We start from the raw sequence: 57,671 nt of genomic DNA, 5'->3' as shown, positions 1-57,671 counted from the left end.
CTTACTTTAACATATTCGTTATTAAAGTTCCCGCCTGTCATTCTCAAAAAAACCTCAATACCAACTAAATACGCTGCTATTAAGAGAACTTCATTGTTGTTATTTTTTGTCTTCTGTACAACATAAAAACCAATGATCGGAATTAAAAGTGCTAGTATTTTAGACAAAAAAGGTACTGCAAAAATAACCACAGCAATAATGCAATGAATTAAAACAATATAAATATAAGACAATCGAAAGCTCTTCATTATTTATTTTTTTTGTAGGCTAAAATTAGCTTTTCAATTACTGATTCTTCAGAATAATTCTTCAGAACCGATTTTTTAAATTTCCCAGCTAATATATTCCTTAAAACTTCATTGCCTACTATTTTTTTTAATTGATTTTTTACCTCCAATTCAGAAAAAGGATCAAACAACAATCCATCAACCTCATTTTGAATAAGAAGAGAACAATATCCAACATTCGTAGAGACTACAGCTACATTTTCTAAAGCGTATTCAAGTAAAGTTACCGGAAAACCTTCTTGTGTTGAAGCTAAAACACCAACTGAGGCCTGAGATAAAATATTTTTAATATCGTTTTTTTCTCCATACAAATAAATATGATCTTCTAAACAACATGATTTTATAAAGTTTTTTAGTTTTTCAGAATAGGAATCAAAATAATCTCTACCTATTAAATGTAAAGTCCAGCCACATTCAAATAATTTTAAATCAGTATAAGCTTTTAAAATTAAAAGATGATTTTTAGGATTTTTTAAATTAGCCAGAAAAACTATTCTTTTTCCATCTAACCCTTGTAGTTCTGTTATTTGATTATGTTCAGATACATTTTGAGAGTTAGTAAAGTTGGGGATAAAAATCACATTAGAGCAATTCATATTTTTCTCATTCCATTCTTTCAATTGAAGATTCACTACAAAAATAGAAGAAAAAAAAGTTGATAAAAAAACCAAAAACATATTCTCCTTTTTAGTTTCATTTGATCTTGACCCATAATGATCATGCCAAAATATTTTTATTCTAGGTAAAGTCAGCTTTACTAAAACAGCGATAAAGAACGAAGAACTATGTGCATGTATTATATCAATTTTATTTTTGACAAGATATTTTCTAAGACGGAAAACAGCATTCAGATCTACACTCTTTTTTCGTTGCAAAAATAAATAAGCAACATCATAACTTATTTGATCTCTTAAACCACCTTCTTTTCTCGTTGCAATTAAACCTGAGAAATCTATATTTTTAGACAGTGCGTTAGCATAGTTTATTGCCATTCGTTCTGCACCACCAAGTTCTAAAGAATCTATAATTTGTACAACTCTCATTTTTTCAGCAGTTTTTTTATTTCGGATTCAAAAACTTCGGTTGTATATTGCTGTGACCAGCTTGCAGCTAGTTTACTCTTTGATAAAAAGTTATCTTCGTCTTTTATTATATTTTCAATTTGAAATACATCTTTTTCTAAATCCATTTCAAGCAAAATACCTCTATTCCCATAGTCGAGCATAAAAGGAACACATGAAACTTTTGTTGCTATTGGAACACATCCCCAAAACATACCTTCGGCAATAGCTTTGGGCCAGCCTTCACTTTTAGATGGTAGTACTACGAAATGACTTTCCTGATAAGCTTTTTTTATTGTTTCCTGATTTTGGTTTCCATTTAAAAAAATATAATTTTCTAGCTTATTTTTCTTAATATACGCTTCCAAAGCAATTCTTTCATTTCCTTCTCCATATAAATTCAGAATTACATTTTTATCCTGTTTAATAAATTGTTCAACTAACTTTATGGCATACATCGGATTTTTCCCAGAAACAAGAGTTCCTACAAAAATAAATTTTATCGAATATTTAAAATTTGTTTTATTAGGCAACGATTTTTCTGATTCTGAATATGTAGCTGTAAAAAAAGATTTTATGTTGTTGGACTGATTCTCCCAATCTCCGTATACTAAAACTTTCATATTCCGAGTTAGAAAAGAATTATTCAAAATTTTCTTTTGTAAATTATAGGTCCAAGGCTGGTTACTTTTCGAGTCCCAATTTCCAGCATATTTGGTAGTTTTTATTTTCCCCGGGAATAATATCTGAACTAAAGACCCTATCAAACCAACATTCCCCGGACAACGTAAATGAATATGATCAGCATCATTCATTGCCCAAAATATTTGCCAAAAAATTATTGGTAACTTAATGAACGAAACTATATTGCTTTTAAAACTGGTAAAACTAAAATCAGGAACTTTTCTAAAATCAATCTTATTATGACTATATGCAATATCAATTACTGCTGGATTTCCATTTAATAATGGTCCAACAACTGTCACTTCATCAACATATTTCAACCAAATATTCATTTCACGCACATAGGGAGCATAACCTAAATATTGGTCATTGTTTTGAATATGAACTACATGAGTGATTATTGCAAATTTCATTTATATATTTTGTATCAACCTTGTAATAACTTTTTTTGGTGCTAAATATTCGTCAAAATATTTTCTGCTTTCGAATTCTAGTTTTCTTTTAAAATTAATGTCAGACAGCATTTTTCTTATTGCATTTGCAATATCATCACGATTATCTGCATAAATAAGATGCTCATTATTTAATAAATCTGCAGGTAATTTATTGTAATGCGAAGTTGAAATAATTCCTTTTCCCAAGGCTAAAAATTCTGCCAATTTCCAACCATGACAAGAAAGCACTGCTGGCGTATTAAATACAAAGGCTGAATTTTTGATTTTCTTTAAATAAACTTTAAAAGGGATTTTCTCTGAGTATATTAAATCATCAAATCCTAAATTATCGCCATCGTTTCTTGATGCAAAACCGCCTTCAAAATGAATATTGGAATTATTTTTACAGCTTTCGATAAATAAAGCGCGATTATTATTCGTTTCTGCTTCCTGCTTCCAAATACTATTTATAAAAAAAACATCATTGGTTGATGATTGAGATGTGTTGTATTTTTTTAGGCGCAGTCTTTTATATTGTCTCCAATAATTCGCAACAAATTCTCTTTTATTTGAAATTACATCTTTAAATCTGATATAGTTTATAGCCAAATAATATAATGTTTCAAATAAATTCCAGATTTTAATCCCAAAACTTGGTCCAATAGCAACTATTTTTTTTTGATTTTGGATTGGTAAATTTCCAGAATTGTAATTTACTTTTCCGTATACATCGCACCAATCAAGTTGAGCTTCATCTATTTGATTGGAATCTTTTGAATCTATGATTATTTTCTTTGAAGAAATATCATTTTCTAAAATAACAGCAAAAGTTCCGTCATTGAATTTAGGAAATTTCGAAACATTGAACTCAAAATCATTATAAACTTCCTTTAAACCTTGAATGTAATAACCATCGTAGAAGACATTACAAAGTCCGTAAATATAAATTTTCGTTTTCATTTCGCTTCCTTTGGTTTATCAAAAAACAAACTCCACCAACCAACCGTTCTTCCAAGTACTTCTGTTAATGCCGCTTTTTTATTACTATCCGTCAGAACATTGCTAAATCGAATTATGGTTAACAAAATCGTAATTGAATTCCATTTAAAACGCGAAACAAATTTGGGATTCGGATTTTTAACATGCCATACATACCAACCATTTCTTACGACCATTTTCCCGTATTTATATTGATTTGGTCTTCCAGATGCATCGTGAAAGTGCTCTAATTTTGCATTCGTATTTAGATATAATTTACCTGTTTTTGCAACACGCAAAGTAAAATCAGCATCTTCGTACAAACCATAGCCTTCAAAATAAGTAGAGAAAGAAAATTTCTCAAAAACTGATTTTCTAAAAGATGAAACACCTCCCATTAATTGTTCTACCTCATAAGTTTTACTACTTGGCGGTAAAAAACCAACACTTCGTCCGTGCGAGAAAGAAGGAGAAAAACCAGGCGGACAATCACTATCTAAATTCAATTTCTTACGCAATACAAAACGGCTTCCATCTTTACGTTTCCATCCATCAAAACAGAATTCATTAATTTTTGGAATGTAATTGTAGGAAACTTTATCCCATTTTATTTCATTACAAATGTACCCTCCCACTCCCAAAGCTTCAGGAAAAACTTCATAGGTTCCCAATAAATTTTCAAAATAATTGGATTCTAAAACCGTATCGTCATCTAAGAAACATACAATTTCACTAGTTTTGCTTACATTTTTAATTCCAAAATTTCTTTGTTTTGTAAGTCCTCGATGACCCTTATTAACTAAAAAATATTTTAAATTTTCGAAATAATTCTCGTTTAATATAACTTCTGTTTCATTATTTAAAGATCCATCAATAATTAAAATTTCATCCGGATATAGTGTTTGACTTTGAACTGAAAATAATAATTTCAGCAAAGGCTCAGGGCGCATGTAAGTACAAACGATTAATGAAAATTTCATGTTTTATTTATGTCTAATTCCTAAATCATTTAGCTTTTTAGCATAAAAAAGCGATTTTTTAAACTGAAGATTTTTATACGGAATTCTTAAAATGCGATATAAAATACCTTTTTTTGAACCTTTAAAAAGATATAAAAAAAAGTGTTTGTATTTATATTCAACAACTTGCTGCGGGGTAAAATGTTTTACAATACCATACATTATTGTTGGACTTGGCACAGGACGAATATTTTTCACTGGAGTATCCAACTCCCAAGGCTGCGTTTTTCTCTTTTTTCCTAAAATTTTAGCTTGATTTCCCCAGAAACGATATCCTCCAACAGGCGGTTTTAAATGCAAATTAGGAGAAAAAGGATTGAGAATTACAATTTGCCCTAATTTAACTAATGATATTCCAAAGTCACTATCTTCGCCATAACCTCCATCAAAATTAATATCGTTGCCAACTAATTTTCTAACATATTCTGTTTTCACACAAGAATTTGCATTACTAAAACCAGGATTTGCGCCCACACTCCATCTTTTTTCACCAAGTTTCACAAGTTTTTCGGCTAATTCTTTTAATCCTTGCTGTTGGTTATCTGCACGAATATCCAATCCGTTACAAGCATTTACTTTATATGTATGTAATATCCTGATATGATTTTCGATAAAATTGGGCTGTACGCGAACATCATCATCTCCAAAAACAATATAGTCGCCAGTACATAATTCTATAGCTTCATTACGAGCTCTGCAGCTTCCTTTGCTTTGCTGCCACTTTAGAATAAGTTCAAAAGGAAACTGTTTTTGGTACAACTTTTCATCTCTTACATCTTCAGGAGTTGCATCGACAATAACTACCTGAGAAACAGGATAAGTCTGAACTGCTAAATCTTCTAATAATTGGAGCGTAAAATCCTGGCGCATCATAGTTGGAATAATATAACTAACTGACGGATTTCCTTCTATATCTAATAACTCACGAGGCTTAACAATAGGTCTCTCAATTGTTTGCTTAAAATTTTTCTTTGCGTAAAAAAAAGCATTCCATTCTTTCCATTTCCAGAATCCTTCTCTGTAAAGCATAAAAACAGAATGGTCTATTTTAAAATTTTTTCTAAAGAAAACATATCTGTCTTTTGCTGTAATATTGATTTTCTCAACAACAGATTCTTCAAAAAGGCCTTTTATATAAAGTGGAATTGCTGCTGAATTTCGCAAAGCATTGTATCCAAAATCTAAAGCCTTCATTTGAATATTTTCATATTCAGAATCAAAGCCTTTTAGAGTTTTCCAAACAGATTTTCGTATGGCAAATTGATTTGGATTGATTCTCCAACTCAAACATTCATCAAGATTATCAAAATCATTAATGTAAATAAAAAAGACAGCAGTTTGATAAACTAATTCTGGAAATACATTTTTGTATCCTTGTTCAAAAGAACTATGCCAAATATCTCCAGCACCAGTTGCCAGAATCTCTAATTTATCAAAATTAGGTTTCCCGTTGTATAAAATAATTTCTCCTGTTGAAGTTACAAATTCCTTTAGTTTCATTTCTTTACTCTGGATTTATTATTTTATTATAGAATTCAATATTTTGCTTTGCTAGAATTTTTATGTCAAAAAAAGTTTCAACTTTTTTTCTGGCTAATTGTCCTGTTTTTTGACACAAATCTTCATCTTCTAGGAAATCGATTATTCTTTTGGCATAAAGTTCGTGATTTTTCGGATCAACCAAAAAACCATTTTCTCCGTCATCAATTATTTCATTTGCCCAACCAATATTTGAAGCGACAATTGGTTTTTCTAATACCATTGCTTCAAGCCAAGAAACAGGAAAAGCTTCTGCAAAAGAAGGAAAAACACATATTTTTGATTGCTGAATTTTTTGTTTAATGGCTTCATAAGGAACACTGCCAAGATATTCCACATTTTTTATTGCCTTTTCTGAAAAGAGATTCTGCATCATTTGCCAAGTCGAAGCATTTCCCGAAATAATATCAGGAACGTCTTTACCGACTAAAATTAATTTGGTTTCAGGGTTGTTTTCAACTACTTTATTAAAAATTAAAGGTAATTCTAAAAGTCCTTTTTTGCGGATTAAGCTTCCAAAATATAAAATGCTTTTTTCTTTTTGACTATAATTAATATAATTAGTGTCAATTTCAAATAAACTAGTATCAATAAGATTTGGAATAATTGTATATTCTTTATTCAAATCAAAAATTACATTTGTCAAATCTGCAGTAAACTGACTTACTGCTAACAAACCATTTGCCTTGCTCAGCGCTCTTTTTTCGTGAAATTTATTTATCCATTTTACAGGACGATTATCTAAATGGCAGAAATAAGTATCAGATCCATGCAATCGAATTATAATTGGACATTTATCTGGTTTTATAAATGAGGTAATTCCTGTCCAGTCAGGTGCTTCTACTAAATCAATTTTCTTATTAAAATATAATTGATTAATAATTCGCCCGATTTTTTTTCTTGTAAGAAACCATGATAATCCTTTGAATTTTACGTTTTTAATCTGTTGAATCAAAATTCCGCTATCATCAAAAATGGCATCTTCTTTTTGTCCATATACCAAAACTGTAACCACAATACCTTTTTGTGCAAGCCCTGTTGCCAAATTTTTAATACTCGTACCTATACCACCCGAATTTCCAGTTAAGGAATGTGGATATTCTGGTGTTAAAAAGGCTATTTTCATGGTTTTACTTTTTAAAAAAATCTTTTAAAATTCTGGCTGTAAATATCTTTGCCCCTGTGTCAGTCATATGTCCGCAAGACGAAAAATATTTATCTTCTATAACTACATTCTCATAATTATGAATTTCGGGATATGCTTTTTTAACTTTATCAAAATAATTCATGCCTGTAACATTTTCGCACATTGGTGTCATAACAGCAATGAAATTAATGTTGTTTGCCTTACAAATGTTTTTAATTTCTTCGTAATATTTATTATGAGGTAAAGGATTCAAATTAACAATATTATTTTTCATATTGCCATTTTTGTGTTTCTTTAAAGGGTAAAATCCAAGATTATCCAAAGCATTTGTTGTTTTATTTGTTGCAATTTTATAGGTTTCCCTAAATCCTATTTTTGCATCATATTTTATATATCTGTAAAAAGGAACATAATAAAGCTCATTAAAATTTTTCTGAGATTCAAAATGGTCTTTTACAACTTCTGAATTATGAATATAAGGTAAAAATTTAGCCGCTACACCTTCAGATTCTTTATCATTAGATAGATTTAAATCAGCTTCCAGGATGACGTTTTTAATTGAATATTTTCTTTCAACCATTAATTTAAGCATTAAAGAAGCTTCAAACAAGTGCCCACCACTCATACCATAATTAAAAGTTTTTAATCCTTTATCTTCAAACATCTTTGAAACAAAATGATTATTTGCTCTAGATGAACCCAAAATAATAACATCGTATCGCTGTGGTTTCGAATTAAAAACGTTTTCTATTTTTCCTCTATTTTTAGATTGCAGAAACACTGCCGTATATAATCCATCAAGAGCAATCGCTATTAAAACTATTACAATTAAAACTTTGGCTGTGTAAATTAAAAAACGTTTCATTAAAACTGAAAATATATAAATTCTTTATAATCTGAAAAAGTTCCGAAAGTCATTATGATAACCATGGCTAAAGCTACTTTCAATAAACTTCTTTTACCTGAAAGGGGTTCAATTTTGCTACGATTAAACCATTCGACCAAAACAAACAAAACTATTAATAGCAATATTTCATAACTATAACGCTCATTAGCTAAGTATTGAAAATTAAATTCACGATTGGTTATAATTCTTTTTAAATATAAAATTGCATCGGTGATAGTCTTCGCTCTAAAAAATACCCAAGCTACACAGGTCAATAAAAAAGTATAAAAAATACTCGTTAATATTTTTGCTGAATTAAAATCAAATTTTAGCTGAATCGTATCCATATTATTTCGATTCCTATTTGACAGAAGCAATGGCAAAAAGTAAACGGCATTTATAAATCCCCAAACGACGTAGGTCCAATTGGCACCATGCCAAAAACCACTGACTACAAAAATGATAAAAGTATTTCTGATTTTCATCCAAAGTCCTCCTTTGCTTCCTCCTAGTGGAATATATAGGTAATCTCTAAACCAAGATGAAAGTGAAATGTGCCAATGTCTCCAAAATTCAGCAATATCTCTTGAGAAATATGGATAATTAAAGTTTCTCAATAAATCTAAACCAAACAATTTTGAAACTCCCAAAGCAATATCAGAGTAACCGGAAAAGTCGCCATAAATTTGGAAAGCAAAGTAAATTGCTCCTACTATTAGAGAAAATGAATTCATTGTTGTGTAATTATCAAAAATAGCATTAGCGTAGCTGGCACAAGTGTCGGCAATGACCACTTTTTTGACTAAACCCCATATAATTTGATAAATACCTTCCTTAGCTTTTTCAAAGTCAAATTCTCGTTTTATTTTTATTTCCGGCAATAAATGTGTGGCTCTCTCAATTGGACCAGCTACCAAAAGTGGAAAATAGCTTACAAAAAGGGAATAATCAACAAAGTTATATTCAGCTTTAATTCGTTTAAAGTAAATATCAATTACGTAGGATAAACCATGAAAAGTATAAAATGAAATTCCGACTGGAAGAATGACATTTAATAAAATTGGACTTGCCTGAATTCCAGCTGAATTTAATAATTCAGAGAATGAAGCTGCAAAAAAATTGTAGTATTTAAAAATTCCAAGGAAACCTAAATTGACAATAATACTTAACCAAAACCAAAATTTACGACTCTTATCAGATTTACCTTTTTCGATTTGAATTCCAGTATAATAATCTAAAAATGTAGAAAAAATTAGCAGAAAAAGAAACCTCCAATCCCAACAAGAATAAAAATAATAACTGGCAACAATTAGTAAAGCATTTTGGCTGCTTTTGGTTTTATTGAAGACAAACCAATACAAGAAAAAAACGAGTGGCAAAAAAACAGCAAAAGCTAATGAGTTAAAAAACATGCTTGGTATTTATGAAATTTTAAGATTAATATGTTTTCTCTATAAGTAGTTTGAAGTGTTTCTCTACCATTTTTTGCAAAGAAAAGGAATTGGTAATTAATTCTCTTGTATTGCCTGATATCTTTTTGTTTCCTAAATACACATTTTCTAAAATTTCAGTTAAAGCCTGAAGATTTTTTACTTCAAAAATATAGCCGTTTTTATCCGAAGAAATCACTTCAGTATTACCTCCGACATTCGTTGTAATTACGGGAACATTCGCAGCAAGACTTTCTAAAATCGACAAACTGAAACACTCCATATACGTAGGCTGCAGCATATAATCGTATTGCGAAAAAATCTCATTTAAGTTTGATTTACTTCCCATAATAGCAAAACAATTTTGAAGAGAATATATTTCAATTTTATTTACCAACTGTTCTTTATAAGGTCCATCGCCATAAACATCAATCTTAATCTCATTTTTTATTTCTAAAGGAAGAAGATTCACGGCTTCAATTAAATCTTGAATGCCTTTTGATTCTCTTAAATGCGACGCCACTAAAAATGTTGGTTTTCTTTCATTTCGATGATTTCGAACTAAAATCGTATCTAAAATAACTCCGTTGTAAATTGTTTGCGTTTTAGATTTAAGATGAGATCCAAAATCTCTTAAAATTTCATTTACTGTATAATTTGACACTCCGATAAAAACATCAATGTATCTTGAAAATAAAATTCCTTTTAGCCTTTTATTTAATTTCTTTTTAGGTGAATATCCATTTAAAGGTCTTGGATTATGATCTACAGCAATGATTTCAGCAGTCGTCATTTTTTTTATTTTATAAAAAAATGGCGTACATAATTCTACAAAATGCGTGATAACATGCGTATAAACTGCTTTGTTTTGTTTGCAAAAAACCAGAAAATTATTCTGGACATTTTCAGATTTGCTTGTGTGAATTATCAAATTAGAATAATTTCCGTGATTTGAAATATTTGGAAAAAACCAGTCCACTTCAATTCCATTTTCTTTGCATTTTTTGTCAAAATCCCAGAAAAAATAATCCATACCTCCCACTCTTTCTTGAAGCAATTCATAATTACAGATTACGGCTATTTTTTTATTAGTCATTGAACCTTGCTAAAGTTGAGGCAATTCGTGCGCTTGTTCCTTCCAAATTTTGACCAATTTGTAAATCGATCATGACTTCCCTGTCTTTTTTTCTTTCGCTCGGATTATTTAAAGTCTGATTAATTTGCTCAATTAATTGTTTTTTATCTTTTGCAATTAAGACTGCATTCCCATCAATTACTTTTTTATAGTGATTGTAATTCAAAAATCTTTGATCATTGTAAAGTCCGTTTTGCAGATTTCCAAAAACCGTATTAATTACCGGCTTATCAAAAAGCATAAAATCAAGGCTCATTGTAGAGCACATATTAATACTTAAATCTGAGTTTTCGAGTAACGAACGCAAATCCATAATATCTTCCTGACTCGGAATTCTCTGTGACCAGCTTTCTTGGTGATTTTCTCTAGTTAAAATCCATTTTGGAACATTCCATATAATTTCCGGAAACTCATCACGAATAGCTTTAAATCTGCTATCGTCTTCGGCTGGAGAGGTTCTTACTAAAAGTTGCGAAGGAAATGCTATTTCATTATCTCTAAGAGCTTCAGCAATAGCTTTAATCACAATTGGATCATTTGAACCAATTGAAACATCAGCACAACTGTAACAAATTATTTTTTTATTGCTGTTTAATCCAAATTTGGTAATGTAATTTTCTCTTGTTGTTTTGTATTTATCAAGAACATAGGGTTCAAACTGAGGCGTTCCCACAACTTTTACATTTTCGCTTTTTACGTTCGGATAAAAATAAAGAATTTCCTCTTTCATCAACTTACTCCAAACTAAAAAGTGGTCAAAACTCCCTAACATTCTTCCTTTTGAAGCTAAATTATCCCAGCTGAAAATAAAAGTACTCGTTGGAATTTTTGACTGAATTGCTGCGAATAAAAAAGGAGCTAAATATGGAGGTCTCTGATGCGTAAAAAACAAATGAAACGGTTGATCTTTTTTAAGGATTTCAATATATTTCTTTGTTATTTTATTTTTTGAAAAAGATAAAAATTGAAGCTTTTCAGCCAATAAAATACTTGAATTAGTATTGACGTATTTCGTGAAAAAATAAATACTTTTCACAAATATAGACCGAAGAGAATTGCTTTTAGGATAACCAACAACCAGATTATCATTCATTCCATAAAAATTTTTATGTTTTTGCAAATGCGCAATTTCTTTCCATTTTCTAAAGGCCCAAGTTATTTTTCCTTCTTTAAAAACGCTAAGTTCTTTTATTTCAAGTTTTGGATTATTTAATTTTGGATAACAGCTTTCAGGCAAACCAGAATAGATAATAATTTTATCAAACTGATTTACTGCTTCTGCAAGAAAATCACTCATAATAAAATTTCTAAACCCAACTCCATCGGTTATTACAACTCCTAATTTTTTCATTTATTTATAAAGTACTTTTAATCTGATTTTTTTTGAGAATTCAATAGTAAATTGCTTTTTTAAAAATCATCAGGTTTTTAAATCGTAATTTTTTAAATAGTTTAATAAAACCTCATCTTTAATATTTGGCATTAAAATTCTATTCATTTTTCTGCTTGCCTTGTTTTCTTTATTTGAATAATAATTATTCGCTAATAAAATTCCCAAGAAACCTAATTCATCTGCTATTTTAATAGTGTCCAAGTTATAAGATCCATGAGGCAAAGCCAGATATTTAATATTTTTATTCGTTAATTCATTCAACTTTTCCAGAGATAATATTAACTCCTGCTTTTGTTCTTCATAAGTCAAATTTCCTAAAGAATAATGATTGTGTGTATGAATTCCTAATGTAATTAAACGATGATCCGATAAAATTTTTAATTCTGAATTTGTTAACGAACGATATTCTTCTCTAGGAGAGAAATGTATTTGATTTATTTTTTCAAATTCAATAAACCATTTTTCCTTATCTGGATTCAATAATTTATTAAGTTTATCTGTAATACCATTATAAATAGTATTTGATTTTGAGACTTTATTTTTTACATCTGGAAGATAAAATAATTCGTCACAGTCAGTATAATCAAAAACGAGTCTATCCCACCAAAATTCATTTTTTGTATTGATGTTTAGTGTCGTTACAAAAATAGTGGCAGGAATTTGATACTTTTCTAATAAGGGAAGAGCATTAATAATATTATCTGCATAACCATCATCAAAAGTAATTATCAGTCCTGTTTTTTTTAATGAATTCCAATCTTCATCTAATCTAAGAATCTGATAGTTTTCTTTGTAATAAAATAATTGGTTTTCAAAATTCTCAACACTTACAGTAAGATGAGTTAATTTATCACTAACAACATCACTAACTCTGTGATACATGGTTACTAAAACAGGTCTTCCATTTAGTATCCTGTTTTTTAATTTTAGAAATTTATAATATACTTTTTTGAGTTTACTTTTCATTAATTAGATAAATCTCTAAATTGTTTTTGATGATTGAGCTGCCAAATATCATCTTTTTGAAGACATTGAAAAAAAAGTAGATTACTATTACCCTGACCAAAATCATCTGTAACAATTTTTACTATATGTGAGTCAATAATCGAAAGTGCCTCTTTGATACCTTCTTCAGAATAACCAGTATTAATAATATCGGCGTGAACAGCTCGGTTTTGCTGACGTGTACCGATGTTAATAATAGGAATTCCGTAATAAGGTGCTTCTCTTATTCCTGCACTGCTATTCCCTATAATAAATTGACTGTTTTTTAATAACGTCAAAAAGTATTCAAAACGAAGTGATGGATAAATCCTGAATCTAGCATTTTCTTTTAGCTTTTCGTAAGATTCAATAATAAATTGACTTCCTAAATCATTATTAGGAAATATTACCACATAATTATGACTGTCTTGGAGTAAGGCCTCAACAAAGGTCTCTGCATATTTTTGCATCTCCTTAATTTCAGTAGTAACGGGATGAAACATTACGATGGCATATTTATCAAACTCAATTTTATAATAATCTTTTGCAATTGCTAATTCGGGCAATTGATCGGAGAACATAATGTCGATATCTGGGGAACCAATCGTAAAAATAGACTCAGTGATTTCGCCCATTTGAATCAATCTCTTCTTTGCTTCATTATTCGATACAAAATGAATATGACTCAGTTTGCTAACACTATGCCTAATTAATTCATCTACAGTTCCTGAAACTTCTCCACCTTCTATATGTGAAACTAAAATATTATTAAGAGATCCTACAATCGCACCGGCTAATGTTTCAACTCTGTCACCATGCACTACAATCATATCCGGATTTACCTCTTTGCAGTATTGAGACAAACCTTCGATAGTTTTAGCAAGAGTTAAATCCATTGTGGTTTCGTGGGTGTGATTTTTGAAAGTATGAATATTTTTAAATTTACATCTTTCAATTTCAATTAAAGTATATCCGTATTCCTCTTGTAAATGCATACCCGTGACAAATACAAAAACCTCAAACTGATGTTGTTCCTCCAAAATTGAAATCAATGATTTTATCTTTCCAAAATCAGCTCGGGTTCCGGTAAGAAATAGTATTTTTTTCATTTTATTTTAAATTTGGTGAATGAACAACTCTCCTTTTTGAGTTATTAAACTATTATCCGGAATATTATTGATGATCATTGTATGTCCGCCAATAATAACATTGTCACCTATCGTTAGTTCACCAATTATCGAAGAATTACAGTACATTGTAACATTATTACCTAGTGTATTGCCGTTGCCTCCTCCATTTTTTTTATGTCCAATAGTACAGCCATGATGAATTTTAAATCCTTTACCGATTTTGTTTCTGCTTCCTATGACAGTTCCTTCGCCATGTATAATATAAAATCCTTCGCCTATTTCATTATTAAAATAAATTTCACAACAACATAATTCCTTAAGCAGCCAATGTATCTGTGGCTTTAGGTTCTCCTGATCATTTTTATGCAAAACACTTCCTAAACGAAATAGAAAAATACCTAACTCATTAGAATTTGTTGTTATTCTATCTTCGATATCTGCTCTGGTAAGGTCAGGAAAATGATAATTAACATCAATAACTGTTAATTCAAATGCGCTCTGAATATAATTTTCATCAATTGCTTTAAACTGATATACTTTAGTCAATAAAAATTGTACAAAATCTTTCATTAATTAATATCTTCCCAGATCAATTGTTCATCGTTTTCAATATCTCTTGTTGCCGTTTTTCCGATTAAATCATTAAAATGCTCCGCTAAGATTTTACCCGTTCCAGGACGTTTAACCCAAATATTTTGTTTTGTGAAAATTTCTCCTTTTTTAATAGGTGCAATTGCACAAACAGTAGCAAATGCAAAATCTATTGTTACTTGTTCTTCTGGTGCTGGTTTTTTTATTCCGCCCCGCATTAAAGCCATTTCTGCACTCGAGATAATAAGTTCCTTACAGGCTTTTTCATCCATACTGCAAATAATATCTGGACCTATACGCTGCATATGATCCGTAAAATGTCTTTCTAGAACACTTGCACCAAGTGCGACAGCTCCTAAACAGGCATTGTTATTAAGGGTATGATCACTTAAACCAAAGACTTTATCAGGAAAAGCTTTGTGCAATTCTACCATAGCACCAAAACGCACCAAATGAATTGGTGTTGGGTATAAATTGGTAGTATGCAATAAAGCCACAGGAATATTATGCTGATCAAAAATAGCGACTGCTTTCTGAATACTTTCAATTGTATTCATACCTGTACTTAGAATAACAGGTTTACCAAAAGACGCAATATGTTCTAATAACGGATAATTATTACATTCTCCTGAACCAATTTTATAAGCAGGAATATCAAACTTCTTCAATCTTTCTGCAGCGGCGCGGGAAAATGGTGTAGAAATAAAAATCATTCCTTTGTTTTCGACATAATTTTTAAGTTCTAATTCCTCTTCTTCATTTAATGAGCAGCGTTCCATAATTTCATAAATAGAAATATCTGCATTGCCTGGAATTACCTTTTTAGCAGCACCGCTCATTTCATCTTCTACAATATGAGTTTGATGTTTTACCACTTCAACGCCTGCCCTATGCGCTGCGTCTACCATTTCTTTGGCCACGGTCAATGAGCCTTCATGATTAATTCCGATCTCGGCAATAACTAATGGTGGAAAGTCTGGTCCAATTTTTCTTCCTGCAATTTCAATATATGGATTCATAAAATTAGGTTATGAATTAGAATTTAAATGTTTTTGGTATAAATATTCGGCGTAATCGAAGTCTTCTTTTGTATCGATATCAACATTGGCAAAAATATGATCTATTTCGAAAGGAAATGAATTTTCTCCAATAATTATATCATCAAAAATCAAAGATGATTTTGTTATATAAAGCAATCCGTTTTCAAAAAAAAGGGGTTCTAAATCCTGGCTCCGCTGCCCTATTTTATAATTGTATGGAATGAATTTATTGTCAATAATTTTTCCAAACTTCTGATGATTACGTGAAACTGTAAATAAACTATTAAACTTTTCTTTTTCGTAAATATCAAATGCTTCTATCAATAAATTTGCTGGCCTTAATGGGTTTGTAGGTTGTAAAAGAACAATATTTTCTACCTCATCAGAAATTTGTTCAAGAACATTTTTTAAAGCTGAAACGGTCGGTTCTAAATCACCGGAAATATCTCCCGGTCGATCTATGATTTTGGCTCCATATTCTAGAGCAATTTTTTTGATTTGTTGATCATCTGTCGAAACATAAATTTCGTCAATAATTTGTCCATTCGCTTTAGCGTACAAAATACTGTGCACAATCAAGGGAATTTCACCTAACTGTTTTATATTTTTTTGAGGTAATCGTTTAGACCCTCCTCGAGCCGGAATAATAGCGATTGTTTTCATAAAACAGAGTTATTTTTTACGGGTTCCCAATACAGTTTAGTTTTTTCTAATTTTTGATAAGCCTTGTATTCTTGTATCGATAATCGATTTGAATTTTTAATAATTTTCGGAATTGAAAATATTAAATCAAACAATGCTAGTATAATTGCTTTTAAAGCTGTTAAATCTCCTTTAAAGACTTTTAACTTGAATTGTATCCAAATAGAATAAGCCAATTTGTTTGGGATAACACGAATTGGATAAAATAAAAAGTACAAATACCAGCCAGAACGTAATGATCTTTGTAAACGTAAACTGTAATCTGAATCTTTTTTTCTCTCTTTTATATTTACCCTGTGATTTACTAAAACATCAGGCAAATAATATACTTCCCAATCCTTTTTAAATAACTGATAAGAAGCAAAATCTTCTTCGCCATAAAACACAAACCATGACGGATAATCTGGAATATCGTTCCATGCTTTCATCCTCCAAACATTTGCGCCGCCGGCAAAACTTTTAGTGCGATGCAAAACTTCACTGGTTGTTGATATTTTAGGTTCTTCTAAATCCCAGAAAATTCTAAAACTAAACAACCCAGCTTGTGGATTTTCATTAAAAGCTTTCTGAATCACTTCTAACGGATTTTCAGTGATAAAATGCAAATCATCATCAATAGAAATGGCAAATTCAGTAGTTACCAAACTCATTAATCTATTTCTGCTGTAAATTAATCCTTTGCTCTTATCATTCCGAATTAATTTAATTTTCAGAAAATTATCCTGAATAGATTCAAAAGTTCCATCTGTTGAACCATCGTCGCAAATAAGGCAAACGACATCATCTCTGTCTAATAAATATTGAATTTTACGTAATGTAAAAGTCAAATCATCTTTCCGATTTTTTGTTGTTATTAAGATTGAAAAAACCTTATGCTTCATTTTTTTGCTGTTTAATTCAGGCTATCAATAACTTCCCTTAAATAATTTACAGAAACATAGTCCTTTAAATCACTTCTGTTCAAAAGTAAATTCTCTGGATTTTGTTTCCATAATTGATATAACTTTTCAATCAGAAAGGCAATTTTTTCGACATTATCAACCTCTGCCCAAAATTCATAACTTTCCCCGAGTAATCTTCTTGTTTCGCTATAATAGGGAGCCAGAGAAAGAATCATTTTATTGGCTTCGATACAATGTGGAAATTTAGCAGGAAGAAATGGACTAACCTCTGATTTTGATTCTAAAATGACGTTAATCGAAACATTTTTTTGTACAAGAAATACTTCATCAAAAGATTTATTGCCATTATACACATATATTTCATGAATATCGTTTTTATAATGATCAAGAAGTTCAGTATGATCAGATGCATTTCCTAATAAAATAAGTCTAGAGTCATTTCGGGCTTCCGGATTTTTTTCCAGAAACGTATTAAATCCTTTTAACAAACCTTCAGGTGGACGTTCTTTCATTAAATTCCCGGCGTGCAATAAATTGAATTTGGAAACATCACAATAACTAGGAAAACTATTATTTTTGATTTCGTATTTTGCATTTTGATGCGGAATAATTACTCCCGTTTTAGAAAAATCCACAAAATAGCTGCTCATCCATTCTTTTAATAAATGGCTTGGAAAAGCGCTATATTTTGCTTTTTTCGAAATTTCTCTAAAAAAAGCTTCTTTTTTGTCATAACCCGGTTCGACCCAGTTATAAGGTCTGGGGTAATAATGAAAAGGAAATGGATCATGCACATATGCCATCCATTTATTGTGTAAATGAGGTAATTTAAGAACTGCATAATGTGGTCTAAAACTAGCTCCCTTGCTTAAAGTCAAAATTAAATCAGGCTCAAAAGACTGTTTTTTCAAGGTTTTAATAATACTTTGTACATCATTAAAAAAAGTAAAGGAAAACCCTAATTTTTTTTCGAAAAATGGAGCAAAATTTATTTTAAAATTTCGATTTATTATTCTAAAAAATCTACTTAAAAAATAATTAAAATTCGATTTTATTTCTGGGACAGAAAACGTCTTTATATTTTTTAATTGAATGTCTTTTCGAGTATAATGATAAACCAGAACTTCAAAACCGGCTTCATATAAGTTATTAATCAAAGCTACGTTTGCTTTAGAGCCACTGCTATCATCTATATTTATAGAATCTACTACTACGAGTACTTTTTTTATCATTTTACCAGTTTATTCTCCAGTCTGTATCTTGCTTTACTACTAATGCCGGATTACCCGCAATAATAGTTTTGCTTTCTAAAAAACTTTTTGTGACAACACTTCCCAATCCTATTAAATTTTCACTTTCAATCTGTACTCCGGGTGCAAAACAACAGGCCGAACTAACATAAACATCATTTTTAATTACAATTGAAAGATCTTTATTTTTTAATTTTGTGTGAATAGAACCGTGTGTCCAAAATTGACTGTTTTTACCAGCAATCCAGCTATTATTACCTATTTGAATGTTGTTCCACACATCAAAATAATGATTATTTATAATTCTGGAATTACTCCCAATAGAAAAATTTGCACCGCCCAAAATTATATTCCCTGAATGAATTGAAGTATTTGAACCAATATACAAATCCTTACAGCATATAGTATTATTATCGGCAATATAAACATTATCCCCTATTACAACTTTTTTGCAATTAATTAGCGTTCTTCCAATTTTTACATTTTTACCAATGTTATAACGCAACAATTCCTTAAGTAAAAAGACTTTAAATAAGTTAAAAGGTATATATTTTATTATTTTTAAAATAACGGATCTTATTGTCATGCCAAATGTTTTCTTTTATAAAATCACAATTTATTGCTTCAAAAAATGAGCTATTTTTCGAGAAGCATCGCCATTGCCATAAGGGTTTGTTGGCTTTTCAAAACCTTTAAAATTATCCAAAATCGTTTGTATTGTACTTATAATTTTATTTTTATCAGTTCCAACCAAAGTTGAAAACCCTGCTGTAACTCCTTCAGGTCTTTCAGAAACATCTCTTGTAACTAAAACAGGTTTCCCTAATGATGGTGCTTCCTCCTGAATTCCACCAGAATCTGTCACGATTAAAAAAGACTGCTGCATTAACCAAACAAATACCGGATACGAAACAGGCGGAATTAAATAGATATTTTCTTTTCCGGACAATAATTCATAAACCGTTTTCTTGACATTTGGATTTAAATGTACCGGATATACAACAATTACATCTTCTCTAGAAGAAATTTCTAAAAGTGCCTCACAAAGATTTTTTAAACCAGACTCGAAATTCTCTCTTCGATGACCTGTTACCAAAATTATCTTTTTATCTTGAGAAATTTCTTTTTTTAGTTTTTCAATTTCAGGATGAATATAGCCTGATTTCCCAATTTTATCAACTGTCCAAAGCAAAGCGTCAATAACAGTATTGCCTGTTTGAAGAATATCATTTTGGGGAATATTTTCATTTAATAAATTTTGCGTCGCTTCATTTGTTGGTGTAAAATGAAGATCTACTATTCTACTGGTCAGCTGTCTGTTGATTTCTTCAGGAAAAGGTGCTTTTTTATTATACGTGCGGAGTCCGGCTTCAATGTGCCCCACTTTAATACCTAAATGAAATGCTGCCAAAGCCACCATTGAAGAAGTAGTTGTATCTCCGTGAACTAGAACTAAATCAGGGGTTGTTTCTCTAAAAATAGGGTCTATTTTTGCTAAAATAAGTGAACTCAAGCTATTTAGAGATTGATTGGATTGCATTAAATCTAAATCATAATCAGGTTTAATATCAAAAAAGTCTAAAACCTGATCTAACATTTCTCTGTGCTGTGCAGTAACACATACGATTACCTCAAAATTATTGTTGTTGAGTTCATGATATAGAGGAGCCATTTTTATAGCTTCTGGACGAGTACCAAAACAAAGAAGAATTTTCATTACTTAAGACTTTTTTTTATTTTATAAACTAACATTCGTAATGGATAGGACCTGTAAAAAAAAATCCATTTCATTCTCTTTAAAACACTTAAATCTAAAATTTTTATAATTTCATTAAATAGATTATATTCTTTAAAATCCAAGGAAATTGTAACAAAATATCGAATTAACGAATTTGTAAGTAATTGTTTTTGTTTTAGATTTTTCAATATTAATACAATTGCTTCTTTCTTTGATGCTAGGCTACATCGATTATTATTATAAAAATCTGCTGTATTGGAAGCTTCATGCTTACGATTAAAGTATAAGATCGAATCTATTATTATCCCTTTAAAATTCTTAGAAATAATACGGCTGTAGCATTCCCACTCTTCAGCATACATAAGATCTTCGTTAAACCTAACTTCTTCAAAGCAACTCCTTTTCCACATCACCGTACAAGAAGCCAAACCAATTTTTTCAGTAACTATTTTCTCAATATCTGCCTTCGAAAGACTTACTTTTCTTGAAATGCTTACTTTTTCAATTAAGGGATTTTCTTTTTCAAATGCTAGTTTTTGGTAATGACAAAAATCTAAATTTTCATCACTAAGTATTTCAGTACAAATTTTTAAATTATTTGGATGTACAATGTCGTCATCGTCAAAAAAAATAATAAAATATCCAGTTGCTAAATCTAATCCATAATTTCTGCATCCTGGCAGTCCTTTTTTATAATTATCAGGACGTTTTAAAAATTTAAATCTGGAATCTTGCTCTACAATTGGTGTAATAACTTCAAACGTATTATCAGTTCCTCCATCATCAATAATTAGACACTCCCAATTTGTGTAGGTTTGATTTTGAATTGAAGAAAGGGCTTCCAAAATAAAATGGCTTCTGTTGTAAGTCGCCATTATTATTGTTACTTTAAATGAATTCAAAATTATTGTAATAAAGATTTAATTTTTCCCAAGAGTTCAATAGACATTGGATATTCAAATTTTCTTGCGAACAAAGCATCTGTCTGCACTAATTTGTCATAATCTGTTGCATCTAATATAGCAGGATTATTGCCATTTCTAGCTATCCAGTCAATATGCCTTAAATTATTATTGGTTACTTTTTTAGCAAACGCTGAATTCATTATAACGGTTTGAAAATAGAACTCTTCTGAGCACAATGTATGTTTAAACCGATTTAAAACAAAATTATTCGTTTTAGTAAAATCAATTACATACCCCACACAATCTCTGCTCAAACTCCACCAGGTAGAACCACAATATAGTTTAGGCATTTTTGCAGGAATTTTTCTTTTAATGCCAAGTCGTTTTTGAATTCTTACAAAACGTTTAATTCTTGCATTTTGCTTGCTGTTTTTTGCATTCAGCAAATCGTAAAAATTATAGTATTCTATACGATCCATATTGCCATTATCAGCCGCTCCAATAACTGGAAAATTCGTACATGTTAAATACTCAATATCTGTATTTTTAAAGAAATCTACAAAATACGAGCTTTTCTTAAGTGGAAAATCATGTCCGCTTATGAGATGAAAATAAACTGTTTCCTTGTTTTTAATAGCTTCTTGGGTCAAATATAGAATACTCTTAAGATGATTGAACCCTCCCCAATTCACTTTATATTTTTGTGCAACCAATTTGACGATCTCATATTTTCTCAAATTCGCTAATTCAATATCTGAAATATTACTTTTTTTGTCGATATGAATAAACAATTCGAAATTAACATCAAAAGAATTAATTATTTCTTCAAGATGATGATAATTTTTATATGCAGTAATTAAAACAGCTTGTTTTTCAGTCATTTAAAATTTTATTTTAACTAATTAAAAAAGGAGTATTTAATTAAGGTCTTCAAGGCAGTTTTGTCTAAAACAAAAAGATATTTTTTTAGTATAAATAGTGATTTAGAAAGATTACTTTTTAAACCTTGGTCTAATACCATTAATTCTATTGTCTTGTTTAAAAAAACTTTATCTATTAACTTCTCATTTAAAAAATTTTGATTTCTTTTTAAAATTTCTTTAAAATTTTCAATTTTAGAATAAATACTTATTATCCAATCAAAATCTATTTTCTGATTTGACAGGCATTTAACTAGAAAATTTGAAATTTCCTCACTGTCAGTCATTAAAACTTCTTTCCCAAAATTAACATACATTGTAGAAATACTTCTTTCCCAAAGCTCTTTTCTTTCTTTATTTATGGCAATCTGGTTTGTTAAACTTTCGGTATGTTTTCTGTAATAATATAAAGCTTTATTTATGTGTGCATAGCGGCTATGAAGAATTGCTCTCAACCAAAAGTCATAATCCTCTGCTAAAAAAAGGCCCTCATTATAGCCGTTATTCCTATTAAAAACGTCTTTTTTATAAAGGAAACTGCATCCGATAAAGTTCCCAAAAATTAAATTTTCTATTCCAATAAGCTCAACTTCTCTTATTTTATATCCATTATTATCAATTAAGGAAAAATTACTGTACACGATATCTGCTTTTTTTTCTTCGATTTCGTTTAACATGATCTCTAATGCGTTTAATTCATAGAAATTATCATGACTTGTCCAGGTTATAAAATCTCCCTTAGCTTCTTGGTGCCCAATATTTAAACTTGCCGGTAGCTTTTTATTTTCAGCATTATTTATAATTTTAATTCTGCTATCTTTTTGAGCGTATTGATTTAAGATTAATAATGTAGCATCTGTAGAGCAATCATTTACAATTATTAGCTCAATATTTGTATGTGTTTGTTTTAAACAACTTTCAATAGATAACGAAACATACATTTCGCCATTATAAACAGGAAGTACAATACTTACTAATGCATTATTTAACTCACTCATTTGCAAACTGTTTTTTCACTTCTTTTACAGCTTCAAGCCATTGAAATCCAAATTTCACATCTGGTTCTAAATGGTTTCCTTCAGCCCATTCATTCCATGATTTTATAATTACGAATTGAGGATTTTCTGGATTCTTCAACAATTCTTTTATTGCTTTTTCTAAATGTTTTTTCCATGAAGTGGGATTTGCATTTATAAAAATCAGAGATTTTTTTCCGCTTCGAGCTGAATTGTCCCAATTAGGAAAAACGCATGGAATGTATTTTTCGTTAGGAAATGTTATATTAAAATGAGATACTGCCTTAGTATAATCATAAATTAGAGGTTTTAGCCTTTTTCCGATTTGATTTGTAAATCCTAATTTAACTTTAATCTTTCTTTCAATCCATCCTAAATATCTAACATCTTCGAACAAAAAACCTTTTTTATATCTCATTTTCTGAAATACTTCACTTCCTACTTTTCCGAATATTTTATTGTTTTTCACAATTTCATCAGACGCAATTGTTGCTATAAAATGAATTCCTGCAAAACCATTTGCAACGGCCAATTTGTTAAACACATTTATAAACAACTCACAATCTGGAATATCATCAAACCTATACACATGAAACATCGGCTTGTTGTCTGTTTTGATGTAACGTTCATCCTTAAAAAAGGGCAATAAATAATCAAAATAAATTTTAAATCCTTTCTCTCCATCATAAGTCTGTTCGATTAAAACATTCGGATTATCCAGGCCATGCCAAATACCTTTCCAGGTTTCATTTGCCCAGCAAAAACAAAAGGGAAGATCAATATTTTTATTTAAAAGCATTGCTTCTGCAGGTTTTTCTAATAACATTTTGTTATTTCCAAACCAATATTGATAATATATAAAACCGTCAATACCGTATTGCTTTGCCAGTTGCGCTTGTTTTTCTTGAGTTTCGGCAGATCGTAAATCATAAAAACCTAGCTCTCCAGGCAATATTGGCTGATAATGTCCTTTGAATAATGGCTTAGCCTTAACTACATTTGTCCATTCAGTAAAACCGTTACCCCACCATTCATCATTTTCTGGAATTGGATGATATTGCGGAAGGTAATAGGCGAGAAATTTTATTTTATTTTCAGACATTTTAGGGATTCTGTTTCAACTAAACTATAAATTTCAATATTTAGTTTTGTTTGTATTTACCAAATATTGTAAATCCAAAGAATCTTTTGCAAAAAAGATCAATTACAAATTTTTCACTTTTTAGATTTTCTTCATTTTTTCTTTCTAAAGCAATTAATTGGTGTTCCATTTCCTTAAAAGACCCATATTGCTTTACAAAGAAATCGGCATGTTTGACACTAAGATAATTTAGATTTTCCGTTTCTTTCTCTCTTTGAATTGTTCTAAGCATCGATGTCGATTTTATTCGATAATAGAAACCAAGTTCTTCGAGGCATTTTACATTTCCTCCATTTTTTAGAAGAGAAATCCAAAATTCCCAATCTTCCCATCCAGATTTCATTTTTATATCATAGCCTCCTACAGCTTCCCAATCTTCTTTTTTAAAAAACGCTGAGCAAAAAATTAAATTATTTCGGCTCAGATTAAAAAGAGAAAAAGAAGGCAATTTCCACTCTCCAATTTCGTCTTCAAATTTTTCTGCCTTACAATAGACAACTTTTAGAGTTTGATCTTTTGCAAAAACTTCGACTGCCGATGCGGTATAATCTGGGGTTATTTTATCATCCGCATCCAAAGGTAAAATTATTTCTCCGTCAGCCTCCGAAATTCCAAAATTTCTAGCGCTGCTCAATCCTTGGTTTTTTTGAAAAAGATATTTAAAGCGTTTGTCTCTTGAGCACCATAATTGAGCTTTTTCTTCAGTATTATCATGACTTCCGTCATTTATTATAATACATTCCCAATCAGCATATGTTTGGTTCAAAACAGATTCTAAAGCCTCATCTAGATATTGTGCTTGATTGTAACAAGGAACAATGATTGATACTTTTTTATTCATTTCTTTTTAAAATGCGTTTTAGAAATCTTTTAGTAAACTTTTTAATCGAATAAAAATCTAAATATTTTGAATAAAAAAACAATAAAAAAAGCCATTCTGAAATTTTCAAATTTCTTTTTTTATTTATTTCATTTTCATAAAACCGTAATATTTTTTCTCTTTCTTCATTCTTATAAAGGCTTAATTTCTTTTTAATTAAAAACTTAAAAAATGAAATAACAGATAAGCTCTTCGCGAAATTATTATCCTGTTTTCCAGAAATATTTAAATCTGAGAGTCTTACATAAACAATACTGTCATTAATTGTAAAAATTGGTTTATTGTCAGAAAAATCAAGCCATGCCCTATCGTCACTATTCCATGCCAAAGGATAATCATAAAATCTATATTTAAGAAAAGATTCTTTTGAAAAAATATATTCTGAAAGGGAGCTTCTTGTTAAATGCTTAAATTTTCTATAAAATGAGTCTGTCGCATTTTCCCAAATAGGATGAGAATAAATCTCGCTAGTCCTATTTGTTTCTTCAAAAATTAATTTTGATGCAAATCGAATAACGGCTGTTTTTTTATTAAATGATTCAAAATTGCTGTGCCACAATTCAACCAGTTTGTTATCAATAAAATCATCATCTCCGAGTATCATAAGCCACCCTTCATTCTTACTAAGATTAATGCATCTTTCCCATTGCTTGGTAAGTGATATCCCTCCTAAATTATCTTCAAAGCGGTGATAAACAAACTCAAATTTTCCTTCAAATTGGTTTAATAATTCTAAAGGATTTTCAGGACTTGCATCGTCTCCAATATAAACTTTAAATCTTTTATCTGTTTGATTTGCAAGTGACACTAACGTTTCTTCAAAAAAACTAAGCTTGTAATATGGAATTATAATTGCTAACACTTACAGTAAATAATTTTGATTATCCATTATTCCATCTTCATTAATTCGCCAAGAACTAGAGTCATTGCAATTAGCAAAAAAAAACTTTTGCTCATCTGTCAAATTTCCGTTGTCTATATACCATCCTCCGTGTCTTGCAGCAAATGGCATTTTAGTACGACAGGCATTATAAAAATCTTTTTCATTATGCTTATATTTTGGTCTGTACAATGCGAAAGTAGTATCTATATGTGCTATAAAATTACCATCTTTCCTCTGATTATTTGAGAATTGAGATTCCCATTTCAGAATTCTGTCCTTATACAAATTCGTATCAGGTATATCATTAACTTTTAGACTAAAGCCAACCTTGGTTATTTTATTATCCCGATCTAGAATAGTTTTAAAATAATTTAGAAAATCAGTCGGGCATTCAGTAATTGGATTAATATCTGCGTCAGTCAATGCATAATATCCTTTTGAGTACTTTTCAAATAAATCTTTATTTTCCCAAAAGACTAAGTGACCATGATTATCTTTTAAACGATGAATTGTTACTATTGATTCAATTTTATTAAAATAATTGAGCAAAGGTTCATAAGTTGAATTGTTGTCAATAATAACAATATTACTATAGTTATGACTGGTTAAAAAATCAATAAGTTTCTCTAGATAATGAAACTGATTAAAACTAATAATTATTATGGGAATAGATTTATAATCTGCATTTTGGCTGCGGATAGTTTTATTAAAAAAGTTGTCTTTTAATTGAATAAATTTAAACTTACTCCATCTCTTACTTTGTTTTAAAAATGATTCCAGATTTTTCTTAATTTGGATAACTGATATTTTTTTGTGAAAAATAGATCGAATAACAAATTTCAGCGTTTCTTTAAAACCAATGTCTTTAAAGAAGCTTGGGAATTGTTTTAAAATATTTCCTAAATTTATCAAAGAATAAGATTTTAAATTTTCTTTTAATAAATTGCTTAAGTATTTCTTTTCGATATTTACAAACTCTAAAAAAAACTTTTTGTCATAAATACCGATTTGGTTATTTGCTGAAGCTAAAGAACTTAATAAGTTCATTTTCATTACGACAGCAGTTAAAACATTATGATTATTTATAACATTTTTTTTCAAGTCAAAAAAGTATACTTGTCGATCTAATAAAGGAATTAACTTTTGTAACATTCTAATGGTAACATCTTCAGTGATTTTTTTTTGTTTCTCACCGGAAATTATGGAGGTTTGCTTAAGATGTATTCTATAATAGAGCAACACCTCTCCAATGTTTACAATTTTTCCTATAAAAACTAATCTTGCCCATAAATCATAATCCTCTGCTGGTTCCATAGCGGGATCATATTGGAGCTGATAAGATTCAAAAACTGATTTACGAAACATTACAGTTGGATGCGCAATATAACATCCGGAAATTAATTTCACTTTAATTTCTTCATACAATAATGGATGATTACAAATTTTTTCAGTTCCAATTATTTTATACAGAGTTCCACATAAAACAATGTCTGGATTGGCATCCAATAAAGCAATCTGTTTAGCAAATCTTTGCGATAAACTGATATCATCTCCATCCATTCTAGCAATATATTCACCTTTTGCTAATTTTAAACCAATATTCAAACTATTTGTTAAACCAGTATTTAATGGCTTTTTTATTAATTTAATCCTTTTATCATTGTATGTTTTAATTATATCGATAGTTTTGTCTGTTGACGCATCATCTATAATTAAAAATTCAAAATCGCTAAAAGTTTGATTTAGTATGCTATCGATTGTTTCTTTTATATACAATTCACAATTGTATACTGGCATCAATACTGTTATTCTCGGATTTGCAAAATCATTCATTGTCTAAAAGAATTTTTTCAATTACATGTATTCTTTTAAAAATATCCCTATTATTGACAACATCTTGAAATTGCTTAATTGAAATTGATTCAGCAACTTCTTTATCAAATAAAACCTTTTTTGAAACTTCTGAAAAAGCAAGTAAATTTTTAAAATGAGGATATATTGTATCATCATTCAATTGATTCAATTTTGTATTTTCACCACTAAAAAATTCCCAGAATAATTGAGGCGTTCCTGTCAAACAAGCCTCTAATCCAGCATAACCTGCAGGAGAATTATTGTATCCCTGAAACCATATCAAATCTAATTTTTCATCCAAAATAGTTTTCTTCATATCAGATTGATGACCTCGAAAATAAACTTTCCCTTGTAGGTCAAGATTATTGATATAACGATCATATTCTGCCAGTTTATAATTTCCTACCCCAAAAACATGCAGTTCTATATCTAAACCTTGAGAAAGTAATACTTGATAAGTATATAAAAATGGATCTAAAGGTTTATCCTTATGCAGCCTGGTAAAAATTCCAACCTTTTTTGCTTCATTGTTCTGATTGAATTTCCACTTATTATAGTCCTCTGTTACTGCTAAACACAAAGGCATAAATTGATTTTTATAATTATTATAGCCTTCAAACTCATATTCTATTTCTTCTAAACTGTTAAAGCCAGTAAAAAACAAATATTTATTATTTTTTTCAAAATTTCTATAATCTTCAGATTGAAATCTAGTAGACATGACAAAAATCATAATGATCTCGAAATAATCAACTGGTATAATAGGTGATAAATGTTGATAAACATATTCTCCCATAAAAGCTACCTTATCATAGTTATTGAATAGTGTAATTAGATTTGTACTATTCTTCTTTTTACTTCTTTCATTTAATGAATTTTTCAATAATTTGTTTACGATCTTATACGGCAGTCCTTTCTTGAATTGTGTAACAAAATCTTTTAAAAAGAGAATTTCAGATCCTAACTCAAGGTGTTTTTCGTAAAAAAAATCCGGCAAATCTTTTCTGGTATTCAGTTCGATTAAACTCAAAATCGATATTTCGAATTTTGTTTTATCCAATGCATAGTCAAACTCATACATTTCTCTTTGAGCTCCATTGTGATAAAAATCAGATACCACAAATAATATCTTTTTCTTACTCATTTTTTATTGTAAGTATAATTAACTCAATATCCTCATTTGATAACTCATAATAAAATGGCAATCGCAACAGCCTATCTGAATAATGATCACTCCAAATTAAGTCATCTGCCATATATTTATCTTTGTAATAAGGGCTTTTATGCAAACTTAGATAATGAAACACAGCGTGGATTTCCTTAGTTTTCAAACGATAAATGCATTCATTTCTTTTTTCTAAAGACTCAAAAACCAAATAAAACATATGTGCGTTATTACTAGCATATATTGGTATCTCTGGTAGTTTAAAATTATATTTAATATTAATTTCTTTTAGCCCATTATAATACTGATTCCAAATTTGTTTTCTTTTTTTCTGAATTTCATCTAAGCGTCCTATTTGAGCCCATAAAAAAGCGCTAATAATCTCTGACGGCAAGAAAGAGGAACCGATATCAACCCAACCATATTTATTTACTTCACCTCTAAAAAAAGCAGAACGATTGGTTCCTTTTTCCCAAATTATTTCTGCTCTATTTGCAAACTGTTTATCATTGATAACTAGCATTCCTCCTTCTCCTGAAATAATATTTTTAGTTTCATGAAATGAAAAAGCTGCTAAATGTCCTATAGATCCTAAAGCTTTTTTTTCTCCGTTTTTTCCTGTATAAAAACTATCTACTGCTTGGGCGGCATCTTCTATAACAAATAAAGAATAACGATTAGCCAATTCCATAATTATATCCATATCACATGCCATACCTGCATAATGTACCGGAACTATGGCTTTTGTTTTAGACGTAATCAAAGATTCTAGTTTATTAGCATCTATATTTGGATTTTGTTCATTAGAATCTGCAAAAACAATTTTTGCACCTCTTAGTACAAAAGCATTTGCAGTAGAGACAAAAGTATATGATGGAATTATAACTTCGTCACCAGGCTCAATATTTATTAAAATTGCAGCCATTTCAAGAGCATCTGTGCAAGATGTAGTAAGCAAGCATTTACCGAAACCGTATTTTTTTTCAAAAAATTGCTGACACAATTGTGTGTACTTACCATTTCCTGATATTTTTCCGGAAGCTACTGCATCCGTAATATATTCGGTTTCATTACCTGTTAGATATGGTTTATTGAATCCAATCATTTAATTAGTAAGTTTGTCCATTAAACACTATTATTCTTTCAAATATTCTTTTTAAGTTATGTCTATTACTATTATATTCAAACAACTTAACCTTTGAAGATTGACTTGTAAATATTTCAATACGATACTTAACATTCCCTATTTCTTTAGTTTTAATATAATCATACTTTAACCAAAAATCTATTTGATTTTTACCATATCCATTATTATGAAATTCTTCAACATTATTAATCTGTGAAATTAACATTCTTCGATACATCAAGGAATTTCCGAAATAAAGCAAATCTGAATTGTGGTTTGCAAAAAGTAAAATATCAAAATTTAAATAATTTAATCGCTCCCCATTTATTCCCGTATATGGAATTAATTCCCATTTATTATTTTTTAATTTTTTAATTGTCATGAAATTATCTCCCATCGATAAATCAATATTATTAAAAACTTGAGGGGCCTCAATTCCAATATTTTTACAAAAAGCAGTATAGGATTCTTTGAATAAAACAACTGAATCTCGGGATCCAAATATTCTATTGTATTTGGAATTGTTTACCACAATAAACAAAAAGATACATATGAAATAGAATGAGTAAATAAATTTAATAAAATGGGTATCATTTTTAATACTGCCCTTCAAGATATGATCTTTAGATCCAAATTCATTATTAAAATGAAGTTCACATGTACCTAAGAACTTATATCTATTTTGAGCAATTAATTTATATAAATACTCCCCTATTCCGGTTATTTTCCCTAACCAAAATAATGGATACAAAAAGAATAAAAGAGGATTCTTTTTGACAATAACCATATATAAGTCATATCCTTTTAAAAGTTGTTCCTCATAAAAACCTGCCATATAAGTTTTAATTTCTATCTCACTGAGTGAATATCTTTCATAGATATTGGAATTCTTAGAAATTGGTAAAAATTCATATATATTATTAATGTTTGTCCATCTTAATAAAGATATGGACTTGTTACAAAAATTGCATTTATCATCAAATAATATTCTTATTCTTCTAGTTGGCGATTGTAAAGGACAAAAGATTATAATCCATAAAATTAATTCTATATGTGGCAAATAAGATAAAGATAAAAAAGACAACGATATTGTAAAAAAAATGAATCCCCAAAATTTAACATATTTTTTTCCCGTTTTAAAGAAAACTAAAGGGATCATTAAAATTTGAAATACAGATTGTAAAATAATGCCAACAATACTAACAATATCAAATATTTTAGGAAAAAAGAACTCTAAATGCCTAAAATTAAGCGCATATTTACATAAAAAACTATTTGAAAGCATTGATTTTATAGTAACTCCTTCAATCCAATAAGGATCTTGAATATGAAGAAACAACGCAAATAAGCTACTAATAGCATATAGAATAAAACCCAAAAAATAAGCTCTTCTTATTCCTAAGCTATTAGGAATACCAATGAATGTATAACTTTTAAAAAGCAATTTAGAAAAAAAACTATTTTTTTTTAATAACAAGTTATCTATCGAAAAATACAGACCTGAATTTGTTAATAAAAAAACAACCAACAAATTAATCAATATAGTAGTCCCAAGTGTTTTTGTAGATAAAATAGAGTCTAGAATTGGCAGTCCAATTATTAGAAGAATGTTTATTAATGGAGTTAAAAATCCGATTGTAAATAACAGTATCGCAAGTAAGGTAATTAAAAAAATTACCGAAATCCTACTAAAGCCATAAATAAGAATATGTGAAGCAAAAATCTCATAAAAACGAAAAAAAATAATTATACCTGTTAAAATTCTTAAAATTGAAATTTTTTTAAACTCATTTTCTCCTACATAATTTGCATTTAAGAATGTTTTAGAAATAAAAAAATCGATAATTTTTAATATCATTTATTTAAGTTTTGCGATTCCAAATCCTGTCTTTCCATATTCATTGCCATTATAAAGCATATATCTGTCGTTTTTATGCTCAAAAATAAAAGGATAACATATCATTTCTGAATCCCAACCTTTTTTTGAGACATCAATACCAACATCATTATGTCTTCGTTCCCAATGAATTCCGTCTACACTATGAGAATATCCTATTTTGTATTTTGTCCCATCCCCGCTTCGATACGAATACCACATATGATAACCCTTGTCATCGATTACGACCGACGGTTTCGAAAACGCTTGAGCAATCCCTATTTCATATGGTATCGCAATACCATGTTTTTTCCAACTCTCTCCATCAATTGATGTCGCATATTTAATAATATGTATCATTTCTCCATTTTCTGAAGTCCAATCTATTGTCGATCCATACCACATTTTGTAAATACCTTCATGAAACATTACCCAAGGATATGATAAACTTATTTTGTCTTCTTCATCTACTCCCATAAAGGGGCCAATTGGATTTAATAATAAGTTTTTTTTATCAATCAGTTCTAATCTCCCAACATCTCCCCTCCAATGTTCACCATCTTTAAGTTGCCATCCCATAAAAAGTATATAATGTTTATTTTTTCCAAAATAACAATTTCCAATACTGACTCCATGAGAATAAAAACTTTCTTCATGACCGTAAGAAAAAACAACTTCATCTGGATTATTGATATTTTCTAAAGTAATTACATCTATATCAACAAAAGATATTGAGGATTTATTTAAAACATTTCTTGCACTGTAAAATATTCTAAATACATCATTATAAAGATGAATTGCAAGTGGATTAGAAGCATGAGAAACAATTTCGTCACAACTACTTGATACTTTAAATATTTGACCTAACTTATTCCATTTCATACCATTTAACTAATAACATTTGTGAATGGAGAATAAAATTCAAGAAAATCAACTACCTCAAACTTTTTCTTCAAAAACTCGTGATAATGAGGATTGGCAAGTAAGATTAAAATACTATTTTTTAATATATTTGATTGAATTGCATCTTCAACACTAATTACATTCTCAACTGTTCCTGCCTTTACATCATCTATATAATAACTTATATATGAATTTAGATGCATATAGGTCTGAAAGAAAAAAGATGTTTCGCCATATCCAAAAGCGATAATATTTTTTTCTTTTTTATTTTCCAAGTATGTATTTAAATTGGATATCCAATTGGATGATGTATAAAAATTTTTATTTTTTTCATACATTAATATATTGGAACTAGAAATTCGTTTTCGCAAAAAGAAATAACCTATTGTTGTCATACATTTATAACCCACTTCGTATTTTTCAACTTCAAATCCATTTTTTTGACATAGATATATAAATTGATTCGTTGTAAAATGATGTAAATGATCCAAGAAATAAACATCAAAACTCTCTGAGTCTTGTATCGGCAAGCCAATTATTACTAAACTATCTTCTTTAGCAATATTCCTATTTTTTATAAGAAAATCATTTGGGTCAATTGTATGCTCAATCACACATGTAGATAAAATCAGATCGTACTTTTCCTGATCTGATATGTCTTCGTAACTAATATTACGTACGTTGGCAATTTTATTAGCATGTTTAGCAGCTTCGATACTTGGTTCTACCCCATATTTATTTTTAACATCAAATAAATTTAATAAATTCCCACTACCACAGCCGATTTCAATAATACTATCAGCATCTTTTATGCTTTCACCAGCTAATTTTTCAATCCACTCAAAATGCATTTCGCTTTTAAGCATATCAACTCCATTATAAATATATCGCGGATCAGTATTTTCTATATTGAGCTTATAAAAATTATTATAAAAATCACTTAAAAAGGATGTGTCAGAAGAACGGACAGTACCGCAATTTTGACATTCTTCTTTAAGAATTTCTATGTCTACAGTTTGTCCATCAGAGGACATAGAAGGTATTGTCTTAAGAATTGGTTTAAAAAAAATATTATCGCAAACATAACAATTGATATTCATATTTTCTTATCTGTTAAGTTTATCATTTCTCCATTCAATATCGTTATCTGGGCTATTTGAATGGTAACCTAAAAATTTTGACAGATATTCATCATCAGAATATTTTCCATTTAAAGCTTTGTAGAGATTGATTTGCTGTTTTAAAATCGGGACAACATATACATTATTAATCGCCCTTCTAATAAAATCAGAAGAATTATATCCCGCTTTATGAAAGAGCATAGAATCGAATAAAATTACTGAACCTGCTTTTGCAATTATTTGTTTACTATATTTTTCGACATATTGACTTGATGGAATTGCGTCTACTTTATGAGAATACGGCAAAACAAATGTTCCTCCCGATTCATTAGTAAAATCATCAACACAGTACAAAGCACCTATTGCAAGTGGTTTCGAAATAGTAAAATTTTGATATGGCAAATCACGGTGCCATGAACTTTGATGATGTTCTTCCTTTGGCATATTTATTATCCCATTTTGAAGATGCAAAATAAAATAATCACCAATCATTTTTTTTATGATTTCAAGAACTCTAGTATTAGTAGCAATATTTAAAAAAAAATCATCATAAACTAAAGGGCACCTTACTAAATTTTGCTCATTAATCTTTTTTAGTTTCTCTTCACTAAATTGTTCTTTTTGTTTTTCGTAAATAGAATCAAGTTTCACTCTACAGTTAGATAATTCAACAGAATTCAATACATTTTCTAATATCGAAAATCCATTTATTTGGAGTTCTTCAATGTGTAAATCAAGCGAACTTTGAAGTATAGTTTGCTTACTGACTCCGTATGATTTTTCAGTATTCATATTAAAGTTTTATTGAACTGCTTTTTTTATCAAATTTTATTGATCTGGCTGGTAAATAAACAGAAGCTTCTTCTGTATTTTTTGTAATCACTGCTCCAGCGGCTACAAGAGTTTCGTTGGCTATTGTTACTTGATGTCCAATAGTAGCATTAACACCAATAAAACAATTAGGTTCAATAACGCAATGTCCTGATATTACTACATGTGAGCTAATAAAATTATGGTTTTTAATTACAGAATGATGCCCTATATGATTTCCACTCCATAAAGTAACATTATCACCAATTTTCACATAAGGCTGAATCGTATTATCTTCAAGAATAAAAGCATTTTCACCAGGAGAAAATTGAGAAAGATAGCTGCAATGTGAACTAACATAAGAAGCAATTTTATAATTCATTTCTTTAGCTTTAAAATATTTTATTTCTCTTAGTTTGTTCATTTTAGCATAACTTAAAGCAATAAACATTTCAAACTCATCAGAAGAAAAATATTTTACAACATCCTCAAAAGGAACTACTGGCAGATTTTCAAAAGTTGGAGATAAGCAATAATCTTTATCAACAGTAAAACCGACGACTTCATATGCTGAATCAATATCAAAATAATATTTTGCCAACTGAGCGATATCTCCCGTTCCAAATATGACTACTTTTTTTGTTTTCATTTTCTAACAATTATTGAAAATTCGTAAAGATTATAATCGTGTAATAATGCGACATTTTTAGAAAAATTCTTTTTACAATAATCGAACAATAATGAAGGATCCGCATAATATAAATAATCTTTCATGTATGCAGCATCTGAATATGTCGTCAAAACATTAAAAGAAAATCCTTTAATACTATATTCATCAATTTTTTTTAATGTTTCCAGAATGTAATTTAGCCAATCCTCGTCTGAATTTTCAAGTTTTACATTAAATATCCCGCTTGCAATAACATAATCTGTTTTTCCCGTCGGGAGACTAGTTGTCCATTTAGCATTTTCTTGTTTGGGAAATTTATTTAATGCGGCAATAATCATTTCTTCAGCTACATCAAATCCAATATATTCGAATGAATTATATTTAGCATTAAAATACGCAAACATCGAACCGAATCCACAACCAAAATCAAGAATTGAAAAATGTTCCTGTTCTTGAATTAAATTTGACAATACCTCAAATCGTAATTCCTGCGATTCAGCAGAATTCCAATCTACACCTTGAGGAATTGGTCCAAATTCTTTAATTTTAGATGCATAATATTCACTTATTTGATTATGTATTTCATTCATTTCCAGCAATTTTAAAAAAATTAACAGCATTTTTTCCTTCGCAAAAAATCAGATCTAAAACAGAAACATAATGTTCAAACGGATCATGTAATTGTTTGTATTCAGGATAGCCTGAGTAATCGAAATAATGAATTTTTAGACCAACTTGATCAAAAATTCTTTCATCCATATATGCTTTAGCTGCAGGTCCTGAATAATAATCTGTACCATTCAAATTTAAACAAATATCTGCTAGACGTTCTGAACGCTCTTCTTTCAGTTCAAATTCAGAAGAAAAGCGAATGTTTGATTTTATTTTTAATATTTCGCAAATTGCAGAGATAAATCTAAAATTTATCTCTGTTAGATATAATGATGTCGAATTTAGATACAATTCTTCAAAAAAATCTTTATAATCACTGAAATTTTTAGACCTGCTATAATTATTTTTAAGACTATTCCAATGATCTATATTCCAATTTTTATCTGAAACTTTAGTTTCATTTATTTTTTGAAAATATTTACCTTTTACTTCAACAGGAATTGTTAGCCATTTATTGCCATTATCCGTCCTAATAATATTTCTATTTCTCCAATCTCGTCGAGTAAACTGCATATCATCATATATTACAAATTCATCTGCTAAAGCAATAGCATCAAAATAACCTTTCCAAGGAATATAATTGGATTGAGTGATTACAATTTTTTTCATGTTAAATCACTATTTGATAGTCCAAGATAATAAAGGTCTAAGCATTCCATTAACTTTGCCTAAATAACCTGATTCTCTCTTAATATCTTTAACTTCAAAAGTCAATAATTCTTCGTCACTAAACAACTCTTTCATTTCATTAGTATGAAAGTAACAATATATTTGATAAACATCATCATTCAAAAAATTGGATGGAATTCGACAGGAGACATTTGTAATTTCATTAATAGGACATTCAAATTTACCTCCAGAACCAAAGATAACATCACCCTTGATCGTTAACAAATCGTATCCTATAGCTATTCTCGATTGATTTGTTTGGTTAATAATTTTTAATCTGAAGTCAATTTCTGAAGTCACATCAATAATATCAGTTGTATTTTCAGATGATGCATTCTCTATTGCACCATACATAATTTTAATATTTTTATTCCCTTTAGCAATATCAATTGAATCGAAAGATATTAAACGCTCTGAAAAAGAGTTGCTTTGCAAATAATCTGATATAATCTTAGTAGGATCTCCAACTCCATCAATACTTCCGTTTTTCATACTAATAACTCGTGTACACAATGTTTCTACTGCTGCCATATTATGACTCACAAATAAAACAGTTCTCCCTTCTCCTCTAGAGATATCCTGCATTTTACCAATAGCCTTTTTCTGAAACTCTGCATCACCAACGGCCAAAACCTCATCGATTATCAAAATTTCAGGTTCGAGAAAAGCTGCAACAGCAAAAGCCAAACGAACAGTCATTCCACTACTATAACGTTTCACTGGAGTATCTATATAACGTTGGCAGCCAGAAAATTCAATAATTTCATCAAGTTTTGATGCAATTTCTTTTTTAGTCATACCGAGAATAGCTCCATTTAAAAAAATATTTTCACGCCCGGTCATTTCTCCGTGAAAGCCAGTCCCTACTTCAAGAAGAGATGCTATTCTTCCCTTATATTTTATAATTCCAGTGGTTGGAGCTGTTACTTTTGAAAGAATTTTTAGAAGTGTAGATTTACCTGCACCATTTTTACCAATTATTCCTAAGACTTCACCCCTTTCCACTTCAAAATTAATATCCTGTAAAGCCCAAACATAATCAGAGGTTCCTTCGGTAGAACGATCATTAGTTTCTCCTAATTTTAAGTATGGATTTTCTTTACCTCTTATTTCATACCACCAACGATTTATGTCATGAGCTAAAGTTCCTGTTCCAACCACTCCTAAACGATACTGTTTAGAAATATTTTCTGCTTTTAATATTATATCTTTTTTCAATTTAAATTTTAAATATTATAAGTACCAAATCATTTGAATTTTTCAATCTCGTAAAATATTTTGATTAAACTGTATCAATAAAACTTTTTTCAGTTTTGTTAAAAACCAAAAGTCCAATAAAAAATACAGATATTGTGAATAGTAATGTATATCCTAAACCTAAATACGAAATTTCTCCAACGTTTAAAAGCATATACCGAGAAGTCTGTATGATGTATGCTAAAGGATTATAATCAACAAGCCAGCCATATTGTGGTATTTTTTCTTTGATTAATTCCATAGGATACATTACTGCTGAAAGGTACATTAACAACTGTATACCAAATCCAATTAAATTACTAAAATCACGATATTTAGTCACCATTGAAGAAATTAACATTCCCAGACCTAGACCTAGAATTCCCATAATAGCAATTAAAACAGGGAAAAACACTACATTGCTGTTTAAACTTAAATCCGCGCCTTGTGTATAATAAAAGCAATAAAAAACTATAAATATAAAAAACTGAATTCCGAATTTAATTAAATTAGAAATCACAACTGATAAAGGCGTGATAATTCTGGGAAAGTAAACTTTACCAAAAACACTTGCATTACCCTTAAAAGTATCTGAAGTTCCATTTAGACAAGCCGTAAAATAATTCCAGACGGTTATTCCTGCCAAATTGAACAAAAATGGAGGAACATTACCCGTACTAATTCCGGCAACATTGTTAAAAATTATGGTAAAAGTTATAGAGGTAAATAAAGGTTGGATTAAATACCATAAAGGTCCTAAAATTGTTTGCTTATAAACAGTAATAACGTCTCGTTTTACAAAAAGAAATAATAAATCTCGATATTGCCAAACCTCTTTAAAATTTAATGAAAAGAATTTATTTTTCGGTGTTATTTCAAACAACCAATCATTTGTATTATTAGTAGTATTCATGCTTTATTACTTACAATTTAACTTGTAATATGATATTTATAATTAATATTTTATTCTTCGTACTAAAATTCTAAAGAAACATCACGATATTGCCAATTAACCAGATTTTTAGTCGTTTAAAAAACCCTAAAAAAGCAAAAAGGCGCTTTTACAAAACACCTTTTACTATCATTTATTTTAATTAAATTATAACTCCATTTATTTATCCAAAACTTCAAAAGCAGAATTCATACTTTTAAATTCAGGGACTATTTTTTTCATTTTAGCTACAATGTCATCATTATCATAGAAATCTGCAATACCAATAAGTTCATCAACTTCTGTATGCAAATTTTCATATTCATCCTGAATTTCTTGTGCTATCATGATTTTATTATGGTAAGTTGGTAATGTTTTAGAAGTATCATTTAATAATTCTTCATAAAGTTTCTCGCCTGGTCGTAAACCTACTATTTTTATTTTTATTTCCTTGTCGGGAATAAAACCTGCTAATTTTATCATTTTCTTAGCCAAATCAATAATTTTCACTGGCTTACCCATGTCGAAGATATAAATTTCGCCTCCATTACCCATTGCACCAGCTTCTAAAACCAGTTGACAAGCTTCAGGGATTGTCATAAAATAACGAATAATATCCTGATGGGTTATGGTAACTGGTCCGCCTTCGGCAATTTGTTTCGTAAACAATGGAACAACAGATCCGTTTGAACCTAAAACATTTCCAAAACGGGTTGTAATAAATTTTGTAGCTCCTCCATTATTTTCACGTTGATTTTTTAGGAAAAGAGATTGAACGTACTTCTCAGCAATTCGTTTACTGGCGCCCATAACATTACTAGGATTCACAGCCTTATCGGTTGAAACCATCACAAATTTCTTTACATGGTATTTACATGATAAGTCAGCTAAATTCTTTGTTCCTTTTATATTAGTCAGGATTGCCTGCGAAGGGTTTTCTTCCATTAAAGGAACGTGTTTATAAGCGGCGGCATGAAAAACAACATGAGGATTGTAGTTTTTAAATACTTTTTCTAATGCTTTTTTACTCCTGACATCAGCAACAACTGCAACTATTTTAGTTTCAGAATTCATCGCGTAAGTTTCTAAACATAAATTATGCAATGGGGTTTCGGCATGATCTAAAATAATTACAACTTTAGGATTAAACCCGAGAACTTGTCTTACTATTTCACTTCCAATAGATCCTGCCGCTCCGGTAATAAGAATTGTTTTATCTTTTAATTGTTTAGAAATTGACTTGCTATCTAAGACAATAGGTTTTCTTTCTAATAAATCTTCAATTTGAATATTTTTTACTTTCTGAGAAATTTCTTTTTGATTTTCCCAATCTGAAATTAACGGAACAGTATATACTCTATAATTAAATTCTAAACATTGATCAACAATTATTAATTGTTCTTCTTTAGATAAACTTTTATCAGCTATAATTACACCTTCTGCAGCTACTGAACGCATTAAGGCTGGCAGTTTTTTTCGGAGAATCAAAATAGGCAGATCCAGCATTCGCTTTGAAGCATTTTGGTTGTTTTTATCTACAAATCCAACAATCTTAAATCGGGATGGCGTTTCGAATTTCAATGCATTTGCTACCGAAATGGCATTAGCATCAGTTCCATAAATCACTGTTCTAATAAGTTTTGTACTTGCTTTTTCTGAAAAATATAATTCAAAAGTTTGCTTTACGATTACACGATATAAAAACAAGCCACAGAACGACAAAACTAAATTGATAAAAAGTGCCGTATTTAAAAATGCTTTATGCCCAGTATATAATTCAAAAACGAGATTAAAAAATAAGAAAAACACCAAAACAGACATTTGGGAAAATAGCAACTTTATAGCATCAATATATGAAGAGTGCCTAATGATTCCAGAATAGGTTCTAAATAACCAAAAGAAAAAGATATTTACAATTAATAGACTGCCTACAAAATAGAAATCATGTGAAGTAATAATATATCCTAATGCTGTGCCTTCAAACAGCATATATGTAAAAGTAAAAGAAAATGCCAGAACCATTACGTCTATAGCAACAATTATCCACCTAGGCAAATAACTGAGGTTATTAATATGCGCCCTCAGATTCCTTGGAGAGAACGAATTATGCAACAAATCGGCTACTTTGGTCTGTTTATCTGTATTCAATTGGGTTGATTTTGATTCTGCAAAATATGTATCTCTTACAAAAATACAAATTAAAGGTTTAAAAAAATTATTTCTATAAGCAAATTAAAATTTAACACCTTTTCGCTTTTGCTTTAGAAATTCTATTAAATATGATCCATATCCTGATTTCACTAAAGGTAATGCGAGCCCTTCCAGTTGTTCATCATTTATGAACCCTTGTCTCCAGGCAATTTCTTCAATACAACCAACTTTCAAACCTTGTCTCTCCTCTAAAACCTGAACAAATTGCCCTGCCTGCATCAGGCTATTAAAAGTTCCTGTGTCTAGCCAGGCAGTTCCTCTGCTTAAAATACCAACTTTCAAGGCTTCATTTTCTAAATATACTTTATTAACATCAGTAATTTCATATTCACCACGTGCACTTGGTTTAATATTTTTTGCTATTTCTACAACCGAATTATCATAAAAATATAGCCCTGGCACAGCATAACTTGATTTAGGCTCTTCTGGTTTCTCTTCAATAGAAATAGCTTTAAGATTTTCATCAAACTCTACAACACCATATCTTTCAGGATCTGAAACATGATAAGCAAAAACAACTCCGCCTTGTGGCTTTGTATTTGATTTTAATAATTCCTGCATATTTGATCCAAAAAATATATTATCTCCCAATATCAAAGCAACATCATCATTTCCAATAAATTCTTCACCAATTACGAATGCTTGTGCCAAACCATTAGGGATAGCTTGTTCCGCATAACTAAATTTACATCCCAGAGTAGATCCGTCACCTAATAATTTCTTAAAATTTGGCAAATCATGTGGAGTAGAAATAATTAAAATTTCATTGATACCGGCCATCATCAAAGTAGACAATGGATAATAAATCATTGGTTTATCATAAACGGGCATCATTTGCTTGCTCATTGCAAGTGTTAAAGGATGTAAACGGGTGCCAGAACCTCCGGCTAATATAATTCCTTTCATTTGTTTTAAATTTTAGATTTTAGATTTTAGATTTCCTAAACTAGGAACCTAAATCTTCATGCCAATTTTTTTATATAAATATTTTTCTCAAACTTTCTTTATAATTTGGAATATCTAAATTATAAACCTCTTTAATTTTTTTCTTATCTAATAATGAAAACTCTGGACGTTTTGCCGGAGTTGGATAAGATGCTGATGGAATTCCTCCAACCTTACACCCATAATCTCCAAATTCTTTAATAGCCAACGCAAATTCATACCAGCTTATTTCACCTTCGTTTGAATAATTGTAAATTCCTGGGATCCAATTTGAAGATTCTAAAATAGTAATCATTGCATGAGCCAAATCTGCCGCATAAGTTGGCGAGCCAATTTGATCATTTACAACATTGATCGAATCTCTTTCCTGCATTAATCGCTGCATGGTTTTAACAAAATTATTTCCAAATTTACTATATACCCACGAGGTCCTTATAATAATTGAATCTGGATTTTCTTTTAAACAGGCAATTTCACCAGCTCTTTTACTTTCTCCATAAACATTTATGGGATTCGTCTTTGCTTCTTCATTTAATGCCACGGAAGATGATCCGTCAAAAACATAGTCAGTGGAAATATGGATTAATTTCACATTATCTTTTGCTGCATATTTTGCAATTAATTCAACAGCCAGATGATTTATTTTAAACGCCAATTCTTTTTCCGATTCTGCTTTATCAACAGCAGTATAGGCACCGCAATTGAAAATTATATCTGGCTGAATTTCTTTTAATTGAATATTAACAAGACTTAAATCATCTAAAGTTATTTTTGTTCGATCTGCAAAAATCCATTCATACTTTGGATATTGAGATGATAAAACTTCTAATTCAGATCCCAATTGTCCATTAGCACCCGTTACAAGTATCTTTTTCATTAAAATAAACTATTACAATTTCCAATATGAGGAAGAATTTGATCTTTTTCAGAAACTATTGCTTCGTCTAAATTCATCCCCCAATCAATATTTAATGATGGATCATCAAATTTAATACCGCCTTCAGAAGCCTTATTATAAAACTGATCACATTTGTACATTACTGAAGCCGTTTCACTGACAACTGAAAAACCATGAGCAAAACCTTGTGGAACTAATAATTGTTTTTTATTCTCAGCAGATAATAAAATGCTAAATGATTTTCCATAAGTAGGAGAATCTTTTCTCAAATCTACCGCAACATCAATAATTTCACCTTCCAAGACGCGAACTAATTTAGTTTGTGCAAAAGGTGGATTCTGATAATGCAAGCCTCTTAAAGTCCCTTTCTTTGAAAAGGATTGATTGTCTTGTACAAATTCAATATCGATGCCTAAATCGGTAAATTTTGTTTTGCTGTAGGCTTCAAAAAAATAACCTCTTTCATCTCCAAAAACTGTTGGTTCTACAACAACCAAATCTTTTATAAATGTTTTTTCAATTTTCATATTATACTATAATTCTTAAATGTTTATTATTTAAAGAAATTGACAATTATTTCTTTAATTCTATTTTTATCCTCAATACTTAAATTTGATCCTGATGGCAAACATAACCCTTTTTCGAATAAATTTTCAGCAACTTTATCCCCATAATATGGATATTTTTCAAAAATTGGCTGTAGATGCATTGGCTTCCAAAGTGGGCGGGTTTCTATGTTTGCTTTTTCAAAAGTCAATCTTAAATCTTCTTTTGTTTTATTATTTCTAAAACTTGGCTCAATTAAAATGGTATTTAACCAATAATTTGAAAAATAATCTTCCGTCAAAACTTCGAAAAGCTCAGCATTATTCACTAATTGAAAAATATCTTTATAAAAAAAATGATTTTTTCGCCTCGCTTCAACATTCGCATCCAGGACTTTTATTTGCCCAAGTCCAATACCTGCACAGATATTACTCATTCTATAATTATATCCAATTTCACTATGCTCATAATGAACTGCATTATCTTTTGACTGGGTAGCGTAAAAAATTGCTTTTCTTTTTAAATCTTCATATTTTGAAATTAATGCTCCTCCACTTGAAGTTGTAATTATTTTATTTCCATTAAAAGACAGTATACCAAAATCACCGAAATTCCCGCATTTTTTTCCTTTATAATAACTTCCAAAAGCCTCAGCAGCATCTTCAATAATTGGAATGTTATATCGATCTGCAACGGCATGAATCTCATCAACCTTATACGGATTGCCATATAAATGAACAGCGATGATCGCCTTGGGCTTTTTACCTTTTTTAATCCTGTCTTTTATCGCTTTTTCCAGATATTCAGGACAAATATTCCAGGTTTCAATCTCGCTATCAACAAAAATAGGTTTTGCTCCTTGGTACAAAATTGGATTGGCTGAAGCGGAAAATGTCATAGTTTGACAAATAACTTCATCACCAGATTTAACTCCTAGTAAAATTAATGCTAAATGAATGGCTGATGTTCCAGAATTTAGTGCTGTTACAAATGATTCTTTATTATAATAATTTTGAATTTCATTTTCAAACTCATCCACATTTGGTCCGCCAGAAGTTATCCAATTTGTATCTAATGCCTTCTGAACATATTCTTGCTCAAAGCCACTTTGTTGAGATAATGATAAATAAATTCTTTTGTTATCCATTTATATTCCAATAGTCTGAAGGATAACGAACATCATCATTACGAACATCTGATAAAGGTAAAGTAGAAAATGACATTAATTTTGAGTTACTTTCTAAAGATTCCACAGCATTTGCATATCCTGCAGGAATATGAATTATTTTACTGTCAAATTCTGACATAAGAACCGTCTCGATAACTAGATCTTTTGAAGGATTTTCCCAATTATCAATTTTTACAAAATGAATTTTAAAAGATCCTGTAAGACAATAAAAAAATTTAGCATCTAATTTATGGCCTTGCCAAGCGCGAATCGGATTCTCGACAGAATTACTAATAATATAAAATCTTTCAATTTCTTCAAAACTAAAATCATTTACATAAGAAATTGTACCGCGATGATCAGAGAAATTTTCCCCTTGAATTATTTTCGGATTCATATGTTTAATTTTAAATTGCTCTTATTTAACAAATAAAATTTCAATGTATAAATCAAAAGTAAGGGTGCAATGATAATCATAAACAAAAATAGGTCTTCAATTTTCTGATATAAAAAAATAATTACAACGGAAATTACTAACTGGGCTAAGGCATAATAAAGAGAAACTAATCTATGCTGGATTTTGTATTCGTTACTTAAAACCTGATATAAATGCAAACGATGCGCTTCAAAAATATTTTGCTTCAAATATAATCTGTGCATAATTGTACAAACAGCATCTATTCCATATATAGCTAAAAACAGCAGCCAGATTAAAGAACTAGTTATTAAAATAAGTTTCAAAACTAAATAAATAATCCAAAAAGCAATTGCAATACTCCCAACGTCGCCAGCAAAACATTTTGCTTTTTTTCTATAATTAAAAAACAGAAAGACCAAACTTGCAATCATTCCATATATAATAAAAGAACCATCAGTAAACCATTGAATATTGGTATTGACATACAAAAGAGAACCCATTACTACTAAAGTATAAAGGCCTGTAATACCATTTATACCATCCATGAAATTGTAAGCATTGATTAATCCAATTGCAATAACATAAGTTATTAAAATTCCCCAAATGGGGACTAAATCAAACAATCCTAAATCATAAAAAATTAAGGTAATCGATAAAAAATGAATTGAAATTCTGATTTTATTTGACAAGCTTTGAATATCATCCCAAAAACTGACCAAACTAACTAAAGTAATTCCTGTAAAGAAAAAATAATTATTTTGGATATGCTGGACAAAATACATAAGAGAAGAAAACCAAAAAATGATTCCGCCCCCCCTTAATGTTATTTCTGTATGTGAACTTCTTAGATTGGGTTTATCTATAATATTGAAATGATCAGCCACTTTAAAGTAAAGTAACATTAATATCATTAAAAAAAATCCTAGTATTGTATATTCCATTATTTTACTTAATTCCTTGTATCCAATTATCTGGTTCACTTTTTGCAAACAAACAGGACAACCAACCTTTTAAAGACATTCGTTCATATAAATCCTCATTAACACCTACATAGTCAGTTTCAAAAAACTCTTTACTTAACACTATATCTTCACGATCTATGATAAGAATATTATTAGGGTTATAAAATTTATACTTTTGAATTTCGCTATTGGTAGTAATCATCTTTCTCCTAGCTCCTATAGTTTCAAAAGTACGCATTGTAAGACCTGTCTGTCCGGGGTGATTAATATCTAAAATAACTTTTGATTTTTGATACAGCTCGAACAAATCCTTTGTATTTAAACTTTCAAAACTCAATTTTTTATAATTAAATTCTTTAAACGTTGTATCAAACATCTTTTTATAAAAATAGACCAATCTTCCCTGCATATAATAATAACAGAATGATTTCAATTTATTTTGAGTGCACCAATTTGCAATATTATTGCTAATTCTATATCTGTCAGAATGGGCAGTTCCTAAAAAAAGTAAATCATTTTCTATATCTACATTTGAAAGTACATTGATCTTTTTATAAAAATCTAAATAAAAAAGTGGTCTAAATTCTAAACCATAAGTAATAGCATCGTTCGAATCAAATGAAAATTTTTTATGAAAATACTTTAAAATAGTTAGAGCATTTTTATTATTTGAAAAAGAATCCCACGTATAGAAAATACATTGGCAGTTGGGCTGCTTTTTTTGGAATTCCTGTAAAAAGAACTCAGGAATAACTTCCCCCTTATTAACAAATAAAAAATCATAGTTTTTATCTGCTATTGAAGATAAAATGTCATTATAATATTTATTTATTTTTACCTGTAGCAAACTTCTTTTTAGCCTGATAATTCCTTTGGTAAAGTTATTGTTTGAAGGTCGCTCATCATAGTAATCAACATCTGCTCCTAATTCTTCTATTTTTTTTTTTATTGCTTTTTCAAGGTTAAAAGTCTGAACAGAAAAAAATAATACTTTTTTATCTTTAAGTACTTCTTCAATTATCATTTTAAAAGACCTTTTTTCTTCATTTCTTCTAGTGATTTACTTAACTTATCTTCTTGAATCTCTTGTTCCAATACCCAAGAAGAAAATCGCTGAATTCCTTCCTTAAAGAAAACTTTAGGTTCAAACCCTAAACTATCTTTTATTTTGGTCAAATCAGCATAATTATGGCGAATATCTCCTAATCTAAATCTTCCAGTAATGGTTACTGGAACATCAATATCATAGGCTTTTATTAATGAATTTGCTACTTCAAGAACATCAGTTGCAACGCCAGTTCCTACATTAAAAACCTGTCCATTTGCTTCATCTTTCTCAATCCCAAGGATTGTCGCGTCAACAACATCATCTATAAATACAAAATCTCTGGTTTCTTTTCCATCTTCAAAAATTTGAATTGGATTATTATTTCTAATTTGCGTAGAAAAAATAGACAAAATACCTGTATAGGGATTTGATAATGATTGTCCCGGGCCATAAACATTTTGATATCTAAACCCTACTGGTGCAATTCCTATTGTTGGGCAAACAGTCATTATCATTTGTTCTTGATTTTGCTTGGTAATCCCATAAACAGAAGAAGGATGGATTTTAGAATCTTCATCTGTAGCTAACAATTCAAGTACTTCATCATCAGCAAAAGTAAGTTCAAAATTCCCTGCTAGCATGTCATCTTCTTTTCTATGCGTTGGATATACAACTCCAAGTTTTGGATGATTATACTTTCCTTCACCATAAATCGAACGAGAAGATGCAATAACAACTTTTTCAACTGAATTTTCGCTATTGGCTAGTATATCGAGCATTATAGCAGTACCCTGAATATTTACCTCAGTATATTTTTCGATACAATACATAGATTGCCCAGTTCCAGTCTCTGCAGCAAAATGGACCACTACATTTTGATTTTCCAAGGCTTTTGCCCAATGTTCTCTTGAGGTAACAGTGCCTTCAATGAAGGTAACTTTATCTTTTATACTTTTAAACAATGGAGAAGTAATTTCAGGATTTTCACCGTGTATTTGCTTTGAAAGATTATCCAAAACTGTAATTTTGTGTCCTTTTTCTATAAGTTTTAATGCCAGGTTACTTCCAATAAAACCAGCTCCTCCAGTAATTAATATGTTTTTCATAACTTATTTATAAATATTTTTCCCATTTCTGAGATTGAAAATTAAATTTTTTGATTGGCTTTGCAGGAATTCCCACTGCTATTACGAAATCAGGTAAGCTTTTAGTAACTACTGAATTTGCACCCACTATAGTTCCTTCACCGATTATTACTCCTGGTAAGACAGAAACTGACTCTCCTATCCAAACATTATTTTTAATGATTACAGGAGAAGAAAAAAGGGGTCGATCAGATGGGTTAATTTTTGGATTACTGTCATTACTATCACCAGAATAGCTCCCATGGGAACAATCTGAAATATAAATTTTACTTGCTAGTAATACATTATTACCAATAGAAACTTTTTCCATTGCTGTAATATGAACATAATCGTTTATCTGAACATTTTCTCCAATAAAAAGGACATTATTCGTATTAATTGGATATGCTTCTAATCTACAACCTACTCCCGTTGTAAAGCCCTTTTCTATAGAAATATATTTCTTACCTCTTACATCAAAGGGAAATCTTATCATTCGAGCTTCTTTAAATAGAAATTTAGTTCTAATTACATTAAAGCTCATGGTTATCAGTTGAAAAAGCGAGTATCTTTTAAATAAACTATTCATTATCGTTTAAGTAAATAAAATAGACAATACATTCTCACACTTATTTTTTTCATCAATGAATTGGTACTCTTTTGTCCTCCTGTGGATGCATTACTGAAGTGTCTTCTGTATTTGATTAGTGGCTCCTTAACAAGTTCAACACTGTAATAATATTCCGCCACTAAAGTCAACCAATAATCATAAGCACAAAGTTTTTGATTTTCAGGAAGTGGAAAAGCCTTTTTCAAAACCTCTCTTTTAAAAGCCATACAAGCACCAATATATCTTGTTTTTAAAAAATTATTTAAAAAACCTGATTTAACATTGAACAATTCAAAATGAGACTTGCTAACTAAATTAAGGCTATCGTCTACAATACTAGCGTCATGAACAGCTAAACTACTTTTTTCCAATGCTTTTAACATTATTGCTACTTTATTATCCAACCAAACATCATCTTGATCCGATATAAATATAATATCCCCTGTAGATTTTGAAATAGCATTTTCAAAGTTTTTAGAATATCCTTTCTCATTTTCATTTGTAAAAATCAAAATTCTATTATCATTATAATTCGATATTATCTCAAGGGTATTATCAGTAGAATTATCATCTGAAATGATTAATTCATCATGTATTCCAATTTGAGGAAGTATAGAATCTAATTGCATTTTAATATAGTTGGCACCATTATATACCGCCATGCAAACACTAATTTTCATAATAACACTTATTTTTCAATATTATATTCAAAATGAATACATTGATTTAAAATTCCTAAATAAATATCCCACGTATAAAATTACAATACACTACAAACAACTTAGTCTCATCAATACATGTTAAATAAATTGATTCGTCATCAATCAAATATTAATTAGATTTATCTGCATTCTCAAACATTCCGAGCAGCCACTCCCTTAACTGTAGATGAGAAATGTTTAATCTTCCATTTTGAGATTTATTAATAAATATCGGATCTATTTCAAATTCCGATTCCGTCATGGTAATTATAAATTTTTCATCAAAAAAGGATTCATTTACGATTCCTTTATTTGTTGTCAATAATTTATTATTAAGTGCTAAAGTTTCAATTGTTCTAATAGTTAAACCTTTTTGGTCTGGGATAGGAATATCAACTACACATTTAGCTCTTTTCATTAGACTAACAATTTCATCTCTTTTTAAAGTTTCAGTTTTAACAAACGAAATTGAAGAATCTTTTAACATTTTAATATAATCATTAAAGTCACGAATAAAAATTTTTTTGAAAAACGACTGAACTTTTCCTAACTTCCCTCTTTCTGACTCTGCATCGTAAGCCCAAATGAAAATTTTTAGATTGTGTTGCTTCGAAAATTCATCAATTTTTTTTAATATCGCCAAGCGATTACTTGATACATAACTGACTGAGCCAACATATAAAATATCTAAATCTTTTTTAACTGAAATATCTGACTCATACTCTTCCGTATAAAACAAAGGCAAATATTCAATTTTGTTATGTTGTTGAGCATCTTCAGGATCAAATGAAAATACAACATCAAAATAATTGATAACATTTAAATAATTCCACGTCTTAAATGAATCCCAAAAATAAATAATAGTTTTAATTTGAGGATTAAGATTACGTATACCCTCTATTAGCTCAGTTGTAACTGAAAAACCCCCAATACAAAATAAGTAATCAAACTTCTCATCTTTAATTTTTGAAAGAATAAAGTCTTTGTACTTTCTTTTACTAATTGGAATAAAGAGTTTTCTTAACTGACCTACGAAATCTAATGGCAGAACATTTGATGTACCATGAAACTTGTTAGGTACAAAAACTACCTCTGCACCCTCTTTTTGTAAAGCATTTAATATTTTGACATGATAGTCATAAAATACTTGTCCTAAAAAAAGTATTCGTTTACCTTTTAAATCTATTTTTTGCATTTAGTTTGTATCTAAAAATTGACCGTTCTTATCTGTTTTTTTCCACTGATGTGTTTCAAAACAATAACGTTTAATTATAGAAGCGGGGCTTCCAACTGCTACGCAATAATCAGGGATATTTTTTGTTACCGTGGAATTAGCACCAATAACACTATTTTTACCAATACTTGCCCCAATAATGCAAGCATTCTCCCCAATCCATACTCCATCGTCTATAAGAACTTTGCTCAGTTGTTTAATTCCTTGTTTAAGAATGGGGGTATTAATATCTTCATAACAATGTAGGTTATCAGAAATGTATACTTTATCAGCAGTTAAAACATTTTTCCCAAATACAATACTATTTGTAGCATATATATGATTAAAATTCCCCAAGGCACAACCATCGCCAATAATTAATTCTACTTCTGAGTTAGGAAATATCGGAACAGCTGCCAGCCAACTTTTATAAGCAATATAAACTTTATTGCCAATAATTATATTTTTTGGGCCTTGAATAAGAAGTGTAGATTTAATTACCGATAAACTACCTATTGATTTAAATATTAATTTATAAAAAAAAAGAATTTTAAAGAGTGCTAATAATCTTGTTATTTTAATCATTTGAATTAATTTACTATTTAGGGGAAGATTGTTCTGTCTTCCTCTGTAACATAAAATGAAGAGCAAATAAAAAGTATAAAAAAAGAACTCAATATAAGTGGTTCTGAAGCTAATAGTATCAAAAACATTCCGAAAATCATTTTCCGATTAAAAGGAATAATCTGTTGTCTATAAAGTCCAAAGAGAATCAATAATGTTATTGGTATTCCAAATGAAGCAAACGTGCTTAGTATTGAATTTGTTGATGGTTTACCTTCTTCTAAATCGCTTTCAGAAAATCTCGGATATTTTGTTTGTTCTAGATTATATCTTAATGATGATAAACCCACTCCAAATAGAGGATTATTATAAGTAATATCTAAAGCTATAAGAGAATCATAGTATCTCATAACATATGACTTCTCTCCCGACCCTGTTTTCTTTTCTTGAAGATTATGGATAAAAATTGGCATTATTAAAAGTATAGAAACCAAGCTTAATGCCACTTTTTTAACAGAAATTTTACCTTTAAAGAAATAAAAAACAAATTGAATAACCATCAATCCTAATCCCGTCGTTGAAAATGTCGTTAAAATAAGAAAACAAATAAGCGGAATAAGATATCCCTTCAGTTTCTGGATATTTTCCCTAAATAATAAAATAAACAGATAAATATTTAGTATAAATCCAAGTACTCCTGGCTCCCAAAAAAAACTTTGATTGCGATATATATCTATCCCTGCAACATTTACATTAGCCATATAAAAAAAAACATATCCTAGTGTAGATGTTTGAAAACCTTCAGAAGAACTAACAAATATAAAAAGAGGACTCAATAAGAAACCAAAAACAAAATTTAAAGTCGCATGTATGACAACTAATTTAAGAAGCCACTCTAAATCTTTATAAGTAACCTCTTTAACGTTATACAAAGCAAGCATTGATAAATTTACTGCCAAAACCCTTAAAATATATTTTGGATATTCAACATAAGCAAAGCTAAATCCAGTAATAACCCAATTAAATATTAGAAGACTAGTAACTACAGACAAGGAAATAGTAAAGTTTCTTAATATTTTTTTATTATATTTTTTTTGTAAAACAAGTGATACAATTGCAAAAAAAAGCATTGTTACTATTACAAATTCACCTCCAAATAAAAACATATATATGGAACCAAAACTGATAAGAAACAAAAGGAGTAATATTGAATTTATTTTTTGTATCACTTTTCTTTAATTACTTAGAATATTCAACATTTTTTAATGACTTTTTACCAAGAACAAAAAAATAAACTAGATAACTTATTGATATTGAAGAATAAAACAAAACGTTTACATAAGAATAATTTAATAATGATCCTATTTTATTAAAATAGATGAAGCAATATGCAGATAAAGACAATGCTACACTAATCAAATAAATCATTATTAAAGCTTTGTAATGTAATTTGGCATTAATTACAAAACTAATTGGATCGATTAAAGTGAAAAATAATAACCCAAAAAACACAATGTGTACATATTTCACACCTGTATTATGTACAGGTAATATTAAATTTATTATCCAAGGCATTATATAAAATGTCCCAAAAGTCATTGCCAAAAGATATATTATAAGCTCAAGGTAATAGATCTTAAAAATTCCATAAAAAGTTTGTCCTTTATTAGTTGGATTACTTAAAACCTTCATGAAAATAGGAAAATTAAATGTCCCCAAAGCGCTAGGAATTATTGTAAATAGACCAACGTAGACAAAAACAAGGTAATACTCTCCTAAAGCTTTAACTCCCAAATCAAATCCTATGACCCACCTTTCAACCTGTAGATTTATATAGTGTAGTATCCCTGTAAGAAAGGGAATAAAGCCTAGTTTAATTGTCAACCTTAAATAAACCAAATTCTGTAATTTGAAACGAAATCCAAAATCTTTATTCGATAAATAAGATAACACGATAAAAAAAATAGGCTGTAGAGCGATCAATGTGACAGCTCCAATTAAGGGGTTTATGTATAAAAGAGGCGTTGCAATAAAAGATAATGCTAAGCTAATTAACATTATTACACTTAATTTTGTTGTTCTCCCTAAAGCAATATGCATATTAGAAATCCAATTATTCCATATTGCTAATAAACCTATTAGAAAACCTCCAATCCAAAACCAATTTAAAGGAATAAAAATATTAGATATAAGCAAAACTATTATTGCCACAACAAACACGACTGCAAAATAGGTAACTACTGCATCATTTACTTTACGATGTCTATTAATTGAGAAAGAAATAAGTCGATAACCACCATATATTACTCCAATCTGCAGAAAATTCACAAGCATTATCATAGACTGAAATAATGCAATATAACCCAATTGCTCCTTATCTAAAAAATCCATAAAGAGATAACTTTTTAAAAAAGTAACAGCTGAATTGAGAAGAGTAATTCCTAAGAAACCATAACGTTCAAAATATTCTTTCATTTTAAACTATTTCTTTTTCAATAGCTCTTCTAATATCTCCTTTATTTTTATCGCTATAAAGCTCTGCGTGCGGCCAAGGATTTCCAACATTTTGAATTGCTATTAATTTTGCAAGATTTTCTTCCAATTTTTCACTCTTTTTGTATGCAACTTTATTTCGTAACAAATCATAAATCTCCTCAAATGTTGAGCAATAATTAACCCCATCAAATATATCAAAATATATTTTGCCTAATACAATTACTTCTTTACCAAGAATCGTTGCTTCAAAACCAGCTGTACTTACTAGAGTAATTACAGTTTTTGATCTTAAAATAACTTCCTTCGAAGATACTTCAGCTTTAACACATCTTAAATTCGGAAATCGTTTTTTTAGATTTTTCCATCTCTTTTCTGCCAAATATCCAGCTTGTGCAGGATGTTCTTTTACTAAAAGCAATTGATTCTCTGGTAAGCATTTTAAAAGATTTTCTATCAATGCAAATTGATTATCGTAATAAGCAGACATATAAAATAATGTTGCTTCAGGTTCAAAATGTAACGGATAAAACACACATACATCAGAATCTTTTAAATCTTCTAATTTATCGTATCTATTGCCTCTAATGATGTAATTAAAATAATGTTTTATTTCATTAACATAGTAGCCTATTGCATTCCCGTAACTAATTTGTTTAATTACTTTATTACGGACTCCAAAATAAATCTTTATACTATATAGTAAATGTTTGACTAATTCAATTAATCGTGCTAAATCTTTTCCTAGTTTATATTCTATAATAAAAGGATTATCAATTGGTCCAGTATTAACTTTATCAATATAAGCTCTAGCATCAACATAATCTTGCTCGCTAGGAATTATGGAATCAATTTTTTCTGGCATTGAACTATGAAAAGGAGTCACATGCCAATAAAAAGATTTCTTTACTGGAAAAGCACCAAAAGCTAAATATCTTATTCCTCGTTTTCTAGCTTCAATATACATTATTTCAGAAATCTCGAGAGCAACAACTTCATTAACAATAAAACTAGGTTTATATGTATCATAAATATCTGTCCAAAACGTAACACACTTTTTAATAATCGATAGTCTTTCATCTATAGAATGATTAACGATATATCTATCAGAACCTATTGAATAATCTAAATATGGAAATTGAATATCTGCTTCTTTCAACTCCTCATACATTTCTTCGAAGCAAGCAACTACGGTACCACCTCGATCTTCTACATTTTTTTTCTCTTTTTTATTTAACGTCACGTGTATTGAATCATAAACATCAGAAGTTAAAACAGGGAAAAACTGCGATTGATAATCACGTGAAAAAAATAATACTATTGGTTTCTTGTTCATTTCTATTTATTAAAATGTGTTCTAAAAGTCTTATACAAACCCTTTTCCTATTAATATATATTCATCTTTAACATCTGTGGAATGATATGTAGGAGTGATAATGAAATCTGAAAATTCTTCAACCTGTTCCAATGTATCCACAACATTATTATCCGGAAGTAAATAATTACTGTTTAATTCCCATTCCCAATTATCATTTCGTGACCACATTTTTTTATTTCTGTGCTGATCCATCAAATAATTAAAACTATTTAATGAAATCCCGATCCATTCAAGAAATTTATTTAAATTTTCTGGAATCTTCGTTGCATATTTCTTTACCATTTCCAAGCCTTGTTCTCTGGTCATTCTTCTTAACCTAATTTCTCTGGAAACATGATCGGTTACTTTTCCATATCCATGTTTTAAAAATTTGATGTAATCATGAACGTCAGAATAGTTGTAACAATCCACATCATTATAGGAATCAAATGTTCTTGTTTGCTCTTTACTTTCGTAATTATAACGTTTAATCATTTCTTCATGCTGCGCTTTAGTATCCCAACGAATATAATTATTAAGATAAATCCCTCTAACACCTATCCTTTCAATTTCTTTGTCATCAGGATATTTATATTGAACAATATCTTGCTCCGTAATGCCATCAAATTCGCCAATAAAATCCTCTGCCTCAATCCCCATCAAATCATGTTCTTTCCTGTATTTACGAGTCATTTCTACTTCATCAAGATGAGAGAACATCCCAACTTGATCTACACCTTGATGAACACCCCAAATAATAAGAGGAATTTTAAATTTTACGGCAACCTGAACAGGATAAACAGTTTGTCCTGCTAAGCAATGCCAATAAATACTTCCCATTTTTCGAATACTTGCTCTAGTTATTTTTTTAACAGATTCTGGATTAACTGTCAGAGTCATGATATCACAATCAAACTGCATACGAAGTTTTGCTAAGTTTCTAACTCCTGTATCGGTATTATAATGTTTATTATATGTAACCAGAAGGGGATTCATTCCTAAAACATTTTTAACTGTATGTACAATAAAAAATGAATCACGAGCTCCGCTTACTGGTATTATACAATCATAATTATTCTCTGAAGTATTTTTATAAGTAGTAAGAATGCTTTTGAGCTTGTTTAAACGCTCATTCCAATCTAATTCATCTTTCTCCTCATGCACAACACATCCGCTGCATACACCATCTTCATTAAATATAATATTTAAAGGATGATTCTCGGGATATAGACAACGCGTACAATATCTCATATAATTTCTTTTTCTATTCTAATAAATAACATATTTTCTAAAACCTCATCTGTTTTTTTATTAAGACGCATATTCTCATCATAACTGGAGTCATTATAGTCTGCAAATGTCTCTAATCTAATATCTACATCTTTTTTGACAATGGATTTTGTAATATTTACACTATGTTCTGTAAAATGAAAAAAATTGGCAGCAGAGGCAGCAGAAACATTTGTCTCATCAAAAACCTTAATAAAATCTTTTGCATTTTTAGCACCTCCACAACAAATTACCGGAACAGTAACAACATTACAAACTGAATTAATTAGATTAACATCATATCCTAAATAAGAGCCATCACGATCAACAGAATTAATTAATATTTCTCCTGCCCCTAAACTTTGAAATTCAGCAGCAATTTTATTAACTGGTATATCAAGTATCTTATTATTTATATAATCAAATACTTTATATTCTCCGTTTTCTTTTACAGCATCTATTGATACGACGACACATTGATCTCCAAATATATGTGCAGCTTTAGAAATAAGATCTTTATTTGTTAATGCGGCATAATTAAGTGCGATCTTATCTGCTCCACAATGCATGAGTTCTTTCATTTGATCCACATTTTTAATTCCGCCTCCAACTGTTAACGGAACGTGAGATTTTAAAGCTGCATTTTTTATCATTTCGTAATCAGGCTCCAAGTTATTTTTTGTTGCCGAAATATCTAATAATATAATCTCATCGATGCCCCATTGATTTAAAAACTCAATAGCAATAGCAGGTTTACCTACAGGCAAAAACTTTTTAAAACCGATACTTTGAACTACAATTCCATCTTTTACGATCAAACTTGCAGCAATTCTTTTTTTTAGCACTATATTTTAAATTGAGTTAAAAAAATCTCTAAATAATTTCAAACCATTTATCTGGCTTTTTTCAGGATGAAACTGTACACCAAAAATATTATCTCTTTGAATTGCAGCAGTTACTTTAATATGGTAATCGCAATATGCACTTACATAAGCTGGATCACAATCGTAATAATAACTATGATCAAAATAGAAAT

At 29.5% G+C, this 57,671-nt stretch carries 57 protein-coding genes (2 of these 57 only partly in view); all 57 read right to left on the bottom strand.

Features of this window, described 5'->3' with window-relative positions; translation table 11 throughout:
* Window positions 1-248, bottom strand: partial view of an O-antigen ligase family protein gene (locus AC6CH4_RS08815; RefSeq protein ID WP_498102117.1) — the 5' portion only. 1,102 nt of this gene lie to the left of the window's left edge; 248 of the gene's 1,350 nt are visible here — the first part of the coding sequence; it begins with the start codon at window positions 246-248; its stop codon lies beyond the left edge, outside the window.
* Window positions 248-1,330, bottom strand: coding sequence for a glycosyltransferase (locus AC6CH4_RS08810; protein WP_498102115.1), 1,083 nt, complete (start codon window positions 1,328-1,330; stop codon window positions 248-250). The genes AC6CH4_RS08815 and AC6CH4_RS08810 overlap by 1 nt, the downstream gene beginning before the upstream one ends.
* Window positions 1,327-2,445, bottom strand: coding sequence for a glycosyltransferase (locus AC6CH4_RS08805; protein ID WP_498102113.1), 1,119 nt, complete (start codon window positions 2,443-2,445; stop codon window positions 1,327-1,329). The genes AC6CH4_RS08810 and AC6CH4_RS08805 overlap by 4 nt, the downstream gene beginning before the upstream one ends.
* Window positions 2,446-3,426 carry a glycosyltransferase gene (locus AC6CH4_RS08800; protein ID WP_498102111.1) on the bottom strand — a complete coding sequence of 327 codons (981 nt, stop codon included), beginning with the start codon at window positions 3,424-3,426 and terminating at the stop codon, window positions 2,446-2,448.
* On the bottom strand, window positions 3,423-4,424 hold the full coding sequence (locus AC6CH4_RS08795; RefSeq protein WP_498102109.1) for a glycosyltransferase family 2 protein: 1,002 nt from the start codon (window positions 4,422-4,424) through the stop codon (window positions 3,423-3,425). Before AC6CH4_RS08795 ends, AC6CH4_RS08800 begins: the two co-directional genes overlap by 4 nt.
* Window positions 4,425-4,427: 3 nt before the next feature.
* Complete coding sequence (locus tag AC6CH4_RS08790) at window positions 4,428-5,963, bottom strand: glycosyltransferase family 2 protein (protein WP_498102107.1); 1,536 nt, start codon at window positions 5,961-5,963, stop codon at window positions 4,428-4,430.
* Between the two features lie 4 nt (window positions 5,964-5,967).
* On the bottom strand, window positions 5,968-7,128 hold the full coding sequence (locus AC6CH4_RS08785; protein WP_498102105.1) for a glycosyltransferase family 4 protein: 1,161 nt from the start codon (window positions 7,126-7,128) through the stop codon (window positions 5,968-5,970).
* Between the two features lie 4 nt (window positions 7,129-7,132).
* A complete protein-coding gene (locus tag AC6CH4_RS08780; RefSeq protein WP_498102103.1) occupies window positions 7,133-8,014 on the bottom strand; it encodes a hypothetical protein in 882 nt (293 codons plus the stop codon).
* Complete coding sequence (locus AC6CH4_RS08775; RefSeq protein WP_498102101.1) at window positions 8,014-9,447, bottom strand: MBOAT family O-acyltransferase; 1,434 nt, start codon at window positions 9,445-9,447, stop codon at window positions 8,014-8,016. Before AC6CH4_RS08775 ends, AC6CH4_RS08780 begins: the two co-directional genes overlap by 1 nt.
* A gap of 25 nt (window positions 9,448-9,472) precedes the next feature.
* Window positions 9,473-10,561, bottom strand: coding sequence for a glycosyltransferase family 4 protein (locus tag AC6CH4_RS08770; protein ID WP_498102099.1), 1,089 nt, complete (start codon window positions 10,559-10,561; stop codon window positions 9,473-9,475).
* The gene (locus AC6CH4_RS08765) at window positions 10,554-11,951 is read right to left on the bottom strand and encodes a CDP-glycerol glycerophosphotransferase family protein (protein ID WP_498102097.1); all 1,398 of its coding nucleotides are present in this window, start codon (window positions 11,949-11,951) and stop codon (window positions 10,554-10,556) included. The genes AC6CH4_RS08770 and AC6CH4_RS08765 overlap by 8 nt, the downstream gene beginning before the upstream one ends.
* A 69-nt stretch (window positions 11,952-12,020) precedes the next feature.
* Window positions 12,021-12,959, bottom strand: coding sequence for a polysaccharide deacetylase family protein (locus AC6CH4_RS08760; protein WP_498102095.1), 939 nt, complete (start codon window positions 12,957-12,959; stop codon window positions 12,021-12,023).
* Window positions 12,959-14,086, bottom strand: coding sequence for a UDP-N-acetylglucosamine 2-epimerase (gene neuC, locus AC6CH4_RS08755; RefSeq protein ID WP_498102093.1), 1,128 nt, complete (start codon window positions 14,084-14,086; stop codon window positions 12,959-12,961). The genes AC6CH4_RS08760 and neuC overlap by 1 nt, the downstream gene beginning before the upstream one ends.
* Before the next feature lie 6 nt (window positions 14,087-14,092).
* Window positions 14,093-14,677, bottom strand: a complete 585-nt coding sequence (locus AC6CH4_RS08750; protein ID WP_498102091.1) for an LbetaH domain-containing protein — start codon at window positions 14,675-14,677, stop codon at window positions 14,093-14,095.
* On the bottom strand, window positions 14,677-15,717 hold the full coding sequence (gene neuB / locus AC6CH4_RS08745) for an N-acetylneuraminate synthase (RefSeq protein ID WP_498102089.1): 1,041 nt from the start codon (window positions 15,715-15,717) through the stop codon (window positions 14,677-14,679). Before neuB ends, AC6CH4_RS08750 begins: the two co-directional genes overlap by 1 nt.
* A 9-nt stretch (window positions 15,718-15,726) precedes the next feature.
* Entirely contained in the window at window positions 15,727-16,401 is a 675-nt protein-coding gene (locus AC6CH4_RS08740; RefSeq protein ID WP_498102087.1) for an acylneuraminate cytidylyltransferase family protein, read from the bottom strand.
* On the bottom strand, window positions 16,398-17,321 hold the full coding sequence (locus AC6CH4_RS08735; protein ID WP_498102085.1) for a glycosyltransferase family 2 protein: 924 nt from the start codon (window positions 17,319-17,321) through the stop codon (window positions 16,398-16,400). Before AC6CH4_RS08735 ends, AC6CH4_RS08740 begins: the two co-directional genes overlap by 4 nt.
* A gap of 11 nt (window positions 17,322-17,332) precedes the next feature.
* The gene (locus tag AC6CH4_RS08730; protein ID WP_498102083.1) at window positions 17,333-18,574 is read right to left on the bottom strand and encodes a glycosyltransferase family protein; all 1,242 of its coding nucleotides are present in this window, start codon (window positions 18,572-18,574) and stop codon (window positions 17,333-17,335) included.
* 1 nt (window position 18,575) lies between these two features.
* Window positions 18,576-19,178 (bottom strand): acyltransferase, encoded by a 603-nt coding sequence (locus tag AC6CH4_RS08725; protein ID WP_498102081.1) that lies wholly within the window; start codon window positions 19,176-19,178, stop codon window positions 18,576-18,578.
* A gap of 30 nt (window positions 19,179-19,208) precedes the next feature.
* Complete coding sequence (gene wecB / locus AC6CH4_RS08720; RefSeq protein ID WP_498102079.1) at window positions 19,209-20,309, bottom strand: non-hydrolyzing UDP-N-acetylglucosamine 2-epimerase; 1,101 nt, start codon at window positions 20,307-20,309, stop codon at window positions 19,209-19,211.
* Window positions 20,309-21,232, bottom strand: a complete 924-nt coding sequence (locus AC6CH4_RS08715) for a glycosyltransferase family 2 protein (RefSeq protein ID WP_498102077.1) — start codon at window positions 21,230-21,232, stop codon at window positions 20,309-20,311. Before AC6CH4_RS08715 ends, wecB begins: the two co-directional genes overlap by 1 nt.
* Before the next feature lie 2 nt (window positions 21,233-21,234).
* On the bottom strand, window positions 21,235-22,116 hold the full coding sequence (locus AC6CH4_RS08710; RefSeq protein WP_498102075.1) for a beta-1,6-N-acetylglucosaminyltransferase: 882 nt from the start codon (window positions 22,114-22,116) through the stop codon (window positions 21,235-21,237).
* A gap of 17 nt (window positions 22,117-22,133) precedes the next feature.
* Window positions 22,134-23,153 (bottom strand): glycosyltransferase family 2 protein, encoded by a 1,020-nt coding sequence (locus AC6CH4_RS08705; RefSeq protein WP_498102073.1) that lies wholly within the window; start codon window positions 23,151-23,153, stop codon window positions 22,134-22,136.
* Window positions 23,146-24,273 (bottom strand): glycosyltransferase WbsX family protein, encoded by a 1,128-nt coding sequence (locus tag AC6CH4_RS08700; RefSeq protein ID WP_498102071.1) that lies wholly within the window; start codon window positions 24,271-24,273, stop codon window positions 23,146-23,148. The genes AC6CH4_RS08705 and AC6CH4_RS08700 overlap by 8 nt, the downstream gene beginning before the upstream one ends.
* A gap of 40 nt (window positions 24,274-24,313) precedes the next feature.
* Window positions 24,314-25,153 carry a glycosyltransferase family 2 protein gene (locus AC6CH4_RS08695; RefSeq protein ID WP_498102069.1) on the bottom strand — a complete coding sequence of 280 codons (840 nt, stop codon included), beginning with the start codon at window positions 25,151-25,153 and terminating at the stop codon, window positions 24,314-24,316.
* A complete protein-coding gene (locus AC6CH4_RS08690) occupies window positions 25,146-26,054 on the bottom strand; it encodes a glycosyltransferase family 2 protein (protein WP_498102067.1) in 909 nt (302 codons plus the stop codon). The genes AC6CH4_RS08695 and AC6CH4_RS08690 overlap by 8 nt, the downstream gene beginning before the upstream one ends.
* A complete protein-coding gene (locus AC6CH4_RS08685; protein ID WP_498102065.1) occupies window positions 26,055-27,908 on the bottom strand; it encodes a glycosyltransferase family 2 protein in 1,854 nt (617 codons plus the stop codon).
* Window positions 27,901-29,073: a glycosyltransferase family protein gene (locus tag AC6CH4_RS08680; protein WP_498102063.1), complete on the bottom strand. Its 1,173-nt coding sequence runs from the start codon at window positions 29,071-29,073 to the stop codon at window positions 27,901-27,903. Before AC6CH4_RS08680 ends, AC6CH4_RS08685 begins: the two co-directional genes overlap by 8 nt.
* Window positions 29,066-30,199: a dTDP-4-amino-4,6-dideoxygalactose transaminase gene (gene rffA / locus AC6CH4_RS08675; RefSeq protein WP_498102061.1), complete on the bottom strand. Its 1,134-nt coding sequence runs from the start codon at window positions 30,197-30,199 to the stop codon at window positions 29,066-29,068. Before rffA ends, AC6CH4_RS08680 begins: the two co-directional genes overlap by 8 nt.
* 4 nt (window positions 30,200-30,203) lie before the next feature.
* Window positions 30,204-32,078, bottom strand: coding sequence for a thiol-disulfide oxidoreductase DCC family protein (locus AC6CH4_RS08670; protein WP_498102059.1), 1,875 nt, complete (start codon window positions 32,076-32,078; stop codon window positions 30,204-30,206).
* Window positions 32,079-32,978, bottom strand: coding sequence for a glycoside hydrolase family protein (locus AC6CH4_RS08665; protein WP_498102057.1), 900 nt, complete (start codon window positions 32,976-32,978; stop codon window positions 32,079-32,081). It lies immediately after the preceding gene.
* Window positions 32,979-32,983: 5 nt separating this feature from the next.
* Complete coding sequence (locus tag AC6CH4_RS08660) at window positions 32,984-34,099, bottom strand: class I SAM-dependent methyltransferase (RefSeq protein ID WP_498102055.1); 1,116 nt, start codon at window positions 34,097-34,099, stop codon at window positions 32,984-32,986.
* 6 nt (window positions 34,100-34,105) lie between these two features.
* Window positions 34,106-34,912, bottom strand: coding sequence for a phytanoyl-CoA dioxygenase family protein (locus tag AC6CH4_RS08655; RefSeq protein WP_498102053.1), 807 nt, complete (start codon window positions 34,910-34,912; stop codon window positions 34,106-34,108).
* A 1-nt stretch (window position 34,913) separates the two neighbouring features.
* Window positions 34,914-35,579 carry an acetyltransferase gene (locus AC6CH4_RS08650; protein ID WP_498102051.1) on the bottom strand — a complete coding sequence of 222 codons (666 nt, stop codon included), beginning with the start codon at window positions 35,577-35,579 and terminating at the stop codon, window positions 34,914-34,916.
* Window positions 35,576-36,190 (bottom strand): methyltransferase domain-containing protein, encoded by a 615-nt coding sequence (locus tag AC6CH4_RS08645; RefSeq protein WP_498102049.1) that lies wholly within the window; start codon window positions 36,188-36,190, stop codon window positions 35,576-35,578. The genes AC6CH4_RS08650 and AC6CH4_RS08645 overlap by 4 nt, the downstream gene beginning before the upstream one ends.
* On the bottom strand, window positions 36,183-36,881 hold the full coding sequence (locus AC6CH4_RS08640) for a WbqC family protein (protein WP_498102047.1): 699 nt from the start codon (window positions 36,879-36,881) through the stop codon (window positions 36,183-36,185). Before AC6CH4_RS08640 ends, AC6CH4_RS08645 begins: the two co-directional genes overlap by 8 nt.
* A 9-nt stretch (window positions 36,882-36,890) precedes the next feature.
* On the bottom strand, window positions 36,891-38,159 hold the full coding sequence (locus AC6CH4_RS08635) for an ABC transporter ATP-binding protein (RefSeq protein WP_498102045.1): 1,269 nt from the start codon (window positions 38,157-38,159) through the stop codon (window positions 36,891-36,893).
* Window positions 38,160-38,223: 64 nt separating this feature from the next.
* A complete protein-coding gene (locus tag AC6CH4_RS08630) occupies window positions 38,224-39,090 on the bottom strand; it encodes an ABC transporter permease (protein WP_498102043.1) in 867 nt (288 codons plus the stop codon).
* Window positions 39,091-39,288: 198 nt separating this feature from the next.
* On the bottom strand, window positions 39,289-41,256 hold the full coding sequence (locus tag AC6CH4_RS08625; protein WP_192187126.1) for a polysaccharide biosynthesis protein: 1,968 nt from the start codon (window positions 41,254-41,256) through the stop codon (window positions 39,289-39,291).
* An 84-nt stretch (window positions 41,257-41,340) separates the two neighbouring features.
* Window positions 41,341-42,225, bottom strand: a complete 885-nt coding sequence (rfbA, locus tag AC6CH4_RS08620; protein WP_498102041.1) for a glucose-1-phosphate thymidylyltransferase RfbA — start codon at window positions 42,223-42,225, stop codon at window positions 41,341-41,343.
* A gap of 70 nt (window positions 42,226-42,295) precedes the next feature.
* Window positions 42,296-43,141: a dTDP-4-dehydrorhamnose reductase gene (gene rfbD / locus AC6CH4_RS08615; RefSeq protein ID WP_498102039.1), complete on the bottom strand. Its 846-nt coding sequence runs from the start codon at window positions 43,139-43,141 to the stop codon at window positions 42,296-42,298.
* The gene (gene rfbC / locus AC6CH4_RS08610) at window positions 43,141-43,689 is read right to left on the bottom strand and encodes a dTDP-4-dehydrorhamnose 3,5-epimerase (protein WP_498102037.1); all 549 of its coding nucleotides are present in this window, start codon (window positions 43,687-43,689) and stop codon (window positions 43,141-43,143) included. The genes rfbD and rfbC overlap by 1 nt, the downstream gene beginning before the upstream one ends.
* Before the next feature lie 26 nt (window positions 43,690-43,715).
* A complete protein-coding gene (locus AC6CH4_RS08605; protein WP_498102035.1) occupies window positions 43,716-44,855 on the bottom strand; it encodes a DegT/DnrJ/EryC1/StrS family aminotransferase in 1,140 nt (379 codons plus the stop codon).
* Window positions 44,848-45,273: a WxcM-like domain-containing protein gene (locus tag AC6CH4_RS08600; protein ID WP_498102033.1), complete on the bottom strand. Its 426-nt coding sequence runs from the start codon at window positions 45,271-45,273 to the stop codon at window positions 44,848-44,850. Before AC6CH4_RS08600 ends, AC6CH4_RS08605 begins: the two co-directional genes overlap by 8 nt.
* Entirely contained in the window at window positions 45,270-46,235 is a 966-nt protein-coding gene (locus tag AC6CH4_RS08595; RefSeq protein WP_498102031.1) for an MraY family glycosyltransferase, read from the bottom strand. Before AC6CH4_RS08595 ends, AC6CH4_RS08600 begins: the two co-directional genes overlap by 4 nt.
* A gap of 4 nt (window positions 46,236-46,239) precedes the next feature.
* Entirely contained in the window at window positions 46,240-47,280 is a 1,041-nt protein-coding gene (locus AC6CH4_RS08590) for a WaaS/CpsH family glycosyltransferase (RefSeq protein WP_498102029.1), read from the bottom strand.
* Window positions 47,277-48,410 carry an NAD-dependent epimerase/dehydratase family protein gene (locus AC6CH4_RS08585; RefSeq protein WP_498102027.1) on the bottom strand — a complete coding sequence of 378 codons (1,134 nt, stop codon included), beginning with the start codon at window positions 48,408-48,410 and terminating at the stop codon, window positions 47,277-47,279. The genes AC6CH4_RS08590 and AC6CH4_RS08585 overlap by 4 nt, the downstream gene beginning before the upstream one ends.
* 7 nt (window positions 48,411-48,417) lie before the next feature.
* A complete protein-coding gene (locus AC6CH4_RS08580; RefSeq protein WP_498102025.1) occupies window positions 48,418-48,972 on the bottom strand; it encodes an LbetaH domain-containing protein in 555 nt (184 codons plus the stop codon).
* A gap of 44 nt (window positions 48,973-49,016) precedes the next feature.
* Complete coding sequence (locus AC6CH4_RS08575) at window positions 49,017-49,718, bottom strand: glycosyltransferase family 2 protein (protein WP_498102023.1); 702 nt, start codon at window positions 49,716-49,718, stop codon at window positions 49,017-49,019.
* A 151-nt stretch (window positions 49,719-49,869) separates the two neighbouring features.
* A complete protein-coding gene (locus AC6CH4_RS08570) occupies window positions 49,870-50,934 on the bottom strand; it encodes a WaaS/CpsH family glycosyltransferase (protein ID WP_498102021.1) in 1,065 nt (354 codons plus the stop codon).
* A complete protein-coding gene (locus tag AC6CH4_RS08565) occupies window positions 50,935-51,537 on the bottom strand; it encodes an acyltransferase (RefSeq protein ID WP_498102019.1) in 603 nt (200 codons plus the stop codon).
* Between the two features lie 17 nt (window positions 51,538-51,554).
* A complete protein-coding gene (locus AC6CH4_RS08560; protein WP_498102017.1) occupies window positions 51,555-52,682 on the bottom strand; it encodes a hypothetical protein in 1,128 nt (375 codons plus the stop codon).
* Window positions 52,683-52,755: 73 nt separating this feature from the next.
* A complete protein-coding gene (locus AC6CH4_RS08555) occupies window positions 52,756-53,991 on the bottom strand; it encodes a polysaccharide biosynthesis protein (RefSeq protein ID WP_498102015.1) in 1,236 nt (411 codons plus the stop codon).
* Window position 53,992: 1 nt separating this feature from the next.
* Window positions 53,993-55,345, bottom strand: coding sequence for a capsular polysaccharide export protein, LipB/KpsS family (locus AC6CH4_RS08550; RefSeq protein ID WP_498102013.1), 1,353 nt, complete (start codon window positions 55,343-55,345; stop codon window positions 53,993-53,995).
* 30 nt (window positions 55,346-55,375) lie between these two features.
* On the bottom strand, window positions 55,376-56,617 hold the full coding sequence (locus AC6CH4_RS08545; RefSeq protein ID WP_498102011.1) for an N-acetyl sugar amidotransferase: 1,242 nt from the start codon (window positions 56,615-56,617) through the stop codon (window positions 55,376-55,378).
* Window positions 56,614-57,480: an imidazole glycerol phosphate synthase subunit HisF gene (hisF, locus tag AC6CH4_RS08540; RefSeq protein ID WP_498102009.1), complete on the bottom strand. Its 867-nt coding sequence runs from the start codon at window positions 57,478-57,480 to the stop codon at window positions 56,614-56,616. Before hisF ends, AC6CH4_RS08545 begins: the two co-directional genes overlap by 4 nt.
* 6 nt (window positions 57,481-57,486) lie before the next feature.
* Window positions 57,487-57,671, bottom strand: partial view of an imidazole glycerol phosphate synthase subunit HisH gene (gene hisH, locus AC6CH4_RS08535; RefSeq protein WP_498102007.1) — the 3' end only. Its footprint extends 442 nt past the window's final position; only the last 185 of its 627 coding nucleotides appear in the window; its start codon lies off the right edge, out of view — the gene reads right to left on this strand; its stop codon occupies window positions 57,487-57,489.

It is taken from the genome of Flavobacterium sp. GQ95, from assembly GCF_059758655.1.
Note: the sequence above shows the minus strand (reverse complement) of the source record. Positions and strands in the feature narration are given on the sequence as shown.

Coding starts and splice junctions, on each gene's coding strand:
- AC6CH4_RS08810 (WP_498102115.1), bottom strand. CDS start 1,330: ATGAGAGTTGTACAAATTATAGATTCTTTAGAACTTGGTGGTGCAGAA.
- AC6CH4_RS08805 (WP_498102113.1), bottom strand. CDS start 2,445: ATGAAATTTGCAATAATCACTCATGTAGTTCATATTCAAAACAATGAC.
- AC6CH4_RS08800 (WP_498102111.1), bottom strand. CDS start 3,426: ATGAAAACGAAAATTTATATTTACGGACTTTGTAATGTCTTCTACGAT.
- AC6CH4_RS08795 (WP_498102109.1), bottom strand. CDS start 4,424: ATGAAATTTTCATTAATCGTTTGTACTTACATGCGCCCTGAGCCTTTG.
- AC6CH4_RS08790 (WP_498102107.1), bottom strand. CDS start 5,963: ATGAAACTAAAGGAATTTGTAACTTCAACAGGAGAAATTATTTTATAC.
- AC6CH4_RS08785 (WP_498102105.1), bottom strand. CDS start 7,128: ATGAAAATAGCCTTTTTAACACCAGAATATCCACATTCCTTAACTGGA.
- AC6CH4_RS08780 (WP_498102103.1), bottom strand. CDS start 8,014: ATGAAACGTTTTTTAATTTACACAGCCAAAGTTTTAATTGTAATAGTT.
- AC6CH4_RS08775 (WP_498102101.1), bottom strand. CDS start 9,447: ATGTTTTTTAACTCATTAGCTTTTGCTGTTTTTTTGCCACTCGTTTTT.
- AC6CH4_RS08770 (WP_498102099.1), bottom strand. CDS start 10,561: ATGACTAATAAAAAAATAGCCGTAATCTGTAATTATGAATTGCTTCAA.
- AC6CH4_RS08765 (WP_498102097.1), bottom strand. CDS start 11,951: ATGAAAAAATTAGGAGTTGTAATAACCGATGGAGTTGGGTTTAGAAAT.
- AC6CH4_RS08760 (WP_498102095.1), bottom strand. CDS start 12,959: ATGAAAAGTAAACTCAAAAAAGTATATTATAAATTTCTAAAATTAAAA.
- neuC (WP_498102093.1), bottom strand. CDS start 14,086: ATGAAAAAAATACTATTTCTTACCGGAACCCGAGCTGATTTTGGAAAG.
- AC6CH4_RS08750 (WP_498102091.1), bottom strand. CDS start 14,677: ATGAAAGATTTTGTACAATTTTTATTGACTAAAGTATATCAGTTTAAA.
- neuB (WP_498102089.1), bottom strand. CDS start 15,717: ATGAATCCATATATTGAAATTGCAGGAAGAAAAATTGGACCAGACTTT.
- AC6CH4_RS08740 (WP_498102087.1), bottom strand. CDS start 16,401: ATGAAAACAATCGCTATTATTCCGGCTCGAGGAGGGTCTAAACGATTA.
- AC6CH4_RS08735 (WP_498102085.1), bottom strand. CDS start 17,321: ATGAAGCATAAGGTTTTTTCAATCTTAATAACAACAAAAAATCGGAAA.
- AC6CH4_RS08730 (WP_498102083.1), bottom strand. CDS start 18,574: ATGATAAAAAAAGTACTCGTAGTAGTAGATTCTATAAATATAGATGAT.
- AC6CH4_RS08725 (WP_498102081.1), bottom strand. CDS start 19,178: ATGACAATAAGATCCGTTATTTTAAAAATAATAAAATATATACCTTTT.
- wecB (WP_498102079.1), bottom strand. CDS start 20,309: ATGAAAATTCTTCTTTGTTTTGGTACTCGTCCAGAAGCTATAAAAATG.
- AC6CH4_RS08710 (WP_498102075.1), bottom strand. CDS start 22,116: ATGACTGAAAAACAAGCTGTTTTAATTACTGCATATAAAAATTATCAT.
- AC6CH4_RS08705 (WP_498102073.1), bottom strand. CDS start 23,153: ATGAGTGAGTTAAATAATGCATTAGTAAGTATTGTACTTCCTGTTTAT.
- AC6CH4_RS08700 (WP_498102071.1), bottom strand. CDS start 24,273: ATGTCTGAAAATAAAATAAAATTTCTCGCCTATTACCTTCCGCAATAT.
- AC6CH4_RS08695 (WP_498102069.1), bottom strand. CDS start 25,153: ATGAATAAAAAAGTATCAATCATTGTTCCTTGTTACAATCAAGCACAA.
- AC6CH4_RS08685 (WP_498102065.1), bottom strand. CDS start 27,908: ATGAATGATTTTGCAAATCCGAGAATAACAGTATTGATGCCAGTATAC.
- AC6CH4_RS08680 (WP_498102063.1), bottom strand. CDS start 29,073: ATGAGTAAGAAAAAGATATTATTTGTGGTATCTGATTTTTATCACAAT.
- rffA (WP_498102061.1), bottom strand. CDS start 30,199: ATGATTGGATTCAATAAACCATATCTAACAGGTAATGAAACCGAATAT.
- AC6CH4_RS08670 (WP_498102059.1), bottom strand. CDS start 32,078: ATGATATTAAAAATTATCGATTTTTTTATTTCTAAAACATTCTTAAAT.
- AC6CH4_RS08665 (WP_498102057.1), bottom strand. CDS start 32,978: ATGAAATGGAATAAGTTAGGTCAAATATTTAAAGTATCAAGTAGTTGT.
- AC6CH4_RS08660 (WP_498102055.1), bottom strand. CDS start 34,099: ATGAATATCAATTGTTATGTTTGCGATAATATTTTTTTTAAACCAATT.
- AC6CH4_RS08655 (WP_498102053.1), bottom strand. CDS start 34,912: ATGAATACTGAAAAATCATACGGAGTCAGTAAGCAAACTATACTTCAA.
- AC6CH4_RS08650 (WP_498102051.1), bottom strand. CDS start 35,579: ATGAAAACAAAAAAAGTAGTCATATTTGGAACGGGAGATATCGCTCAG.
- AC6CH4_RS08645 (WP_498102049.1), bottom strand. CDS start 36,190: ATGAATGAAATACATAATCAAATAAGTGAATATTATGCATCTAAAATT.
- AC6CH4_RS08640 (WP_498102047.1), bottom strand. CDS start 36,881: ATGAAAAAAATTGTAATCACTCAATCCAATTATATTCCTTGGAAAGGT.
- AC6CH4_RS08630 (WP_498102043.1), bottom strand. CDS start 39,090: ATGAATACTACTAATAATACAAATGATTGGTTGTTTGAAATAACACCG.
- rfbA (WP_498102041.1), bottom strand. CDS start 42,225: ATGAAAGGAATTATATTAGCCGGAGGTTCTGGCACCCGTTTACATCCT.
- rfbD (WP_498102039.1), bottom strand. CDS start 43,141: ATGAAAAAGATACTTGTAACGGGTGCTAATGGACAATTGGGATCTGAA.
- rfbC (WP_498102037.1), bottom strand. CDS start 43,689: ATGAAAATTGAAAAAACATTTATAAAAGATTTGGTTGTTGTAGAACCA.
- AC6CH4_RS08605 (WP_498102035.1), bottom strand. CDS start 44,855: ATGGATAACAAAAGAATTTATTTATCATTATCTCAACAAAGTGGCTTT.
- AC6CH4_RS08600 (WP_498102033.1), bottom strand. CDS start 45,273: ATGAATCCGAAAATAATTCAAGGGGAAAATTTCTCTGATCATCGCGGT.
- AC6CH4_RS08595 (WP_498102031.1), bottom strand. CDS start 46,235: ATGGAATATACAATACTAGGATTTTTTTTAATGATATTAATGTTACTT.
- AC6CH4_RS08590 (WP_498102029.1), bottom strand. CDS start 47,280: ATGATAATTGAAGAAGTACTTAAAGATAAAAAAGTATTATTTTTTTCT.
- AC6CH4_RS08585 (WP_498102027.1), bottom strand. CDS start 48,410: ATGAAAAACATATTAATTACTGGAGGAGCTGGTTTTATTGGAAGTAAC.
- AC6CH4_RS08580 (WP_498102025.1), bottom strand. CDS start 48,972: ATGAGCTTTAATGTAATTAGAACTAAATTTCTATTTAAAGAAGCTCGA.
- AC6CH4_RS08575 (WP_498102023.1), bottom strand. CDS start 49,718: ATGAAAATTAGTGTTTGCATGGCGGTATATAATGGTGCCAACTATATT.
- AC6CH4_RS08570 (WP_498102021.1), bottom strand. CDS start 50,934: ATGCAAAAAATAGATTTAAAAGGTAAACGAATACTTTTTTTAGGACAA.
- AC6CH4_RS08565 (WP_498102019.1), bottom strand. CDS start 51,537: ATGATTAAAATAACAAGATTATTAGCACTCTTTAAAATTCTTTTTTTT.
- AC6CH4_RS08560 (WP_498102017.1), bottom strand. CDS start 52,682: ATGTTTTTATTTGGAGGTGAATTTGTAATAGTAACAATGCTTTTTTTT.
- AC6CH4_RS08555 (WP_498102015.1), bottom strand. CDS start 53,991: ATGAAAGAATATTTTGAACGTTATGGTTTCTTAGGAATTACTCTTCTC.
- AC6CH4_RS08550 (WP_498102013.1), bottom strand. CDS start 55,345: ATGAACAAGAAACCAATAGTATTATTTTTTTCACGTGATTATCAATCG.
- AC6CH4_RS08545 (WP_498102011.1), bottom strand. CDS start 56,617: ATGAGATATTGTACGCGTTGTCTATATCCCGAGAATCATCCTTTAAAT.